This is a genomic window from [Bacteroides] pectinophilus, assembly GCA_025146925.1.
GTDB classification, from domain to species: domain Bacteria; phylum Bacillota; class Clostridia; order Lachnospirales; family Lachnospiraceae; genus Bacteroides_F; species Bacteroides_F pectinophilus.
Genome location: CP102260.1, coordinates 2324386 through 2382056 on the forward strand (window position 1 = coordinate 2324386; position 57671 = coordinate 2382056).

Annotated in this window: 50 protein-coding genes, 1 tRNA gene, 1 CRISPR repeat array and 1 other annotated feature (2 of these 53 only partly in view); of the genes, 4 read left to right on the top strand and 47 right to left on the bottom strand. The window is 42.1% G+C overall.

All coding sequences use genetic code 11. The annotated features are described in order from the left end of the window. The 20 genes from NQ488_10885 to NQ488_10980 form a co-directional block, all read right to left on the bottom strand. Nucleotides 1-2687: the 5' portion of a hypothetical protein gene (locus NQ488_10885; protein UWN95075.1), read on the bottom strand. Its footprint begins 520 nt before the window's first position; only the first 2687 of its 3207 coding nucleotides appear in the window; it begins with the start codon at nt 2685-2687; its stop codon lies beyond the left edge, outside the window. Beyond that, nucleotides 2674-5136, bottom strand: a complete 2463-nt coding sequence (locus NQ488_10890) for an MMPL family transporter (GenBank protein UWN95076.1) — start codon at nt 5134-5136, stop codon at nt 2674-2676. The genes NQ488_10885 and NQ488_10890 overlap by 14 nt, the downstream gene beginning before the upstream one ends. Before the next feature lie 143 nt (nt 5137-5279). Continuing rightward, on the bottom strand, nt 5280-6599 hold the full coding sequence (locus tag NQ488_10895) for an MATE family efflux transporter (protein ID UWN95077.1): 1320 nt from the start codon (nt 6597-6599) through the stop codon (nt 5280-5282). Nucleotides 6600-6693: 94 nt separating this feature from the next. Continuing rightward, nucleotides 6694-7830 (bottom strand): alpha/beta hydrolase-fold protein, encoded by a 1137-nt coding sequence (locus tag NQ488_10900; protein ID UWN95078.1) that lies wholly within the window; start codon nt 7828-7830, stop codon nt 6694-6696. Nucleotides 7831-8006: 176 nt separating this feature from the next. Then, the gene (locus NQ488_10905) at nt 8007-8480 is read right to left on the bottom strand and encodes a pyridoxamine 5'-phosphate oxidase family protein (GenBank protein ID UWN95079.1); all 474 of its coding nucleotides are present in this window, start codon (nt 8478-8480) and stop codon (nt 8007-8009) included. 119 nt (nt 8481-8599) lie between these two features. After that, nucleotides 8600-9037 (bottom strand): SseB family protein, encoded by a 438-nt coding sequence (locus tag NQ488_10910; GenBank protein UWN95080.1) that lies wholly within the window; start codon nt 9035-9037, stop codon nt 8600-8602. A gap of 82 nt (nt 9038-9119) precedes the next feature. Beyond that, entirely contained in the window at nt 9120-10772 is a 1653-nt protein-coding gene (locus tag NQ488_10915; GenBank protein UWN95081.1) for an ABC transporter ATP-binding protein/permease, read from the bottom strand. Next, the gene (locus NQ488_10920) at nt 10769-12541 is read right to left on the bottom strand and encodes an ABC transporter ATP-binding protein/permease (GenBank protein ID UWN95082.1); all 1773 of its coding nucleotides are present in this window, start codon (nt 12539-12541) and stop codon (nt 10769-10771) included. The genes NQ488_10915 and NQ488_10920 overlap by 4 nt, the downstream gene beginning before the upstream one ends. Before the next feature lie 98 nt (nt 12542-12639). After that, nucleotides 12640-12852, bottom strand: coding sequence for a hypothetical protein (locus NQ488_10925; GenBank protein ID UWN95083.1), 213 nt, complete (start codon nt 12850-12852; stop codon nt 12640-12642). A gap of 184 nt (nt 12853-13036) precedes the next feature. Beyond that, nucleotides 13037-14230 (bottom strand): elongation factor Tu, encoded by a 1194-nt coding sequence (gene tuf, locus NQ488_10930; protein UWN95084.1) that lies wholly within the window; start codon nt 14228-14230, stop codon nt 13037-13039. A 173-nt stretch (nt 14231-14403) separates the two neighbouring features. Then, on the bottom strand, nt 14404-16521 hold the full coding sequence (fusA, locus tag NQ488_10935; GenBank protein UWN95085.1) for an elongation factor G: 2118 nt from the start codon (nt 16519-16521) through the stop codon (nt 14404-14406). A gap of 50 nt (nt 16522-16571) precedes the next feature. Further along, a complete protein-coding gene (rpsG, locus tag NQ488_10940) occupies nt 16572-17042 on the bottom strand; it encodes a 30S ribosomal protein S7 (protein UWN95086.1) in 471 nt (156 codons plus the stop codon). A 208-nt stretch (nt 17043-17250) separates the two neighbouring features. Then, nucleotides 17251-17670: a 30S ribosomal protein S12 gene (gene rpsL / locus NQ488_10945; GenBank protein UWN95087.1), complete on the bottom strand. Its 420-nt coding sequence runs from the start codon at nt 17668-17670 to the stop codon at nt 17251-17253. A 208-nt stretch (nt 17671-17878) separates the two neighbouring features. After that, entirely contained in the window at nt 17879-18676 is a 798-nt protein-coding gene (locus tag NQ488_10950; GenBank protein ID UWN97150.1) for an ATP-binding cassette domain-containing protein, read from the bottom strand. Between the two features lie 43 nt (nt 18677-18719). Continuing rightward, complete coding sequence (locus NQ488_10955) at nt 18720-19619, bottom strand: ABC transporter permease (GenBank protein ID UWN95088.1); 900 nt, start codon at nt 19617-19619, stop codon at nt 18720-18722. 30 nt (nt 19620-19649) lie between these two features. Further along, nucleotides 19650-20594 (bottom strand): ABC transporter substrate-binding protein, encoded by a 945-nt coding sequence (locus NQ488_10960; GenBank protein ID UWN97151.1) that lies wholly within the window; start codon nt 20592-20594, stop codon nt 19650-19652. Between the two features lie 140 nt (nt 20595-20734). Further along, nucleotides 20735-20980: a binding site (T-box leader), on the bottom strand. 83 nt (nt 20981-21063) lie between these two features. Next, nucleotides 21064-22329 carry a histidine--tRNA ligase gene (hisS, locus tag NQ488_10965; protein ID UWN95089.1) on the bottom strand — a complete coding sequence of 422 codons (1266 nt, stop codon included), beginning with the start codon at nt 22327-22329 and terminating at the stop codon, nt 21064-21066. A 61-nt stretch (nt 22330-22390) separates the two neighbouring features. Further along, nucleotides 22391-24112 (bottom strand): NADH-dependent [FeFe] hydrogenase, group A6, encoded by a 1722-nt coding sequence (locus tag NQ488_10970; GenBank protein UWN95090.1) that lies wholly within the window; start codon nt 24110-24112, stop codon nt 22391-22393. After that, complete coding sequence (locus NQ488_10975; protein ID UWN95091.1) at nt 24106-25941, bottom strand: NAD(P)-binding protein; 1836 nt, start codon at nt 25939-25941, stop codon at nt 24106-24108. Before NQ488_10975 ends, NQ488_10970 begins: the two co-directional genes overlap by 7 nt. 18 nt (nt 25942-25959) lie before the next feature. Beyond that, nucleotides 25960-26373 carry a C-GCAxxG-C-C family protein gene (locus NQ488_10980; protein ID UWN95092.1) on the bottom strand — a complete coding sequence of 138 codons (414 nt, stop codon included), beginning with the start codon at nt 26371-26373 and terminating at the stop codon, nt 25960-25962. A 212-nt stretch (nt 26374-26585) separates the two neighbouring features. Between NQ488_10980 and NQ488_10985 the strand changes: the two genes are divergently transcribed. Further along, a complete protein-coding gene (locus NQ488_10985; protein ID UWN95093.1) occupies nt 26586-27701 on the top strand; it encodes a DUF362 domain-containing protein in 1116 nt (371 codons plus the stop codon). A gap of 20 nt (nt 27702-27721) precedes the next feature. On the opposite strand, the gene NQ488_10990 is transcribed toward NQ488_10985, so the two are convergent. The 5 genes from NQ488_10990 to NQ488_11010 form a co-directional block, all read right to left on the bottom strand. Continuing rightward, a complete protein-coding gene (locus NQ488_10990) occupies nt 27722-28891 on the bottom strand; it encodes a hypothetical protein (GenBank protein ID UWN95094.1) in 1170 nt (389 codons plus the stop codon). Continuing rightward, nucleotides 28851-30587 (bottom strand): methyl-accepting chemotaxis protein, encoded by a 1737-nt coding sequence (locus NQ488_10995; protein UWN95095.1) that lies wholly within the window; start codon nt 30585-30587, stop codon nt 28851-28853. The genes NQ488_10990 and NQ488_10995 overlap by 41 nt, the downstream gene beginning before the upstream one ends. 140 nt (nt 30588-30727) lie before the next feature. Continuing rightward, nucleotides 30728-31918, bottom strand: coding sequence for a phosphopentomutase (locus NQ488_11000; protein ID UWN95096.1), 1191 nt, complete (start codon nt 31916-31918; stop codon nt 30728-30730). A gap of 45 nt (nt 31919-31963) precedes the next feature. Next, nucleotides 31964-33019 carry a nitronate monooxygenase family protein gene (locus tag NQ488_11005; protein ID UWN95097.1) on the bottom strand — a complete coding sequence of 352 codons (1056 nt, stop codon included), beginning with the start codon at nt 33017-33019 and terminating at the stop codon, nt 31964-31966. A gap of 62 nt (nt 33020-33081) precedes the next feature. Next, nucleotides 33082-33492, bottom strand: a complete 411-nt coding sequence (locus tag NQ488_11010; GenBank protein ID UWN95098.1) for a DUF3842 family protein — start codon at nt 33490-33492, stop codon at nt 33082-33084. A 115-nt stretch (nt 33493-33607) separates the two neighbouring features. Between NQ488_11010 and NQ488_11015 the strand changes: the two genes are divergently transcribed. Beyond that, the gene (locus NQ488_11015; protein UWN95099.1) at nt 33608-33817 is read left to right on the top strand and encodes a DUF378 domain-containing protein; all 210 of its coding nucleotides are present in this window, start codon (nt 33608-33610) and stop codon (nt 33815-33817) included. A gap of 61 nt (nt 33818-33878) precedes the next feature. Here the strand turns inward: NQ488_11015 and NQ488_11020 are convergent, their stop codons facing one another. The 4 genes from NQ488_11020 to larA are packed head-to-tail and all read right to left on the bottom strand — an operon-like array spanning nt 33879 to nt 38721. Then, entirely contained in the window at nt 33879-34748 is an 870-nt protein-coding gene (locus NQ488_11020) for a hypothetical protein (protein ID UWN95100.1), read from the bottom strand. Nucleotides 34749-34770: 22 nt separating this feature from the next. Beyond that, nucleotides 34771-35976, bottom strand: coding sequence for a serine hydrolase (locus NQ488_11025; GenBank protein ID UWN95101.1), 1206 nt, complete (start codon nt 35974-35976; stop codon nt 34771-34773). A 14-nt stretch (nt 35977-35990) separates the two neighbouring features. After that, a complete protein-coding gene (locus NQ488_11030) occupies nt 35991-37394 on the bottom strand; it encodes a sodium:solute symporter family protein (GenBank protein UWN95102.1) in 1404 nt (467 codons plus the stop codon). 19 nt (nt 37395-37413) lie between these two features. Then, a complete protein-coding gene (gene larA, locus NQ488_11035) occupies nt 37414-38721 on the bottom strand; it encodes a nickel-dependent lactate racemase (GenBank protein UWN95103.1) in 1308 nt (435 codons plus the stop codon). 325 nt (nt 38722-39046) lie between these two features. Between larA and NQ488_11040 the strand changes: the two genes are divergently transcribed. Further along, nucleotides 39047-39118, top strand: a tRNA-Gly gene (locus tag NQ488_11040). 89 nt (nt 39119-39207) lie between these two features. Further along, nucleotides 39208-39366, top strand: coding sequence for a hypothetical protein (locus NQ488_11045; protein ID UWN95104.1), 159 nt, complete (start codon nt 39208-39210; stop codon nt 39364-39366). A 159-nt stretch (nt 39367-39525) separates the two neighbouring features. Here NQ488_11045 and NQ488_11050 read toward each other — a convergent pair whose 3' ends face one another. The 18 genes from NQ488_11050 to NQ488_11135 all read right to left on the bottom strand — a co-directional run. Beyond that, nucleotides 39526-40743, bottom strand: coding sequence for an IS256 family transposase (locus tag NQ488_11050; GenBank protein ID UWN97152.1), 1218 nt, complete (start codon nt 40741-40743; stop codon nt 39526-39528). A gap of 127 nt (nt 40744-40870) precedes the next feature. Then, nucleotides 40871-41056 carry a type II toxin-antitoxin system RelB/DinJ family antitoxin gene (locus tag NQ488_11055; GenBank protein UWN95105.1) on the bottom strand — a complete coding sequence of 62 codons (186 nt, stop codon included), beginning with the start codon at nt 41054-41056 and terminating at the stop codon, nt 40871-40873. Between the two features lie 180 nt (nt 41057-41236). After that, nucleotides 41237-43754: direct repeats of the CRISPR family, unit length 30 nt; unit sequence ATTTACATTCCAACATGTATCTATTAATTC. Nucleotides 43755-43771: 17 nt separating this feature from the next. Further along, nucleotides 43772-44275, bottom strand: coding sequence for a CRISPR-associated endonuclease Cas3'' (locus tag NQ488_11060; GenBank protein UWN95106.1), 504 nt, complete (start codon nt 44273-44275; stop codon nt 43772-43774). Nucleotides 44276-44350: 75 nt separating this feature from the next. Further along, the gene (gene cas5 / locus NQ488_11065; protein ID UWN95107.1) at nt 44351-45076 is read right to left on the bottom strand and encodes a CRISPR-associated protein Cas5; all 726 of its coding nucleotides are present in this window, start codon (nt 45074-45076) and stop codon (nt 44351-44353) included. Continuing rightward, nucleotides 45060-45938, bottom strand: coding sequence for a type I-B CRISPR-associated protein Cas7/Cst2/DevR (gene cas7i, locus NQ488_11070; protein UWN95108.1), 879 nt, complete (start codon nt 45936-45938; stop codon nt 45060-45062). Before cas7i ends, cas5 begins: the two co-directional genes overlap by 17 nt. Beyond that, nucleotides 45939-47693, bottom strand: coding sequence for a type I-B CRISPR-associated protein Cas8b1/Cst1 (locus NQ488_11075; protein ID UWN95109.1), 1755 nt, complete (start codon nt 47691-47693; stop codon nt 45939-45941). A gap of 33 nt (nt 47694-47726) precedes the next feature. Further along, nucleotides 47727-48449 (bottom strand): CRISPR-associated endoribonuclease Cas6, encoded by a 723-nt coding sequence (gene cas6, locus NQ488_11080; GenBank protein ID UWN95110.1) that lies wholly within the window; start codon nt 48447-48449, stop codon nt 47727-47729. Nucleotides 48450-48838: 389 nt separating this feature from the next. Next, complete coding sequence (locus NQ488_11085; protein UWN95111.1) at nt 48839-49471, bottom strand: cytidylate kinase-like family protein; 633 nt, start codon at nt 49469-49471, stop codon at nt 48839-48841. 26 nt (nt 49472-49497) lie between these two features. After that, entirely contained in the window at nt 49498-50241 is a 744-nt protein-coding gene (locus tag NQ488_11090; protein UWN95112.1) for an amino acid ABC transporter ATP-binding protein, read from the bottom strand. A gap of 42 nt (nt 50242-50283) precedes the next feature. After that, a complete protein-coding gene (locus NQ488_11095; GenBank protein UWN95113.1) occupies nt 50284-51054 on the bottom strand; it encodes an amino acid ABC transporter permease in 771 nt (256 codons plus the stop codon). Between the two features lie 41 nt (nt 51055-51095). After that, the gene (locus NQ488_11100; protein UWN95114.1) at nt 51096-51974 is read right to left on the bottom strand and encodes a transporter substrate-binding domain-containing protein; all 879 of its coding nucleotides are present in this window, start codon (nt 51972-51974) and stop codon (nt 51096-51098) included. A gap of 244 nt (nt 51975-52218) precedes the next feature. Then, on the bottom strand, nt 52219-52998 hold the full coding sequence (locus tag NQ488_11105; protein UWN95115.1) for an AraC family transcriptional regulator: 780 nt from the start codon (nt 52996-52998) through the stop codon (nt 52219-52221). Nucleotides 52999-53038: 40 nt separating this feature from the next. Further along, nucleotides 53039-53722 carry a PDDEXK nuclease domain-containing protein gene (locus NQ488_11110; protein UWN95116.1) on the bottom strand — a complete coding sequence of 228 codons (684 nt, stop codon included), beginning with the start codon at nt 53720-53722 and terminating at the stop codon, nt 53039-53041. A gap of 103 nt (nt 53723-53825) precedes the next feature. Next, nucleotides 53826-54116 (bottom strand): hypothetical protein, encoded by a 291-nt coding sequence (locus NQ488_11115; protein ID UWN95117.1) that lies wholly within the window; start codon nt 54114-54116, stop codon nt 53826-53828. Nucleotides 54117-54130: 14 nt separating this feature from the next. Next, complete coding sequence (locus NQ488_11120) at nt 54131-54994, bottom strand: alpha/beta hydrolase (GenBank protein ID UWN95118.1); 864 nt, start codon at nt 54992-54994, stop codon at nt 54131-54133. A 302-nt stretch (nt 54995-55296) separates the two neighbouring features. Then, nucleotides 55297-56142, bottom strand: coding sequence for an SDR family oxidoreductase (locus tag NQ488_11125; protein ID UWN95119.1), 846 nt, complete (start codon nt 56140-56142; stop codon nt 55297-55299). Beyond that, on the bottom strand, nt 56142-57188 hold the full coding sequence (uxuA, locus tag NQ488_11130; protein ID UWN95120.1) for a mannonate dehydratase: 1047 nt from the start codon (nt 57186-57188) through the stop codon (nt 56142-56144). Before uxuA ends, NQ488_11125 begins: the two co-directional genes overlap by 1 nt. A gap of 19 nt (nt 57189-57207) precedes the next feature. Then, nucleotides 57208-57671, bottom strand: the 3' portion of a protein-coding gene (locus NQ488_11135) for a TRAP transporter small permease (GenBank protein ID UWN95121.1). The gene runs 1 nt beyond the window's last position; the window shows 464 of its 465 coding nt (coding positions 2-465); only part of the start codon is in view: it crosses the right edge, with 2 bases visible at nt 57670-57671; the stop codon is at nt 57208-57210.

Below are 57671 nucleotides of genomic sequence, written 5' to 3' on the forward strand. Positions count from 1 at the left end.
TATCCATCCCTTACAGGTATTACAGGAAGTGCTTCTTCAGGCATTGAATCACCGTATTCAAAATCATACACAAGCACGGTATCTCCGTTAGCTATAAAGGTAAGCTTAAAATCTTTGAATTCTTCAGGGATATCCTCTGACAGGATAAGTTCATCATAGCTTACAGGCTCTGCCTTGCCGGAATAACTTACTCCATCTATACCTGCAAGATCATCGCTTACAAAGTAATTACTCTCTGCTGTTCCTGTAACCTCACCGGCGATTGTACCTGCATATTCATCAGAATCAGTAATCTTAATCAGTGTATTACAGTTCTTTACATCCTTAATGCTTCCGGCAACACCGCCAATGTAATCGGTTCCCGAAAGAACACATTTTGCATAACTGTCACGAATAAGTGTCTTACAGCTGCCTGCTATCCCTCCGACATAATTACCGCCTGTACTCTTAATCTCTCCATATCCGTAACATTCAATAATACATCCGAGATCAACCTCACCGGCAATTCCGCCTGTGCCATCCTTCTTACCCGTAACCCTGCCTCTGTTAGTACATGACCTTATAACCGCTTTGGTACTGTAGTCAAAATCCGTTGAAAGTTTACCTTCGATATCAATATCATCTTCCGGGTCAAGATCGTGCTCAACAGCCATAGCACCTGCGATTCCGCCTACATTGACATCTCCTTCTATATCCGCATAGTTGGTGCAGCCTTCAACCTTGCCGTCAGCCTCTCCTGCTTCGTCATCGGCAGATATATCATAGTCAAATCTGTCATCTGAATCACTGTCTGCTTTTTCATTCGACTTTTCCCTTGCATCTATTATGATGTCCGTAATATCAAAAAGTGTATCAGATATATGCTGAAAATCATCTGCAAGAGTATTATTATTGGCTCTTATCGTATTATTAAGTCCGTCCATCTCATCAATCATTGAATCTACCGATGACATAAGGTTCTCTCTTGCCTGTATCTGCTCACTTCCTATTGCTTCAAGCTTAAAGTTAAGATTACCGGAAAGATATCTTGTAACATCTCCGAGTCCTGATGACGCATCCGACAGATCACTGCCTGCATCCTTTAACTCGTTCATTCCATTGTTAATCTTATCAAGGGTTTCTTTAATATTATCAGCTATGTTCTTAAGGTAAGGTTCTGCCTCCCCGGCCTTATTGAGCGCGTCATTAACGCCGTTTACCGAATCCTTAAGTGCTGTATTGGCATCCTTAATGTATCCTGAAGCCTTGTCAAAGTCTCTGTCATTAAGAGCTTCTATGGCTTTATCTATAGCATCTGAAGCTTTGTCAATATTGTCCTGATTGATACTTATATAACCAAGTGCATCAGAAAGTATTTCAATTACTTTCTGTGTATCATCAGAGCTGTTGCCCGCCTTATCGGCTGCATCCTGTAGAATATCTGCAGAATCCTTAAGATTGTCTGATGCTTCTTTGATATCATCCGTAACAGGCACCAGAAGGTCTATAGCCTTGGTTACTACCGCACTGAGATTATTAACCTGATCTGTATCTGCGTTAATCATGCTCTCAGTCTTATCAATCAGGCTGTCAGCTGAACTGCTTGCCGTATCTGCATAATCCGACATACGTGAAAGGCTGTCCGACACACTGTCCGAATATCCTCTTGCGTCATTGATAGTCTTATCAATTCCATTCTGAAGGACATCCAGTTTGTCACGAAGCTGTGATATTGTTGACTCTGTAAATGTCAGATTAACGTATGGTTCCATCTGCCCTGCAATTCCCGCTACCTCTTTACGTCCGTATATATGTCCGTAATTGGCACAGCCGTATATGTATCCTGACTGACGGCCGGCAATTCCACCGACATTATAACCTTTATGCTGATATCCTACATCTCCGTAATTCTTATTATCATAAAGCTTTCCTGATGAATAACCTGCTATTCCTCCGATATCCGTTATATCAACAGCATCCTCCGTCGTTGTAAGCGTATCAAGCGAAATATCCTGAATCTTTATATTATCCATCTGCTCTATCTTAGTATTGATATTGGCAGAATTAGAACTGCTGTCGATTATTCCTACATTAATTCCCGCAATACCGCCCGCATAGTGCTCTGCATACACAACACCTTCTGCAATTGAGGCATATATTGTTCCTTCACTCTCGTTAGAACCTGCTATTCCTCCGACATTACTTTTACCATTGCAGACACCTGCGAACTTACAGTTGGTTATAAGCCCCTTGTTGCTTCCTACGATTCCTCCGACATATGATGAGGTTCCTCCCGGAAGTACATTACCTTTGACAGTGAGGTTACGGACTATCGCTCCCTCCTGTACATATCTGAAAAGTCCCTGGTATGAGCCATCCTTTGTTATTGATATGCCGTTAATCGTATTGCCTTTTCCTTCAAATATACCACCGAATGTAGGAATTGCGGTAAATTCCTCTCCATTCAGTTCGATACTCTTATCGAGAATAACTTTCTTATCCTGTGACCATGAATCAAGACGGCAGTTTTTTGCAAGCTCCTTTAAATCATCAACAGTAGATATATGTATCTCTGTCAGGCCATCATCATCATCTGCTTTTGCGCTTACCATGCCGGAAGCTGCCATCATTACAGCTGCAAGAACCAGCGCAAGTGACGCCGCAGCAGATTTTTTGAATAAATTCATTAATCTGTTATGCTTCTTCATTGCCGTCACCCCCATCCTCCGGTTCTTCCTTTTTAATAACATCTATATTGTTGACATCAATCTGACCCTTGACTTCACCCTTGATAACACCATGAATCTCAGCGTCAATTATACCTGACACATAACCTCTCATACGTCCGTTAATAACCATTGTTCCGCCTGTATTCTGTATGAGATTATCGGTATTGATTGAGAATCTTGTCTTTTCAATAATAACATCACCAAGATAAAGAATCTGTGGCAGTACACCCATAACAAGGATAATGGAAATTATTGTTCCTCGTCCAAGACATGTACCGATTGCTGATATAACTCCGTTTGTTGAAAGGAATGAAATCAGTATGCCTGCTGCCGCAAGGATTGAACCCGATGTTATGATTGTAGGGAACGCCTGATTAAGCGTCTCAATAATTGCTTCCTTAATCGGAAGCTGCTTCTTAAGGTCATCATACCTGCTTGATATAACTATTGCATAGTCGATATTGGCACCCATCTGAATTGAGTTGACAACCAGATAGCCAAGGAAATACAACGGTGAATCCATCAGATAAGGGAATGAGAAGTTAATCCATATACTTCCCTGTATAACAAGTATAAGAAGCACCGGGAGTCCTGCTGATTTGAATGTAAACAGCAGAATTATTATAACGAACAATGCCGACAATATACTTATTACAAGATTATCTCTTGAAAATGATGATGAAAGGTCATAATCACTTGTTGAGTTACCAACAACATAATAATTATCAGTATAATACTTTGCCATCATCTCATGCACTCTGTCGAGGAAGGCAAATGTCTCATCACCCTCTTCCGGAAGATTCAGATATACAACCAGTCGGCTGTAATCATCCGTCTTCAACTGAAGAAGTGCCTTATCAAGCTGCCCTGACAGGTCATCCATCTGGTCTTTCAGGTCACCCTCAAGAGTGACATATCCTTTGTCTATCTCATCAAGCAGGAACTCAAACATATCAATGAGCGGTACACTGTACTTACTGCTTGAATTGATTACTTCACCATAATTCTCCTGATTAATTGCATATGCACTGTACAGAAGCTGTGCCACCTCATAATCAAGTCCTACAAGCTCTGAGAACTCTCTCGGTGTCAGACTGTCCGTAAGCATATATCCGTCCATAGCCTCTGTATTGGCAAGTCCCTGTGTCGACTTAACTTCATCGCACGCATCAAGGTCAGCAAGAAGATTCTTCTCTGCCTCATAATTACCTGCAGGTACAACAAGCGCAATCATATTCCTGCTTCCGAAGGTTGAATCAATCTTCTCCTGTGCGATTGTTGACTCACTCTTTCTCGGAGTAGAAGTACTTCCCGTACTGAAGCAGTAAGGACACATATTGGCAAATACACACGCAACAATGATTACGGCCGCAAATATAGGCGGTATTATATACTTTGTCTTAATTGCAAACTTACCTACCGCAGATATTGAAGGAATAAGATTCTTGTGTACCGTCTTATCCATCCATTTGCTGAATACCATAATAAGACCAGGCATCAGTGTAAATACTGAAATAAGTGAAAGTATAATAGCCTTGATAAGGACTACCGCAAGGTCTTCACCAATCTTAAACTGCATGAATGCCAGTGCCAGAAGACCTGACACTGTGGTAAGACTGCTCGATGAAATCTCAGGTATAGCCTTACTGAGTGCAGTTATGGTCGCCTCTCTTGCAGGAAGATTCTCTCTTTCCTCAGTATATCTGTGGCACAGAATAATCGCATAATCAATTGCAAGTGCAAGCTGAAGCACGATTGTAACCGAATTAGATATAAATGAGATTGTTCCAAGCAAAAAGTTGGTTCCCATGTTAAGGAGTGCTGCTGCAATAAATGTTATAAGCAGTACAGGAACCTCCGCATATGACTTGGATGTCAGAAGCAGTACAACAACTATGATTACTGCTGCAATTGCCGTAACGACCTGCATCTCGCTTTCAAGATTAGCAGAATCATCGTTGGCAACCGAAGTTGAATAATACACATCATATCCCGTGAGTTTGTCCTTTATCTCATTCATTGCATCGATACTTATCTGATCCTCTTCCTCACCGTCGAAAGTGACATCAAGCAATGCAGACGTGCCTTTGTAATGATCTTCTGTATTATCAAATGTAACACTCGTAACACCATTGATATCCTCTATCATATCAGCAGCTTCCTGCGCTCTGTCATATGATATGTTGGCTAACAGTACCTGTGCTGTTCCGTATGTTACAAACTGGTCATTCATTACCGTAAGTCCCTGTCTCGTCTCAGTCGAATCAGGCAGATACTTCGTTACGTCATTCTCTACTTTGACCCAGTTTCTTGAGAATATGCAGAAAACAAGCGCTATTATGTATATAAGAAAAAACAGATTCCGCTTATCTACAATAAATTCCGCCAGTTTATACATAAAATTTTTATCCTGACTATTTTCTTTCATCTCTTCCTCCATTTCTTTTGATTTGGGCATTTTTATTATTCTGCCTAATTTACATTATTTTACCATATTTGTATATGTCCATGCATTAACTTTTGAGAAATAAAGACAGACCCTTTGTTTAGAATCTGTCCGAAAAATTTTATTTAATTTTTATAAGTTCTGATAAGAAGCGGAACTTCTGCAATAAGCATTCCTATCCAGCCTGCGAGATATGAGAATGGGAGTGCCTCTATTCCCAGACCTAATATAAGTACAAGCGGCGCTGCCGCAAGTACCCTGACCCCCATGTTAACAAAACTGCTTATAAGAGTAATCTTAAGGTCTCCTATTCCCCGGAAGAATCCCTGGATGCCATTAGTGAGTGCAGGAAGAAGATACATTATTGATATAAGATGCAGATATGTAACGCCATGCCCTATAACCTCTTCATCTTTAACAAACATCATCATAAGCTGTCTTGCAAATGTAAAACATACTATAAATATTGCAATTCCGTATATAATCTCAAGGATAATTCCACACCTGAAGCCTTCACGCATCCTGTCATTCTTACCGGCGCCCTTATTCTGCGCCATAAGTGCCGTCATGGCATGCGCTATGTTCTGTTCGGGTGTATATGCAAAATCATCAATCCTGTTTACTACCGCAAATGCCGCTGCAACCGATACTCCCATAGTATTGACTATTGCCTGTATTCCAAGCTTGCCAAGCTGCACTGTTGCCTGCTGCATTGCCGAAGCCCATCCATAGGCTATAGTCTGCTTAAGAAGACTTGCATCAAATACAAGCCATTTTTTGCCAAGACGCAGTACCGGTACCTTCTTCTGTATATAGATTATACAGAACAGACAGCACAACGCCTCACTGAGCACGGTAGATACGGCACAGCCGTTACTTCCCGCCTTAAGCACAACAACAAAGAACAGATCTCCGAATATATTAAGCACCGCGCTTATAATAAGAAAATAAAGCGGAGAGTTACTGTCTCCAAGCGCTCTTAACGTACTTGAGAAAAAATTATAAAGGAATGTAAACACAAGACCCACGAATATTATTCTTAAATATTCTTTGGTCATATCCATTATCGATGCATCCACCTGCATCAGGTTAAGAATCGGTACCGCAAACACCACGCACAGTAACGTAAGCAGCGCCGAGAATATGACACCCGATATCATGGTTGTACTTATCTGTCTGTGAAGAGTATCATAATCCCTGGCACCATACTGCATTCCCATAAGTATACCCGCGCCCATGCACAGACCGTTAAGAAACAGTATCATCAATGTGCTTATGGGATTGCATATGCCTACTGCCGCCAGTGCCTCTTTTCCAACAAAATGTCCTACTATTATACTGTCAACCGCATTATATGTAAGCTGGAACAGATTACCGAGTACAAGCGGAATTGTGAACTTAACCAGTATCGGCATTATCTTTCCCGTTGTCAGATCCTTTGTCATAACAAAATCTCCCTGATATATACATTTTTTCAAACATATATATTAGGGAGATTTAACTTAAAAGTCAAGTACACTCTATCAAACTTCTATTATACTATACAAATATTCTCTTTACAAAGTTATAAAGGCCATTCTGCCATACGGTTCCTTCATGGTCACCTTCCATCTCATAGAATATATGCTTAATTTCTCTCTGTGTCAGCGCATCATCATAGAACCGGCATGAGTCACCGCATATACCGTCCGTCTCGCCGACATTTATAAGAATCATTGGGAAATTGCCGTACTCAAGCACAAAATCATCCATGAGTGTAGCAAGTATTCTTCCTTCCGAGCCATTAGGTATTACGCCTGATGCTGCTGAAAAAGCACCGATATATCCAAACCGATCCTGATGCTTAAAACCTATTGCAAGCGCACATCTGCCTCCGAGAGAGTATCCCGCGATTGCAGTATTATCGCGGCCTGTCTTAGTTGAATAGTTGTTATTTATATATGGCATGAGGTCATTCATCACCTCGCTCTCAGTAAGGTCATATGCAGCACTCATCTCTCTTATAGGGACGCTGTCCTGGTCCTGTGTTGATACAAAGCAGTCAACACATACTATTATCATATCCGGAACACCATTCTCATAATGTACATTTTCAACAATATACTTAACGCCCATATCACTCCAGCTCTTGTTGCTGCCTCCCATTCCATGAAGCATATAAAGAACCGGATAACTCTTCGAGGCATCATATCCATAAGGAAGAATCACATCAGCCTTGCGCGTTGTGCCAAGTGTTGACGAATAATACTCAACAGTTGTGGTTGTGCCATACTGTCTGTTACCCTTTGGAGATATGTAGTTGTCAGATGCCGCATATGAACGATCCGAAGGATTGTAATCATTAACAAATGTCTTACCCGTGTCTCCAAGTGTCTTCTCTCCCGAAACCACCACCGGTCTTGCTTCTGATGTATCAGGGAGTGTAACTGCGTCTGAATTCTGTGCCGTCTGTTCCATCTGTGCCGTCTGTTCCATCTGTGCCGTCTGTTCCATCTGTGCAGCCTGTGTGCTCTGCTGTGTCTGTTCCTCTTTCGGCTGCATTGCTGCTTCGCCTGTGACAGCGTATGCTTCTGTCTGATTACTGTCATTGCTCTGTCCGCAGCCGCTTACCATTCCCAATGTAATGCAGAATGCTGTAATAATTGCTGCGTACTTTGTAAATGCTGTATGTCTCATAAAGCCCTTCTTCACCCTTTCTCAATTTCACATCATCAATGTTATCTGCGAATATAATATCACTTGAAGTTCGCTCAAGGTCAAGAAAAAAAGCCCGGTGTTTTGTGAAATATGTGTGAACATATCCCATAAAGCGCCGGGCATAATATCTTTTTATCTTTATGTCTTCCTGTCTTCTACATCTTACTTTTCTTAGCCGTAATATCTGTTACCGTCAATCTGTACAGATGTGTCCTTGCAAGCGCCGCACTGTCAAAATGCGGCTCTCCCTCATATCCGTACTTTTTCATTATTATCCTGAATGCAGCAATTTTTTCTTCCTCAGACATAAGCTGCCCGGCAACCGCTTCTCCCATTACACTCGCATATCTGGCTGTCCATCTGCACGCTGTCTCGCCTTTCACAACATCAAAGTTATAATCAGCCTCGAAGAATACATTTGGATTCTTAGCAAGAACATCTACCTTACGTCCCTCACCTGCGCAGTGAAAATATATTGATATCTGTCCGTTCTCCACGTTATATCCAAAATTCACCGGGACAACATATGCCTTACCATCGTCCACCATTCCAAGCCTTATAACATCACATCTGTCAAGTACCTTAAGTTTCTCGGCAAATTCCGTTATTTCTTTATCACTTCTTCTCATAGCTGCCTCCAATCCGATTTTCATTCATTTTTTAATGAATTTACTAATTTAAAACTTCTACGATGAATATATATTATATAATTCATCCGGCAGTGTATTGTAATAAATGCTACTTAACACTACTTTGCTCCAAGTATTATATTAATCAGATTCTTATCAAGCATCAGCGTTCTGTTCCACGGATTAATTATAATGCCGCTTATCCCTTCCACTTCTCCGGCTGTCTTAAGTATCTGTCCTATACCTGACATAAAAGTCGACATTACGCTGCCAGAGCCCTTCAGCTCCTCATCAAATGACGTGAACACACTCCACCACATTCTTCCGTCATCAGTCTTAACCGCCTGAATACTAAGCCCCGCATCCGCGGCTTTTGGGTCAACAGCTACAATAAACTGTCCGCCTTCTCTCATACGCTGTCTTACCACCGTAAGCACATGTGCCAGCATTTCTTCCGACGGTTCCATCTGCAATGCTGCTATCGCCTCTTCAAGTCTTTCATTACCTGCAAGTCCTTCATCTACATTATCGTTACGATTTCTCACTCTATTCTCCATTCCTGCGCTGCCTTTTGCGCATATCAAGTTTGTGCACAAGCACAAATCTTGCGTGTGAGAAATCGGATATCAATCCGATTTTTCACACTATTCTCCATTCCGCATCCGCCGTTGCTATTGTCGACGGTCTGTGTGCTATCATAAGAATCAGCCTGCCATCCTTCATATCATTGATTGATTGCTGTATAAGCTGTTCTGATTCATTATCTAACGCCGAGGTTGCCTCGTCAAGTATAATAACCGGTGCATTTTTGAGTATTGCACGTGCTATCGCTACCCGCTGCCTCTGACCTCCCGACAGTGTATTGCCACGTTCGCCGAGGATTGTGTCATATCCATTCTCCAGCTGTAATATAAAATCATGTGCATTGGCTTTTTTTGCTGCCCGGATTATCTCCTCATCAGACGCAGCCGGATTACCGTTACGTATGTTCTCACGGACAGTATCATGAAACATATACGGCTCCTGCGGAATGTAGGCAATAAGCTTTCTTGTATTCTCAAGTCCAAGCTCATATATATCATGCCCGCCTATTCTTATACTTCCTCCGCTGATTCTGTAGAACCCCATAAGAATTTTCATTAATGTACTTTTACCGCGTCCTGACTCTCCTGTAATGGCATAGCTCTTCCCCATTGTAAACGCCGCGCTGTACCCGTCAAATATCTTCTGCTCCTGTCCCTCATATGCAAATGTTATATTATCGAATTCAACATCTGCCTGAGCAGGAACATTTGCAGCATTATAATCACTACAATTACGGAAACTTTCTTCGGGAAGCTCGAGGAACTCCAATACACGCTCTGCATTGACCAGCCAGCTTGTAAGACTTGGTATGTACTGTCCCATCATAAGAAAATTATACTGAAATGCACCATACATTGTGTACAGTGCCAGCAGGCTGCCAACCTTACCGTTATATTTCTGTATATATATAATTCCCATTGCAAGAAATGCTACTGCGCCAATCAGGTCAAATGCATTACGCAATGCCGCCACGACTGACTCAATTCTTCCCTGCTTCTTCATATTACGTCCGCACCGTTCGTTGGCTTCATTATACTTCTGTCCTATAACTGATTGGAGCGGAAACATTCTTATTGTCTCCATTCCCTGAAGCATATCTGTAACAGAACGGCTTATTGCCTTATTATCATCCGAGATACTGCGGCTGTAGCCTGCAAGCACCGGAACCATTGCCAGATTAAGTGCGAGTGACAGGATGCACAGCACAAGCAGTCCTGCCATAACCGGCGGACATTTCATAAACATGGGAACAACACAGACGCAGACAATGATTACAGGCATCATAACACGTCTGAATCTTGAGCCGAATATTCCTGAAGCCATATTGGTATCATATGTAAGCTTTGACATGAAATCTCCGGTGTGATTATTCTCATAGAAGCTTACCGGCAGCATCAGCGCCTTTCCAAATACGATATTGCGCATAGTTGCTCCTGTACGCTTGGCTTCGTTATTGTAACATACGCCAAGAATATTACTCACTCCAAATTCCAATACAGAAAATATAATTATTCTCTTCACTATGTCAGTATCCCAAATGTTTCCGCCTGACACAGCCGTATCGGTAATAAGCCCGACTATGTCCGAGAGCATCACAACCGTTATACCATTTATAATGCCCATAAGGATTATCTCACCAAAATAAAGAATTGCACGCCATCCCTGAAAACGGACGACAAGCTGTTTTATAATTCTCAGATTCTTCATGCGTCCGCCTCCTCTTCACTGCTCATCCTGTACAGCCTGCTGTATACGCCTTCACTGTCCATAAGCTCTCTGTGCGTACCCTTCTGTACAATCCTTCCTTTCTGCAGTACATATATACACTCTGCATTTTCAATCGTATTAAGCCTGTGGGCGATTGTCATAATCGTATGATTCTTTGCAAGCTCCTCCAGCGCATTTTTTATCTGTTCCTCATTCTCAACGTCAACTGATGCTGTAGGCTCATCAAACAGAATCAGCTCTGCATTCTTAAGCAGTGCCCTTGCAATCGCTATTCTCTGCTTCTGCCCTCCTGACAGCCTGTCTCCGCGCTCTCCGGCATTTGTCGCATACCCTTCGGGCATTTTCATGATATCATCATGGATTCGTGCCTTTTTGCAGCACTCGATAATCCGGTCCATTCCAACACTCATATCTCCACAGGCAACATTCCATGCAATACTTTCAGGGAAAAGAAATGTATCCTGCGACACAAGTGCTATATGAGACCTCAGCTCATCATAATCATTTCTGCCCGCCTCTTCTCCAAATACATTAACCTCGCCTTTGTCAGGCTTATAGAAGCCACATATCAGCTTAAATATCGTACTTTTGCCTCCGCCAGATTCGCCGACAATCGCTACATTCCGCCCCTTTTCTATTCTAAGATTAAAATCATCCAGCACACAGCCTGATGTGTCATACGCAAAGCTTACATTCTTAAATTCAACCGCACACGCGCCGTTGCCTGTATCAGTTGTGCCACACATACTGTTACCGTTGCCGTCCGCCGCACTCTCTGACGGATAATCCATAATCTCCTCAAGCCTGTTCCTGGATACAAGATTAATCCTTGCATCTATAAAATAATGTGGAAGCATTCCCAGAGGCGGAACCACCCTGTCAAGAAGCAGCATAAAATATGACATTTCACCGATTGTAATGTGTCCCGTCTGCACACGCCACAATGCAGCAATTCCAAGTATCACACACGGAGCACACTGCACTATGTCTCCCGCAACCCACGCTATCGACGAGATTGCATTGCGCCTGTATTCAAATCCGAGAATCGTCCTGTTTGTTTTCTTTATTTTATCTTTAAAATAATCCTCAAGGTTATAGCTTTTGACTACATTTATTCCGCTTATTGCATCATAAGCCAGCTCATTTACCTCATCATGGTACTGCGAATGCTTTCTTGTAAGCCCGGATACCTTCTCCCCGGTAAGCCTCGACACAAGCATCATGACAGGAACCACTACAAGAAGAAGTGCTGTAAGAAGTCCATCAAGACGTGCAAGTGAAAATATTATCGTTACAATTGTAACTACAGATGTCACAATAGTCGGAAGAATCTCCGAATAATAATCCGATATTTTGGCAACATCATCAAGGAAATTATTGAGCACCCTTCCTGAAGTATGTGTGTCAAAATACCTATACTCAAGCTGCATAAGCTTTTTTCCGGCAGCCGCTCTGAAACCAGTCTGCATATTAGCTGCAAATATCTTAGTTGCAATGCTCTGTATATATGTAAATGCGAATCCCAGTACGACAAGAACACCCACATATATCCAGAACTGCCTGTCTATGCATTCTCCAAGATTTCCTGCAAACATGGCATCTATTGCATCCGATATCCTGTTATTGCCAAGCAGCAGCACCTTGGCTGCCAGATATGAGCACGCAAGCTCCAGCACAAACCAGCCGGAATTTTTCATAAACAGTTCCCTGAATATTGTGTTTTTCGTTCCCCTCTTCATTATGCTCATTTTTATCTTTCCTCATTGTTTACTATTTGCTTTATTATCTGCTTTATCAGCTGCATTCCTTATCGTGTACATATATATGTATTTTATGAATTAATCATCTAATTAACCCTTATCAATGCGTTCACGCCAGCTATTATAAGCAGTATAAATGCTGCATAAGCAAATCCCGATGCAAACAGTATGACCAGCATGAGCGGTGCAAAAACAATATACATGAGAACCTTTGTAAGTCCCCATGTTGCTTTGAATGCAAGCCACAGAACCTTTCCAACAAATCCCAACAGCATAAATGCAAATATAAGTGTTAACATATTTTTCTCCTCCTGTATCTTCCTTCTGGTTATATGATAACGCACTACATTGATAGTTCAATTAATATAAGATTAAAATCAGATTAAAGACGTACTCTCTAAAACTTTGCTTATAAAAAAGGGTTTCAGAAGAAATCTTCTGAAACCCTTAAATTCACTGTATAATCAGACGGTTAACCAACGATTACTCGATGATTGTAGCAACAGCACCTGAACCAACTGTACGGCCACCCTCACGAATAGCGAAACGAAGACCCTGCTCCATAGCTACTCTGTGGATAAGCTCGATTGTCATCTCTACGTTGTCACCAGGCATGCACATCTCTGTACCAGCTGGAAGCTCGCAAACACCTGTAACATCAGTTGTTCTGAAGTAGAACTGTGGTCTGTAGTTGTTGAAGAATGGTGTATGACGGCCACCCTCGTCCTTTGTAAGAACGTAAACCTGAGCTGTAAACTTCTTATGAGGTGTGATTGAACCTGGCTTACAAAGAACCTGACCTCTTTCAATCTCATCTCTCTGAACACCACGAAGAAGAGCACCGATGTTATCACCTGGCTCAGCCTCATCAAGGAGCTTACGGAACATCTCGATACCTGTTACAACTACCTTACGAGTCTCATCTGAAATACCAACGATTTCAACTTCCTCATTAAGGTGGAGAACACCTCTCTCAACTCTACCTGTAGCAACAGTACCACGGCCTGTGATTGAGAATACATCCTCTACTGGCATAAGGAATGGCTTATCTGTCTCTCTCTTTGGATCTGGAACATACTCATCGATTGTATGCATAAGCTCAAGAATCTTGTCGCCCCACTCGCTCTGTGGATCCTCAAGTGCCTTAAGAGCTGAACCCTGGATGATAGGTGTATCATCGCCTGGGAAGTCATACTCGTTAAGAAGCTCTCTGATCTCCATATCTACGAGCTCAAGAAGCTCTGGATCATCAACCATATCACACTTATTCATGAATACAACAACGTAAGGAACACCAACCTGACGAGCAAGAAGGATATGCTCTCTTGTCTGAGCCATAACACCATCAGTAGCAGCAACAACAAGGATAGCAGCATCCATCTGTGCAGCACCTGTGATCATGTTCTTAACGTAGTCAGCATGTCCAGGACAGTCAACGTGTGCATAATGTCTCTTCTCTGTCTCATACTCAACGTGAGCTGAAGAAATTGTGATACCTCTTTCTCTTTCCTCTGGAGCCTTATCGATGTTCTCGAATGCAACAGCCTCACCTGTACCAAGTCTCTCATGAAGAGTCTTTGTAATAGCAGCTGTAAGTGTAGTCTTACCATGATCTACGTGTCCAATTGTACCAATGTTACAATGTGGTTTAGTTCTCTCAAATTTAGCTTTAGCCATTTTTAAAAATCCTCCTTTAATAATTAATGGCCACGACGGGCTCATTTTTAATAGGCTATAACCCATTATATGGCATAATGGGCTTAATTTCAACTACTTTTTATATAGCGTACAGACAGAAAAATCTGCCTGTACGTTAATAAACAATAATCAGGATTCAGCAATGCCGCAAATTACTTTGCGTGAGCGCTGATAACCTTATCCTGAACAGACTTTGGAGCCTGCTCATACTTATCAAAGAACATTGAGTAGTTACCACGACCCTGTGTCTTTGAACGAAGGTCTGTAGCATATCCGAACATCTCTGAAAGTGGAACGTAAGCCTTAACCATCTTACCACCACCAACATCTTCCATACCCTCAACACGGCCTCTACGAGAGTTAACATCACCTATTACATCGCCCATGTATTCCTCAGGCATAGTAATCTCAACTTTCATGATAGGCTCTAAGAGTGCAGGAGCTGCCTTAGCCATAGCATCCTTGAATGCCATAGATCCGGCGATGTGGAATGCCATCTCTGATGAATCGACTTCATGATATGAACCATCGTATACAGTAGCCTTGATACCAAGTACCGGGAATCCGGCAAGGATACCAGCCTGTGAAGCCTCTTCGATACCTTCGCCAACAGCCGGGATGTATTCCTTAGGAATTGAACCACCAACAACCTCTGAAACGAACTCGAATGTCTTCTCGCCGTTAGGATCTGTAGGCTCAAATCTAACCTTACAATGTCCGTACTGTCCACGACCACCTGACTGCTTAGCATACTTACTGTCGACATCAACTGCCTTAGTGAAGCATTCCTTGTAAGCAACCTGTGGGGCACCTACGTTAGCCTCTACGTGGAACTCACGAAGAAGTCTGTCTACGATAATATCAAGATGAAGTTCACCCATACCGGCAATGATTGTCTGGCCTGTTTCCTTATCTGTATGAGCTCTGAATGTAGGATCCTCTTCAGCAAGCTTTGCTAAAGCCTCACCCATCTTACCCTGGTCATTCTTAGTCTTTGGCTCGATAGCAAGTTCGATAACCGGCTCTGGGAACTCCATAGACTCAAGGATTACAGGATGCTGCTCATCACAGATTGTATCACCTGTTGCTGTAAACTTAAGACCTACAGCTGCTGCGATATCACCTGAGTAAACCTTATCGATTTCTTTTCTGTTGTTGGCATGCATCTGAAGGATACGTCCAACTCTTTCCTTCTTGTTCTTTGTTGCGTTAAGAACATAAGAACCTGCATTCAGTGTACCGGAGTAAACTCTGAAGAATGCTAACTTACCTACGAATGGGTCCGTCATAATCTTGAATGCAAGAGCTGAGAATGGCTCATCATCTGAAGACTTAACAGATACTTCATTACCATCCTCGTCAACACCATTGATATCCGGGATATCTGTTGGAGCCGGCATGTACTCAAGTACTGCATCAAGGAGCTTCTGAACGCCCTTATTCTTATAAGCTGTACCGCAGAGGCAAGGGATTGCATCACCAGCGATAGTAGCCTTTCTTAATGTCTTCTTAAGCTGCTCTACTGTTGGCTCCTCACCCTCAAGATACTTCTCCATAAGGTCATCATCGAACTCAACAATCTGCTCTACCATCTTGTCATGATACTCCTGAGCCTGATCCTTAAGATCATCAGGAATCTCACCAACCTGGATGTCATCGCCCTTATCTCCGTTGAAGATATAAGCCTGCATCTCGAATAAGTCTACGATACCCTGGAAGTAATCTTCCTTACCGATAGGAATCTGGATAAGGACAGGATTCTTACCAAGCTTTGAAATAAGCTGGTCACATGAACCAAAGAAGTCAGCACCAAGCTTATCCATCTTGTTCATGAAAGCCATACGTGGAACATTGTACTTATCAGCCTGACGCCATACGTTCTCTGACTGTGGCTCAACACCGTTCTGTGCATCGAATACACCAACAGCGCCGTCAAGTACTCTAAGTGAACGCTCAACCTCAACAGTGAAGTCTACGTGTCCAGGAGTATCAATGATATTGATACGGTATTCTGGAGCTCCAGCTTTCTTCTTGCCATTCTCCTCAAGAGTCCAATGACATGTTGTAGCGGCTGATGTGATTGTGATACCTCTTTCCTGCTCCTGGGCCATCCAGTCCATTGTTGCAGTACCGTCATGAGTATCACCGATTTTATGATTAACACCAGTATAATAAAGGATACGCTCTGTTAATGTTGTCTTACCAGCATCGATATGAGCCATGATACCAATATTTCTGGTTCTCTCTAATGGATATTCTCTTCCAGCCATTGTTTTTCCTCTCTTATATAATGGGGATTCAATTGAATCTCTATAGATAATTAGAATCTATAGTGAGCAAATGCCTTATTAGCATCTGCCATTCTGTGCATTTCTTCCTTCCTCTTTACTGATGCTCCTGTGTTACCAGCTGCATCGAGGATCTCGTTAGCGAGACGCTCTTCCATAGTCTTCTCGCCTCTTGCACGTGAAAATGTTGTTAACCAACGAAGTGCTAAAGTCTGTCTTCTCTCAGGCTTTACTTCGATTGGAACCTGATATGTTGCACCACCGATACGTCTAGCCTTAACTTCAAGAACTGGCATGATGTTGTTCATAGCCTCCTCGAATACCTCTAAAGCTGGGCGGTCAGTCTTAGCTGCAACCCTGTCAAATGCTCCGTATACAATCTTCTGAGCGATACTCTTCTTACCATCAAGCATAATGTTGTTGACAAGCTTAGTAACCACCTTGTTATTGTAAATAGGATCTGCTAATACATCTCTTTTCTGAGTATGTCCTTTACGTGGCACGGTTCTTCCCTCCTTAATAATAATTAATTCATCGGTACTCACAATTATCTTGGCCTTTTTCCACTGCGGGATAATCGGCTTGTGTTCGTGCTCGGCTCTATATTAAACCTGCAACCTCAGGATTCAATCTAATTCCGGCACTTAACGTAATTTTGTGAATAAATATTAAATTACCTAATGTGACTTATGTCACAAGCAAGCGCTTGAATTACTTAGCGTCCTTAGGTCTCTTGGCACCGTACTTAGAACGGGCCTGTCTTCTCTTAGCAACACCAGCTGTATCAAGTGTACCTCTGATGATGTGGTATCTTGTACCTGGAAGGTCCTTTACACGACCACCACGGATAAGAACAACGCTATGCTCCTGAAGGTTGTGACCTTCACCTGGGATGTAGCTTGTTACTTCGATACCGTTAGAAAGACGTACTCTGGCAATCTTTCTAAGAGCTGAGTTAGGCTTCTTAGGAGTTGCTGTCTTAACAGCTGTACATACACCTCTCTTCTGTGGAGCAGAGATATCTGTAGCCTTCTTCTTAAGAGAGTTATATCCCTTCTGAAGAGCAGGAGCTGTTGACTTCTTAACAGATGTCTGACGACCATTTCTTACTAACTGATTAAATGTAGGCATTCTTTTTTCACCTCCCGGAATTAGAATAAAAACTGTGGTTGCTATTATTCATTGCCCAAATTATAATGAATAAACAGTCCAGTGCTCTATGGCACAAAAAAATTAAGCGCCCAAAACTGCACGCTTAATTATTATATAAATATATTATGTCTATGTCAAGCATTTTTTATCAATCAAAAAGCTGTCATTTAATAATTTTTTAAGACCTTTATCTGGTAAGCAGCATCCTGTCATTATCAAAATCCTGTCTTGTTTTTGCGGAATACATCTTAAGCAGATCATCAAGAGACATTGCCTTACGGCTTTGCTCATCAATATCAAGAATGATATTGCCCGAATCCATCATAATCGTCCTGTTGCCCGTCTCCATTGCAGACTTAAGATTATGCGTAATCATCATTGTTGTAAGGTTATATTTTTTTACAACATTCTGTGTAATCTCCATAACCTTTTCTGCAGTTGCAGGGTCAAGCGCCGCAGTATGCTCATCAAGAAGGAGTACCTTAGGAGGTACCAGTGTACACATAAGAAGTGTCACTACCTGTCTCTGTCCTCCTGACAGCAGCCCGACTTTTGTCTTCATCCTGTCTTCAAGCCCCATGCCAAAATCGGCGAGTGCATTGCGGAAGAATTCTTTATCCTTTTTATTAAGTGCAAATCCAAGCCCCGGTTTGCCTGCTCTTGAATACGCAAGCGCAATATTCTCTTCAATTGTCATTCCCGGTGCAGTGCCCTTCATAGGATCCTGGAACACACGCCCTATAACATGTGAGCGTTTATGTTCCTTCATATATGTAATATCATCACCATCAAGAATAATCGAACCGGAATCAAGTAAAAATGTTCCGCATATTGCATTAAATAATGTTGACTTGCCTGCTCCGTTAGAACCGACTATAGTTACAAAATCACCTTTATTCAGTGTAAGGTTGAGGCTGTCAAGTGCAACATGTTCATTAGGTGTTCCCTTGGCAAACACCTTAACTGCGCTGTTTATCTTCAGCATTGCATTGTCTGTCACCGCATTATCAGTCATTGCTTTTCCCATGTTACCTGCGTCCTCCCATTCTTGTTCTGTACATTCCGATATACTGTTTGATTGCCGGTATTGAAAGTGCAATTGCAACTATCACTGCTGACAGGAACTTAAGCATGTATGCAGGGAATATACTTGATTTTATTGCAAATGCAATTATAAATCTGTATATTACGGCGCCGAATACAGAGCAGATGATTCCTGCTGTTATATTTCTTCTGCCGCCGAATACCTCACCGATTATTACCGATGCAAGACCTACAACCAGGATTCCCACACCCGAATTAATATCCGCATAACCCTGATACTGTGCAAGCAGCCCACCGGCTGCCGCTATGCAGGCATTGGCGATTGCAAGTGCAAGAACCTTGGTCATATCTGCATTTATCGAAGATGCCCTTACCATGTCTTCATTGTCTCCCGTTGCCCTTATGCATAACCCGAGACGTGTTCTGAAGAATAATATCAGAATCAGGCTGAATACTACCGCAAATACTGCCGGAATTATAATCTTTACAGCATCCCTTGAAAGCCCCGGAAACATCTTATAAGCTATTCTGAATATTGTATCTGCCTTGATGAGACTTAAGTTGGAGCTTTCTCCCATTATCATGATATTTATCGAGTAGAGACCGCTCATTGTAAGGATTCCTGATAATACCGGATGTATCATAAGCTTTGTCTGTAAAAATCCCGTAACAACTCCTGCAAGAGCTCCGGCTGCCATTCCGAGAAGTATTCCTATTACCGGATGGCCTGCTATTGACAGAACCGCTGACACGGTAAGTCCCAGTGTGAAGCTTCCTTCAGCCGTAAGATCCGGTATATTCATTATTCTGAAAACTATGTATATTCCTATCGCCAGCAGACCATATATAAGTCCAAGCTGGAGTGAGCCTAACACTAAGACCATTGCGTGCCTCCCAATTCAAAATCGTATTAATTACTTTGCATCTGTTATAAGCTGTGCTGTTGACTTAACGCTGTCAGGTATTGTGACACCGAGTGCTTCCATTGTGTTCTGGTTGATTACAGTTCCTGATGCAGGAACTACTACCGAAGGAACATCTGCGACCTTCCTGCCTCCAAGAATCTCAACTGCCATGTCTGCACTCTGTGAACCAATCTGCTTATCATTCATAGCTACTGTTGCAAATGCACCTGACTGCACTGTTGTTGCGCTGCATGCATATACAGGAATCTTATTTTTTCTTGTTATCTCTGTAATCTGTGCCATACCTGACTGAACAACACTATCATTAGGTACAAAGATTGCATCAACGCTTCCTACAAGACTTTCTGCTGCCTGCTGAATCTCTGACGAATTAGTTACTACAGCCTCAACATACTTAAGTCCCTTGCCGTCAAGGTAAGACTTTGCATCTTTAACTGTATTTACTGAGTTAACCTCACCGGTGTTATATATAAGGCCATATGTCTTATTACCCGGTGTGAGTGAATCGCTGAGATTAAATATATCGCTTACAGGGATTGCATTAGATGTACCTGTTGCATTCTTATCAGGCTTTTCCATGTTGCTTGTCACACCCGCTGCCACAGGAGCAGATACAGAGATGAATACTACAGGGATATCTGAATCCATATTAACCATAGCCTGAGTTGCCGGAGTTGCAATTGTTGCTACAAGATCCATTCTGCTGTCAACCATCTCCTGGCAGATTGTATTAAGTGTTGCCGTATCACCCTGCGCGCTCTTAACAACTATGTCGCACTTATCTTCTGTGTATCCCTTGGCACGGAGCTCCTCGATGAATCCGTCCTTCATATCGTTAAATGCGCCATTCTCGATAAGCTGTATTACGCCAACCTTAATCTTGCCGCTGCTCTTCTCTGAACTGCTGCCACATGCCGCCATTCCTGTTGCCATAACTGCTGCGAGCATCATACATGCTGCCTTCTTAAACATCTTTCCAAGTCTCATAATTTTTCTCCCTTTCAATTATAAATTTTTACCACAAGATATAGAATCAGTCGTTGCATTAAAAAATCCCCGGCAGATATAAATCTGCCAGGGACGAATTGTTCGTGGTACCACCCTAATTCAGACTCCATGCGCCATCACGTCTTATTGGAATCCCTCTTGCCCTTAACGCGGGTCATACGGCACAGGCTACTCAAAAACTCAATATAAAGCTTCATCTTTCACCCTGCGTCTTGCAAGTCCATTCCCTATCCCTTCCATACCGGATTCCACCAGCTCCGGCTCTCTGTGATGTCAGTAAAACAGGTACTCGTCTTGTTCATCGACTTTATCTCTATCACTTAAAACGCATTATAGCAACATCCATTCCGAATGTCAAACATTTTCTTAAAGAAATGTAAAATTCCGCCACGTATTAATCGTTATAGACCTTCCGGAACTCTGAATAACCATCTTCCTCAAGCTTCTGAATCTGGAACTTGGCATTCTTGTTAAGCGGCTGTACAGTTACAATATTGCCCTGTTCGCGCAGCTTTGTTGCCTCAGCAAATACATCGGCAAGCTTGTCTGTAGACACCTTGCTGTCAACAAGAATTGCAATGCATTTTTTGTCTCTTGCAAATGCCTTGTCACCAAGCTTATCCTTGAGTATTGTGATGATGCGCTCAAAGCCGATTGAAAATCCGCATGCACATACCTTCTGTCCGCAGAACTTGCCAATCATCTCATCATATCGTCCGCCTCCGGCGATTGAGAAGTTATATCCGTCAATTGTAATCTCAAATATTGTTCCTGTGTAATATGACATTCCTCTTACAAGTGTAGGGTCAAATACAAGGCTTACATCGCTGCTTATCATAGGCTTCACACATGAGAGTATGCCGTCGAGTGAGTCAACAACTGATGAATCTATCGCATCGGCACCTATAAGGCTGCAGAAATCCCCGCATGATATTCCCTCTGTAATTTTCGTGAACATCTGTGTATACTTTTCAACTGCATCAGCAGCAAATCCGCTCTTTACAAGTTCTTCCTTAACTCCGTCTATTCCGATCTTGTCCATCTTATCAAGAATGATGAACACAGTGTCGAAACTCTCTTCGTCAAAGCCTGCGCTCTTAGCCATTCCCTTAAGGATTCTTCTGTCATTAACGTGAACTGTAAACCTGCTTATTCCGACCTCTTCAAAAATCTTTGTGAGCATTGATGTTGTTGCAGCAATAAGCTCTATCTCTGCCAGAATCGATGAATCTCCGAGAATATCGATATCGCACTGTGTAAACTGACGGAATCTTCCCTTCTGCGGTCTGTCGGCACGGAATACGTTGCCAATCTGAAGTGATTTGAAGGGAGTTGTCAGTACTGCCTGATTGTTGGCATAATAACGCGAAAGCGGTACAGTAAGATCATAACGGAGAGCCGAATCCGCAAGTTCTCCGCCATTCTCGATTGCACGCTGAAGATCCGCGCCTCTCTTCATTACAGGGAAGATGAGCTTCTCATTCTCTCCGCCCTGCTTGCCTGTAAGATTCCCAAGGTGTTCCATTACAGGTGTCTCTATAAGCGAAAATCCATATGTTGCATATGTTTCTTTAATCATATTAATGACATGTTCACGAAGTCTCATGTCTGATGGGAGGAAATCATTCATTCCCTTTATTGGCGTTTTGATAAATCCCATTGTTATTATCTCCTTATGTTCCGGTTAATAAATACAGTTACATATCTTATGATAAATGCTGTTACATGTCCCACGCATGGTGGTCTGTATGAAGCAGCTTGTGTGCCACAGGTGAATTAGGCTTCTCGAAGAATTCCTCATACATCTTAAGCACATCAGGGTTCTCATGACTGAATCTGATATTCTTACTGCGGTCAAGACTGTACAGGATAGGTGCTCTGTCTTTTGCAAGTTCCTGTCCGTCACGGATAGGCTGTCCGCCGCCGCCTACGCATCCTCCCGGACACGCCATTACCTCAACAAAATCGTACTTCACTTCACCGCGCTTAATTGCATCAAGCAACTGTCTTGTATTGCCAAGGCCGTGGACCGTTGCTGTTCTTATCTCATTGCCGCCGACATTGAATGCTGCCTCTTTCCACGGGTTCATTCCTCTCACTGCACTGAATGCATCAGCATCAGGATTCTTACCTGTTACAAGATAGAACGCTGAACGGAGCGCTGCCTCCATAACACCGCCTGTCGCGCCGAATATTACGCCGGCACCGCTGTATGTTCCGAGTGGTGAATCGAAGTCCTCCTCCGGAAGGGCTTCGGGAATTATTGCCTCTCCTCTTACAAGCCTTGCAAATTCTCTTGTTGTAAGCACATAATCAACATCCTGTCCGTATCCTGCAGAACTCATATTATCATATGCCGCTTCCGCTTTCTTGGCTGTACAAGGCATAATAGAGACTGAACATATTCTTGACGGATCTATATCCGCTTTCTTGGCAAAATATGACTTAACAACTGCGCCGAACATCTGCTGCGGTGACTTGGCTGTTGACAGATTATCCACGAATTCAGGATACTGTGACTTAACAAATCTCACCCAGCCCGGGCAGCACGATGTAAACATTGGAAGTCTGCTCTTGTCAGGATTCTTAAGCCTTTCTATAAATTCATTTCCCTCTTCCATTATCGTAAGATCCGCTGAAAAATTGGTATCGAATACATAATCAAAGCCTATATGTCTGAGCACCGACGCAAGTCTCTTCTCTGTAGCCACATCCCCCGGCATGCCGAGATCCTCGCCCCATGCCGTTCTGACGGCAGGTGCCACCTGAACCACAGTTATCGTCTCCGGGTCATTAAGAGCCGCAAGTACCTTGCCGATATCATCCTTTTCTCTTAGCGCTCCTACAGGGCAATGTGTCACACACTGTCCACAGGCTGCACAGTCCGCATGTTCAATCTTACGGCCGTTAGCCACATCCACAGTTGTTCTGCTGCCTGTATTAACTACATCCCATACATGAAGCGTCTGTATCTTTTCACATACCTGAATACAGCGCATGCACTTAATACATTTGGCATTATCGCGGATAATAGGGAATTCAGGATTCCAATCATTATGCTCTATTCTTCCATTATACGGATTCTCTATACATCCCAGATCATTAGCAATCTTCTGAAGCTCACAGTTACCGCTTCGTACACAGATTGCACATCTGCAGTCATGCTGCGAAAGTATAAGACGTACGATTGTCTTGCGTGTCTCTCGTACCTTAGGTGAGTTAGTGAATATTACCATTCCCTCCTCAACCTTATTATTACAGGCCGTTATGAGCTTTTCCTTGCCCTGAAGTTCCACCTGGCATACACGGCATGCTGCTATCTCATTAATATCGCGGAGATAGCACAGATGTGGAATCATAATTCCGATGCCTGCCGCAGCATCAAGAATTGTTGTGCCCTCAGGGACACTTACCGGACGGTTGTTTATTGTAAGATTTACCATATCTCTGCTCTTCCTCCTTTAAAGTTACCATAGCCAAAGTGGTCGCACCTTAAGCAGCGCGAAGACTCCTGCTCAGCCTCTTCAAGAGTCATGCCGCATTCGATATGATCAAAATTGCATTTTCTCTCATCCGCAGGCACATTGGTAAGATTAACCCTTCCGCACGCCGGCTTGTCCGCATGGCTTGCCGCCGGAATGTCTATATCAACGCTTATGAGATGATTATATCCGAGATATTCATCTATATTGGCCGCTGCCACCTTACCTGCGGCAATAGCACGTATTACAGTTGCAGGCCCGGTTACACAGTCACCTCCGGCAAATACACCCGGTATATTGATAATCTCGCCATCATCCATGGCTGTTATGTTGCCTCTCTTGACAGGCATTCCCGCCTCCTCAAAATGACGGCTCTCAATACCCTGTCCGATTGCGACTATTACGATATCACATGCGACCCTCACCTCAGGCTTTGATGAATCAGATGGTCTGGCCCTTCCCCATTCATCCATTCTTCCGATTATCTGTGGCTTAACCCACAATGCCACGGCATTGCCGTTCTCATCAGCCTCTATTCTTACCGGACTGCTGAGCTCCATAAGTTCACAGCCTTCCTCAAGTGCTCCTTCCACTTCTTCAGGAAGCGCTGTCATATCTTCCTTACGCCTTCTGTAGGCAATTATTGCTCTCTTAGCACCAAGTCTTACCGCTGAGCGTACACAGTCCATTGCAACATTACCACCGCCGACAACAGCAACCGTCTTGCCGGTAAAATCAGGTACATTATCGTTACCTATATTATCAAGCAGCTCAACCGCCGACATAACATTATTGCTGTCTTCACCCTCTATTCCTATCTTCTTATCGTTATGGGCACCGATTGCAATATAAACGGCATCATACTGGTCTCTAAGATCCTTAATTGAGAAATTCTCACCAATCTTTGTATTATACTTAACTTCAACTCCTGTTGACAGAACACAGTCAATATCTTCCTGAAGGCGTTCTCTTGGAAACCGGTAATTAGGTATTCCGTATCTTAACATTCCGCCAAGCTTGGACTTCATCTCATAAACAACGCACTTATGCCCCATAAGCGAAAGGAAATACGCTGCACTGAGTCCGCTTGGACCACCTCCGACAATAGCAACTCTCTTACCGGTTGCCGCGGCACATGGAGGTGCCGGCACAACTCCTGCATTATCCACAGCAAATCTTTTAAGTCCTCTTATATTAACTGCCGTGTCAAACATACTTCTGCGGCATCTTGCCTCACATGGATGCTCACATATAAGTGCACACGCTGTAGGGAAAGGATTATCCTTTCTTATAAGACGCACTGCATCTGCATATCTTCCTTCATTAACAAGCGCGATATATCCCGGAATATCAACTCCCGCAGGGCACAATGCAACACAAGGTATTGCCTGGGTTATGTGATTGGTACATTTGCCATTTTTGATATGTGCAACATAATCGTCACGGAAACCTTCAAGCCCCCTGAGTACCATATTGGCTGCCTCATATCCGATTGCACAGTCAGCCGAGTTACTTATTACCTTGGCAAGCCTTTCTATCTCGCCAAGCGTCTCCATTGTTGCCTCTCCTTCAAGGACCTGATTAAGGTAATCTGCAAGCTGTCCGAGTCCTACACGGCACGGCACACATTTACCGCATGTCTGTGCATGGCATAGTCTGAGGAAATTAAGTGCAAGATCTACAGGGCATATTCCCGGAGGACTTGCCACAATACGTCTCTCAAGATCCTTATACAGTCTCTCTACAGTCTGGCCGGCAACATTCTTAGTTGCAATTTTAAGTCTGCTCATATACGCTACGTCTCCTAATTATCTGTGTTCTTCCAATATCTTCTCAAGGATAATAACTGCGTCTTCAATACATCCCGGGCAGCTTCTTAACACTTCTCCCGTCTCAACACCCTTGAGGTCTTTGCATACTATTGACTTATTTTTGTTTTTAAATGTCTCGACAAGCTCTTTTGAAAGCTTATATGTCTGTCCCTTTGAGTCTGGCTTCTCAAGGTTGGCCGAACTGTTAAGCAGTCCGAGTATTGTAACCGCTCCGTTAACCGCACCACAAGTTCCTTCCATACATCCCATTCCAAGCCCCATGCCTTCTGTCAGACGGAACATCGCTGCCTCATCAATCCCAAATTCGTCACAAAAACTGCATGCTACAGCCTGTGCGCAGTTATATCCCTTATTGTGTAATTCTGCCGCTTTATCAGTTCTGTTTCCCATATATACATTCTCCAATCCTGTATGCTTTACGTGTTAAATAGCATTTAATTTTCATTATATACATTTTGCCGGAGCTATGCAATATTTGTTTATTTTATAACATAAACAAGGCAGAGTACCTCTAAAATGGCACTTGAATAAATACCTGTATCATATTAAAATAAATCATATTTTTCGTCGCATGCAGACAGCATGCGGGAATGGGGATATTTATGATACAGACGCTTTACAATGTAGACGGATATGATGAGGATAAGATATACAGTGCTATATGCAGATCTTTTGAGACACTCGGAATAATTAATGATATCCACCCGGGAATGAAAGTTGTGCTGAAGCCTAATCTTGTCATGGCAAAGAGCCCACAGTTTCCCGTAACTACACATCCGGCAGTAATTAATGCAGCAGCACGGTATTTCCACGATAACGGAATAACAGACATAACACTTGCCGAAAGCTCAGGCGGACTGTATAACGCGGAATATATCAAAAATATATACCGTGTATGCGGTCTTAAGAGCCTTCACCCGTATATAAAGCTTAATATGGATTTTACATCTAAGGTGGTTACATGCCGCGAAGGTTTTGTGAACCATACATTCAACCTTATAACTCCAATCGTCGAAGCTGATTATGTTGTTAATATATGTAAGCTTAAGACACATTCCATGACCGGCTATTCCGGCGGAATAAAGAACCTTTTCGGAACAATCCCCGGTCTTGAGAAACCTCAGATGCACTATCGCTGGCCTAAGATTGAAGATTTTTCCAATATGCTGTTGGAGCTTGCACAGACAGTTAATCCGGCTGTTACTATAATTGATGCCATAGATGCCATGGAGGGTAACGGTCCTACAGGAGGCACGTCACATCCTCTTAACCTCATTATGGCTGCAAGAGATTTTTACACACAGGATTACTTTGCAGCACAGCTTATGAAACTTAATCCTATGGATGTTGTTATGATACGTCAGGCCGTAGAACGCGGGCTTGCCCTGCCTGATGAGATTGAACTTGCCGGTGAGCAGATTCCTGAAGGACTTACGCCGTTTGAGAAACCGGATACGCATAAGCTTGATTTTTCTACGAGTGTGCCTCCGTTTCTTGCACGTCCGGCCACCATGCTAATGAAACATTTCCTTAAGTCTTACCCTAAGGTTAATCCGGATATATGCGTCGGATGCGGCAGATGCGCCGAGAGCTGCCCTGCCCATATAATAAAGATAAAAGATAAAAAAGCACATTTTACAAAGAAAGGCTGTATCTCATGCTTCTGTTGCCAGGAGATGTGTCCTGCCAAAGCCATCTCTGTAAAACGTGCATTATAAACGCATATCCGGTTGCTTATTCAATCCAAATCACATTGCCCCATAATTATTCCGGCAATATGTTCATAGTCATTAACAAAGTCTGCGCGATGATAATCCATCGTGCTTATTTTATTCATAACCTTACTCATGTCATCAAGTTCCGTTATATCTATACTCACAGCCGCACCCAGATTGCACATCATTGCAATGTTCATTCTGTCCTCTGCGATATCAGGCCGACCAATCAGTGCAGCCGGTGTTCCGGCAAGCAGCACTTCAGCTATCGTAGACCAGCCGGGCTTTGTTATACAGTAATCACATGCCGCAATATAATTATTAGTATCCGGCACTCCTTCCGGTAATTCATATACGTTATCACTGCCTTCAGCAAAATGTATTCCGCCCGTAGCGACAAATCTGTACTGAAGACCGTTCACATCTATCTTTGTGTCAATTCCCGAATTACTTCCGCCAACCGACATGAATACAAGCTTTTGTCCACCGCATGACAGCTTTCTGCGTATGTTATCCACACGTTCACAGTCAAATGGCCGCGCCGCAAGTCCTACCTGTATTCCATCCGGAAAACGTTTCCTTGTCGGTTCATTAGCCATGGCATACAAAAGTACCCTGTCTGCATCCTCAAAGCACTTCCTGTATGGTGCAAGCAGCTTTTCATCAAGATATTCTTCAAAGACTTCTATCCACGTAAAGCTTGCCATAAAAAATGACGGCACTCCGGCTCTCTTCGCCGCCGTAAGAGCCCATGGAACAATATCACATATGACAGCTGCCGCGTCATATCTTTTGATGAGTCCGACTGCCTCTTCTATCCTTGATTCAAATGTTTCCACATATGCTCTGACTCCGCGTTCAAGTGCCCCGGCATCAATCTTAAGTGTTCCCGGAATTACAGGTGTCCCATAATCAGTATCCCCCTCAATGCAGACAAATCTCCCTTTACCACTGACGCCGCATTCTTCGTTGTCATCAATTATGTGTCTGTCCGCCATATAGCTCCTGGCAGCATTAAGCTGTTTTGCCCCACAAATGCAGATAACCTGCATGCCGCACTCTAAAAGCCGCGCCATAACAGGTATCTCACGCATTATATGTCCAAAACCATGATTGGAAATATAGAATATATATGTCATTAATCTGCTCTCTTTATACTTCTGTGAATCTGTCAGCCTCTGACTTAAGTGCATCAGCTATCTGCTTATTCTCCTGCATTACATCTGATACCTTAGACATGTCTTCAACAAGATCATTAGTATTCATTGCAGCTGTCGTTACTGCACTTGCACTCTCACCTATAGCTGTTGCAATTCCGTCAATAGCCTCTGATATACTGTTCACAAGCTTCTTCTGCTCAGCTGTAAGCTCATGGAAATGTGTGACAACTCCGTTAATGTGAGCCGCATCATCATCATACTGTCTTCCTGACGCAACAAAGCTGTCATAATCAGGAAGTATCGTCTCGTTAATATATGCAACAAGCTCATTAGAACTGTCAACAAGTGCCTTTACCGCTGCAACAACCATTGTATTAATATTCTGGATATTATTAGCCGTATCCCTGCTTGAATCAGCCAGCTGCCTTATCTCATCCGCAACAACAGCAAATCCGCGTCCTGCTTCGCCTGCTCTTGCCGCTTCAATCGATGCATTCAGGGCAAGCAGATTAGTCTGTCCTGATATACTCAGTATCTCATCAGTAAGTTCATTGACACGCTGTACACTCTTACTGTCATCAATTGCCTTATTAAGTGCAACAAGAATTCCTTCCATTACCGAATTGGTGTTATCCTTGTTATTCTGTGCCATCGTGCTGAGTTCCTCAGCCCTCTTCTTCATATCCTCAGTATACTTAAGAAGATTGTCAGATGCATCGGCAATATCCTTTGTATTATTGTCAACAGTACCCGTATTGTCATCCACAGTAGTCACTGTTGCAGATATCTCCTGCATTGTTGCTGAAAGCTCTTCCATTACAGATGATACATCACATGAATTCTCGTTGGCTTTCTTAACGCTTTCGAGGACATTACCGACAATATCCTCAAGCTTGTCAGAATCACTGGTAATCTCCTGCATTATATTCTGCAGTGTTCCTATGAATGTATTAATTCCATTACCAAGCTGTGCAATCTCATCCTTGCCATCTACTGCTATGCGTTCTGTAAGATTACCCTGCCCTTTATCAATGCTGCTTACTATCTCTCCAAGCTTCTTATTAGTAGCCGTCATAGGCTTTGTAACCTCAAAACGGATAATAATAATTGTAACTGCAGCTACCGCCATCGCAATAAAAAGGAATACCGCCGATGTAATTATAGCCGAATTATAAGCATCTGTCTGATGCTGTATTGCCATATCCATGCCATCATGATTGGCATCGATAAGCTGTTCCATAAGCTTGCTTATCTGATTGCCGAGATTAGTAAGTGATGAATTAGCAATACTTACAGCCTGCTGTGACTGACCGTCGTTACTGTACTTAATCGCCTGCTCAAAGTTCTTTACGTAGTTGGCATAAGCCTCTTTGAACTTCTGATATTCCTGTCTTGACTCATCATCAGCAAGTCTGCCCTCAAGCTGCGCGCACTGGTCATCAATCTCCGACTTAAGTTTTTCCGATTCAGTAGTAAGATTACGCTTTGTTGATCCGTCAGTGGCAATGCAATGTGCAAATATTACCCTCTGCAGTGATTCAAAATTAGCCGACATATCTCCTAATATTGATATGCTCTGTGCGTATTCTGATGATATCTTCCTGCTTGCATCCATTACCGAATTAAAGCTGAAATAATTCGTTACTGCCATAACAATCATACATAATACCATGAGCAGTGCAGGTACAAGAAGCTTTATCTTAACGCTCAGATTTTTTATAATACGCATAAATACCTCCATTTCTGTGCCCTTTACAAACATCAGCAAATCTGCTTATGCTAAAGGTACTATATCCATAGTAATTATTATATGGATTATATTATTTTAATCGAGGTTTTTCAACATATTTTGAGTTCATTTATATTTTATTACTGAAATTTTGCCATTAAAGATGTACCAATTGTTCCTTCCGGCATTGCGATACCATAATTATCTGCTATTGTAGCACCTATAACGCCAAACGTATCCTGCTCATCGAGCTGTCCGTAACCGCTTAGCGAAGGTGAATATACAAGAAGAGGGACCTTCTCTCTTGTATGGTCCGTTCCCTTATACGTCGGATCATTACCATGGTCAGCCGTAATCATAAGCAGGTCATCACTTCTCAGATGCCCCAGAAGTTCTCCAAGCTTCACATCAAAGCGCTCCAGTTCGTCACCGTATCCCTGTGGATTCCGCCTGTGTCCCCACAATGCGTCAAAGTCAACAAGATTCACATAACACAGGCCGTCAAAATCCCTGTCTGCTATTGCAATAGTCTGCTCCATTCCGTGAACCGAACTCTTGGACCTGTTCACCTCTGTTATCCCCTGCATGTTGAATATATCACTTATCTTGCCGACTGATATCACATCTCTGCCCGACTCTTTAAGCGCATCAAGAACAGTCCTGCCTGTCGGACTCAGTGCATAATCGTGCCTGTTGGCTGTTCTTATAAATTCACCGCGCTTCATTCCCGTGTACGGTCTTGCTATTACCCTTCCGACGCGCCATTCCTCACGCATCGTCAGTTCTCTTGCTATCCTGCAGTAATGATACAGCGTATCAAGCCCCATTGTCTCTTCATTGCCGCATATCTGAAGCACCGAATCCGCTGATGTATACACAATAAGTTCGCCGTTATTAATCTCACGCTCGCCAAGCTCATCAAGAATCTGTGTTCCGCTCGCGCTCTTATTGCCTATTATCTTCCGTCCTGTTCTCTTCTCAAGCTCATCAATAAGTTCCTTCGGAAATCCGTGCTCACTGAATGTCTTAAACGGTTTCTGTGTATATATCCCCATCATCTCCCAGTGGCCGGTCATTGTATCTTTACCATTGCTTCTCTCATTAAGCTTAAGATAATATCCCTTAGGCCTGTCACATGGTGCAGCCTGCTTCAGGTTCACAAGATCCGCCATTCCAAGCTCTGCAAGATTAGGTATTGCAAATGTATCCCTGCTCTGTGATATATGCCCGAGCGTATTGACACCTATATCCCCAAAATCTGCCGAATCAGCCATCTCTCCGATTCCAAGTGAATCAATTACTATAACAAATATCCTTTTAAAACGTGCCATAAACCAAGTACCTCCATGACTGATATTATAACACAGATCGGAATTTTATACGATCAATTCACCAATAAGCTCATCAACTGTTATTATGCGGTCTATCCGTGAAACATTGCTTCCACAGAATATAAGACCGTTTTCAATATCGCCCCTGACCGCATTTATAAGTGCCTTTGTTATACAGTACGGAACCTGTGAAGGATTGCAGTGTGCAAGGCATCCGAAGCATTCCGTTATGCGTTCGGGATTATCCTTTGTGCGGCGTATGAAGCTGTTATTAAGCGCACGTCCGGGCATGCCTACAGGGCTTTTTATGATTGTTATGTCATCAGCCGATGCATCTATATACGCCTGTTTGTATGCATCACTGGCATCACATTCCTTCGTCGCCACAAACCGTGTGGCTGCCTGCACTCCGTCTGCCCCAAGAGACAGTGCATGCCTTACGTCATCGCCATTGAATATTCCGCCCGCTGCAATTACAGGAATATGTACGCCAAAGCGTTCTGCATACCCCTTAACACACTCAATTATCCCTCTTATCTCATCATCAAATCTCTCTCTGATACCTGATTCTATATCTTCCCTGCTGAATCCAAGATGGCCGCCTGCTTCCGGTCCTTCTATCACAACCATGTCCGCCGTTCTTTTATACTTCCGCTCCCACATTGACAATATTACTTTCACTGCCTTAACTGACGATACAATCGGTGCAATCTTTGTTCCGGTTCCCGCAACAAGCTCCGGAAGATCTACCGGAAGTCCGGCTCCGCTTATTATTATATCAGCACCGGCCTGTGCTGCTGTCCTTACATGCTCCCTGTAATCCTTAAGCGCCACCATTACATTGACACCTACAAGCCCCTCACGCTTCATTGCAAGTGCATTTTTTATATGTCTTGTAAGAGCTCTTATATTGGCTTCTCTTGTATTAGTCTTAAAATCAGGCTCGTCAAAGCCAATCTGAGCTGACGAAATAACTCCCACTCCTCCCGCGTGTGCCACCGCACCCGCAAGTTGTGAAAGACTTACTCCCACTCCCATTCCGCCCTGAATAACAGGGTATTTTGCGCATTTATCACCAAGTTCCAGACATTTCATTAACATATATCTCTCCTTATTATTTTGATTATCAAACTATTTTAGTATAAAATAAGACAATGCCCATGTCAAGCATTGTCTATCTTCCCTATCTTATCAAGTGCATCCTCTATTATCACATTAATTGACTGGTCAGTTATTCCTGCCACAAGGTTATCGCATCTGTTGACAGGCAGAAGAATCTTCACTGCAGCACTCTGTCCGACTGCCACAGCCATCGCCGGTGATATCTCACCAAGCAGCGCATCCGCAATGACAATTCCGACGGGTCCTATAATCACATCTGCTTTTCTCGCCCCGACAATAACCGCATTCTCACCTGTTGCCCCGCGCAGCTGTGTACCTTTGAGCATAGATGATGTTGCGACGGCATTGGTTCCTGCAACAGTCACATTATGTTCCGGATATCTCTTTAAAATTGAATTAACAAGCTGTTTTCCAAGCTTGCCGCCCTGACCGTCTATAATAAGTATATTCATATACTGCTCCTTTCATGCAGACATCATCTGAATAAATTTCTCAATCATGTGACAGACTATAATGAAGTTTAATATTAAATATCGGAACGTACGCGTTCCCGGAAAGGTGGTCACAATGGGAAACAGCACACTAAACTGCATTGCGCATACACTTATAATCATAGGTGCAATCAACTGGGGGCTTATCGGATTCTTCGGATTTGACCTTGTTGCATTCCTCTTCGGCAATATGTCATGGATCTCAAGAATCATATATGCAATAGTTGGTCTGTGTGGATTGTATGCACTGTCCTTCTACTCAATCCTCGCTCATCAGGAGTCCTAAACCAGACATATTATCACATATGCCAACAGAGAGCCGCTGCATCATACAGCGGCTCTTATATCTATCTGAAGCGTTCCTTAAGCTCCTTAAGTGCTGCACCAAATCTTTCAGATGCTGCAGTAGGGTTGCCGCGAAGCAGACCCCTGTGGAATATTGACATTCCTTTTGTAATACTCTCTCTGTTAAGATTAAGTTCCTCAAGTTTTGCAGCAAGTACAGCCATCTTCTGTACTGCCTCTTCCTTTGCATCCTGTGCCGTAATCTTGGCACTGCTCTTAGCTGCATATACTTTATCAATTGCAGCTTCCTTTTTCTCAGATGCTATTCTTGCAGCCTGCGATTTCAGGAGGCTTAACTGTACCTGTATGTCATCAATCTGTGCGCGTATATCTGTCATCTTCTCAAGTGCCTTACCGACATCTACAGCCACCTTAGCAGATTCGATAGTATCAAGTACAAATAACACTCCGACAACAGCTATGACAACATAATCAACAACCGGCGGTATCTTATTAAGGACAAAATGCTCAATCGGCGGATGAAGCACATATGTCATCAGCAGTGTAAAGAAGCCCCATGCTATACTTGATGTAAGGCATATATAGCCCTTGATATTGAACCTCTGGTTACTGTAATCCCAGTAACGCATTTTGAAAAGCTTTTCCATCGCCCATCCGGTAAAGTATTCAAGTATTGTCGGTCCGATAACACCAAGACAGTACTGAAGCACATAATTACCCGGAAAAGGCAGTGTAAGAAGCAGCATAATCGTTGCGCCCGAACCATACAGCGGCAGCATAGGCATTCTTAAGAATCCCCTGTTGACCCATCGGTGTGACTTAATCGAAACATAGCATGATTCCCATACCCATCCGAGAAAACTATAAATAAAGAAAAATGTAATCCATTGATTCCAGCTGTAATAATACATCCACATTCTCCATTCCATGTTGCTATGGCAGATAATTGCCGTAGAGCTCTATATCATCGAATATAGAATCCCATTTGTTAGTTCCGCCCGAAGTTACACACACATAGTGTTTATCTCCCTTGACAGCATAGCTTACGAGGCAGTTGCCTGATTCCGTGATATATCCGGTCTTACCGGCAGTAATCGTAACGCCTTCCGCTTCAGTACCATACATTCTGCTGAACATTGTACTTGTAAGAGCTATTCCGCCCGGATGCTGCGGTGATGGTGCCGTTGTATACTGATAAGTTGAAAGCACCTTCGCACACAGTTCATTCTGCATCGCATACTCCATTATCATTCCCATCTCTACCGGTGTTGTATACTGGTCGGCATCATATAATCCTGAAGTATTGGCAAAATGAGTATTTTTAAGGCCTATCTCTGCGCATTTGGCATTCATGAGCCCGGCATATTCCTCTTCTGAGCCTGCAATCATTCTTGCAAGTGCCTGCGCAGCATCCGCTCCCGAAGGAAGGATAAGCCCATAAAGCAGATCATTAGCTGTAACCTTTTCCCCGGGATCAAATCCCGCTCTTGATGCATTCTCCCTGACAAGCGGGTCTATAAGCTCCGTCGTCATTGTAAATGTATCATTCATGTCCCTGATATTCTCAACAGCTATTATGAGCGTCATAACCTTCGTCATCGAGGCCGGATATATCTTTGCGTCATACTGTCTTCCGGCAATAATCTCATGACTGTCTATATCCACAAGCGATATATATGCACTCTTGACCTTTTCCGACGTTATATCTTTGTAATCAGCAGACTTCACCGGCTGCGGAATTGTAATCACCTGCTTAACCGGCTCCTGCGATGAAGGTTCAACATAGGCCAACGTCTGCACAACTTCATCTGCCTGATTGCTGCCGCCCTTTATATGTGATATGGCACATCCTGCCATTCTTACAATTCCCGTGATAAGCACCGCAAGAATTATAAGTGCTGCTGTTCCGTATTTTATTCTGTTTATAAGAATTTCGCGTCTCCTTGCACGTCTTTTCATCTCTCTTCTGTATGCCTGACTGCCCTGATTAGCAGTTCTATAATCTCCGGAATTGGTATTATTACCGTTATAATTCCTTCTTTTGTCCGGATTACTGCTATTTTTCAGCCTTATGTTAAGTCTGGCAAGCACTCCTGCATTCCTTCTGCGCCTGCCTCTTGTAAATCTTTTATTCCCCATGACCAATCCCCATCTTAAGCAACTTTTTCTTTGTCAAGCAGACTTACTGCTATAAACACAATTCCACATACCACAAGCATATAGAAGCCTATCTGATTAAAGAAAACCTTACCGATTGCAGGGAATAGGCTCCATGTAATGATACATGCAATTGACGCAAGTATTGTGAAGAACCCTGCTCTCTTACCGGCAAACTTAGGGAAGAGAAGGCCTCCAAGTACAATAAATGATGTTCCTATTGCAAGCGAAAGCGCCTTCTGCATAGCACCGAGAATACTTGTAAACTGTGTTGAAACAATATACGTAACAGTTCCGACAATCGCAATTATTATCTTATTAACAAGAAATGTCTTTTCTTCAAATCTCTTTCCAAACTTAGTCTTAAAGAATACATCACGGCTGCATGTAGTAGAAAGTCCGATAAGCATGCTGCATGCTGTTGACATGTCTGCCGCCCACAGACCTGCAAGCGTAAGTCCTGCAATCCCCGCAGGAAGACTCATAAGTATTACAGGAAGCGCTGTTGAAGCTGCGCCTTCAGGATAGAGTGCCTTTGAAGCCACACCAAGAAGTGCACATAAAAATCCCACCGGTATCATCATAAGCGCACCAATCTGGAAGCCTCTTACCGCATCCTTATCTGACCTGGATGTAAGTGCAATCTGTACAGCTCCCTGAACAGAATTGGTATTACCGCACATTACAACTATCCATCCGAGAATACCTGATACTCCCATACCTTCCCAAAGGCTCATGTAAGGCACGTCAGGATTAGCTGCTGCCATTGCAACTGCCGCATCCCAGCCGCCCTCATTAAATAAAACAACAAATGTTGCTACTATAACGCCTACATATATAAGCGTAATATTCATAATATTACTCACACTTACTGAGCCCATTCCACCAACAAACGCAATAAGCATGAATATAATAAAACTGAAAAGTGTTGCGGTCTTAACATCACTGAATACTCCCGGAAGGAGTGAATACAGAATGCTTCCGCCTGCCTTATACTGTAATGCAATGATTCCGCACTGGATAATAATCATGGACACAATCATTATCTTCTCTGCCGCAGTACCATACATATTCCTTGTCATCTCACTTATTGTTGTATATCCGCTCGCACGAAGCTTCTTTACAAGCACAAGACTGCACACAACTGCACCGATAGCCCACGCAAGGTCATACCATCCCGCTGACAGTCCCTTGGTAAATGCATTCTCAGCAATACCGATTGTTGACGCACCGCCGATTGCAAGTCCGGCAATCGTAACTGCCGTCAGCCACATATTATTCTTTCCCTTGTATAGCAGGAAATTCTCACCGTCCCTGCGCGCCTTTACTGACATAAAAATGCTGAGCGCAAAAAGCAGAGCTACATAAACAAGAACTATAATAAATGGAATATTAAACATCTGTAAATCCCCCGGAGTATTATTTTGTAAATTCACTGTTGATTGCATCGTACTCTTCTTTGAGCTGAGGCATAACGCTTCCGCCGTAAGGGATTACATACACGCTCTTATCTTTAAAATCTACTGTTGCAAGCAGGTCTTCTATATTATGATATGAATCAATCTTCATATCGCGCACCACGTCAGGATCCATCATGCTTAACATCTTAAGGTTACATTTGCTTATGGCTTCACATGCTGCATAGAATATATATCCGCCTATTGTAAATGCTTTTCTTAAGTCAGCATCAAGAGTTCCTCTCTTAAGCGGTTCCATCCAGTCAAAGAAATCCTTGGCTCCGCCGCCTTCCCTGCACTCTGCAAGGAATATTACCGTGCCGCCCTTCTTAACTGCCCTTGTTGCATTAAATACTGTCTTAACAGCCTGATAAAGGTTAATATCCTTAGGAAACCCTCCACAGCTTGCTATAACAACATCCGCTTCATAATCAATAGGCTTGCCATAACCTTTCTGACAGAATTCACAGCTCTTAAGCCATGCATTATGAAAATCTCCGCAGAAAAGCCCACTGTGCTTAGATGATGTATTAACTACTATATTAACACCAAATGTCGGATTAAGCAGTCTTGCCGCTTCGTCCATATCTTCATTGATAGGGTTCATTGTAATCCTGCCGCCACCTACCTTAAGGTCTGTTCTGGGTGCAGACGGGTCAAGTGCCCTCGTATGGTTCTGACGGATAGTCTGTCTTCCGCTGATTCCCGGAAGCACGCTCTTACGTCCTCCGCCGTATCCTGCCATTATATGATGTACGGTTCCGCCTATCATAATAGTCTTACGTCCGACTGCAAGCGGATTAACCCACACTTCCGTTCCTCTCGACGTTGTTCCTATATTAACAAGATCATCAGCATCACAGTCATGATTAACAACCTTAACCCTGTCATATACTTCCTTAGACGCAAGCTTACACAGCTCGTCTTCTGCTGCCGGTCTGTGTGAACCAAGTGCAACAACAACTATCATATTGTCATATGGGACACCAAGCTCATCGTGCAGATACTCAACAAGAATTGCAAGCACCTTGTCCTGTCTCATCCAGAATCTTGTAAGGTCACTTATTACAAATGTAACCTTATCATCTGCCTTAATAAGCTCTTTAAGTGGTTTTGAATCTATAACATCCTCATTAACTGCCCTGAGAAGCGCTGCCTTAAGATCTTCTATCTCAGGCATCCGGTTCTCAGTCAGATACTCTATCGACTTTGCCCCTTCTACATTAATGGTTACTTTGCCTTCACCATATTTTAACTCTACACTTTCCATCCGCATATCCTCCTTAAGCCTGCAGCTTTATATCTGCGAAGTCATATTATGTCATGTGCGGAAAGAAATCTTAATCCACTCCTTGGGCACACAAATACCTATTAATTTTAAACAATTTTCATATACAGTGCAATAGTTTTTCGCTCATTAACGCGCATTAATTCAACACTTTACGACAGCTCTCTTCCAATGTTTTAAGGAATTGTATAAGTTGTGTGAAAAAATTTTAATTTTTTTCAAAAAACCTGTTGACAAATCATTAGACCTATAGTATATTATCAAATGTGCTCAGCACGGAGCGCACAAAACAAAAACTTTATAACATGCGCGAGTGGCTCAGCGGTGGAGCACCTCCTTGCCAAGGAGGGGGTCGCGGGTTCGATTCCCGTCTCGCGCTCTTAAAAAAGGATTCTCGGTTGAGAATCCTTTTTTGTTGCAGAAATCATAATTAATTCAGAATGAATAAGTAAGGAGGTCAACGCCAAAATGAAAACTCAGGAATTTGCAGACAAGGGACTGCAGACCGTAAAAATGGCAACACTCTATGAATTAAGACTGATGCTCACAAACAGTGCAAAGGAACAGTACACCACAGAAGAGCTTGTTGAACTGTTTGACAGGATTGCGGCTGAAAAGGAATTCTAAAATTCGAGACCGTTTCAAGTTTTGTGTAAACGTTAAAAACTGATATAAGATTTGTGAATAGTTACAAATGGGCAGAGCCGATTTTCCGGATTCTGCCCATATCTGCATTATACAGTAGTTTTTTGGCATGTCAATAAAACCTGCCTAAAATTGACTGCTTTACAGGTTCCGTCCTGCCAGACGTTCTTCAAAATAAATTTCAAGCTGGGAATGGATCTGTCCCCAGTCCTGCCTGTGTCCGGTCCATTTTTTCGTGATATCCATGGTTGCCAGATACAGCATTTTCAAAAGGCTGTCATCTGACGGAAAAACGGTCTTGCTTTTGGTCACTTTCCGAAGCTGACGGTTGAATCCTTCAATGGCATTTGTGGTATAAATCAAACGTCTTACAGCTTCTGGATACTTGAAATAAGTGGACAGTGTTGCCCAGTTATCATGCCAGGATTTATAGATTTTTGGGTACTTGGAATCCCATTTATCCTTGAACAATTCTAACTCATTTAAAGCTGTTTCTTCCGTTGGAGCTGCATATACAAGCTTCAGATCAGCCATCAGTTTTTTGATGTCTTTGTATGAAACAAACTTCGTTGAATTACGAATCTGATGGATGATACACTGTTGAATCTCTGTTTTTGGATAAACAGCCTCGATTGCCTGTGGAAATCCATTTAAACCATCAACGCATGCAATCAGGATATCCTCAACGCCTCTGTTTTTTAATCCATTCATGATAGAAAGCCAGAACTTTGCACTTTCGTTTTCTCCAACATACATTCCAAGAACATCTTTTTTCCCATTCATATCGATACCAAGGGCAATGTAAACCGCACGTTTTACAATACGTCCTTCACTGCGGACGTGATAGTGGATTGCATCCATAAATACTACAGCATACACTTCTTCCAAAGGGCGTTCCTGCCATTCTTTTACAATCGGCAGGATTTTGTCTGTGATCCGGCTGATTGTGCTGTCAGAAATATCAATATCGTATAATTCACGCATGTGGGATTCAATGTCTCCAGTTGTCATTCCCTTGGCATACATGGAAAGTATTTTTTCTTCCATGTCCTGAGTTACGGTATTCTGATATTTTTTAATCAGCTGTGGTTCATAATCACCGTTACGATCCCTTGGTATAGCTACATCCATATCTCCATAACTGGTGTGCATGGTTTTGCTGGAATGTCCATTTCTACTATTGTCTGTTTCTTTGTTCCGATAGTCATACTTGGAATATCCTAATTCTTCATCTAGTTCTTCATCCAAAGCACCTTCCAAAATGACAGACATCATGTCACGCATGATGCTGTTAACATCAGTGCCATCTTTGATGCTGATATCATTATTTTTCAGATAGTCACGCATCATTTCTCTCATTGCTGCTTTTTGTGGGCTGTCTTTTCTTCTTGCCATAAAAATAACCTCCAAACTGAGTAATTTTATCTTACATCAGTTTGGAGGTTTACACAAACTTTGGGATACTCCCTAAAATTCTGATAAGCCGTTACAGACAAGCATCTGCAGCAACTTCAAAAGGATTTCTTTTATTTCTTGCAATCTCTTCCAAATACATTACTATCGCTGTCTCCATGCCAATTCCAATTTCATCCAAAATGCTCTGTACTTCGTTCAAAAGTTCAGAATCCAAAGTTACAGTTATGGTGGTATCATGAGTGTATGAGTCAGGCATTGGGGCTCCTTTCTGATGGTATCAGGATATTATATTTATAATATCTTATTTCACGCTTTCATTTTATATCTATTATATATAGATTACATATACAATGGTATGGCAATTTAAGATTCAAAATTTTTTATTATAATAATCTTCTGTCAATCATACCTTAAAGTTTATATTCAATTTTTTGATATTTATATTTTAATATGTATTTATTAATTCGTAAGCCTCGATAAATACTTGCAAAAAGCCGTAAGCTATTTACATCACAACATGTATCTATTAATTCCTTGAAGTTGCACTCCCTGCCGGTCTTGCAATATTATTTACATTCCAACATGTATCTATTAATTCCTGCATCTGTACGGTAAGGACTGCTGATTTTAAATCATTTACATTCCAACATGTATCTATTAATTCCTAAAGGGTATAGTCGAGGCTATGCCCTTTTTTTATATTTACATCCCAACATGTATCTATTAATTCCGCCTCTCCTGTAGGATTGACATCCTTATCATGCAGATTTACATCCCAACATGTATCTATTAATTCGATAAAGGGTATTAAAGCGTCTATGCAAGAAAATCATTTACATCCCAACATGTATCTATTAATTCACACCAAGAGCGTGTGCTATTGTTGCTGCAACGCTATTTACATCCCAACATGTATCTATTAATTCTTGTGAGCATAAGCACAAAAATTACATATCAGCAATTTACATCCCAACATGTATCTATTAATTCTTATTGCGTTGCTAATGTGGTTACTGATTACAACGACATTTACATCCCAACATGTATCTATTAATTCACATGCTCCGGCACAGTTTAACAAATTATTATCATTATTTACATCCCAACATGTATCTATTAATTCTAATTACAAAATCAAGAAAGTCGGGTATTGATTAATTTACATCCCAACATGTATCTATTAATTCCCGCTTTCAAGTGCCGCTTGTGCTATACAGACGGACATTTACATTCCAACATGTATCTATTAATTCTATGTTGAAAAAAGATAATAACAAGTATGTCACATATTTACATTCCAACATGTATCTATTAATTCTATGGCTCAAGGTTATTTAACGACATATCTTAAAAAATTTACATTCCAACATGTATCTATTAATTCATATCCTGCCGCTTCAAGTCTTGACAGTACATATTCATTTACATTCCAACATGTATCTATTAATTCGGCATTCGGATTTTAATAAACAGTACCTATCAATTGATTTACATTCCAACATGTATCTATTAATTCCCGCTTGGCGTGGTGCTCTTTTTTTCGTATGCACATTTACATTCCAACATGTATCTATTAATTCCAAGTATGAGGTGAACAGATACGCACTGACAGTGCATTTACATTCCAACATGTATCTATTAATTCCTGCTGCCGCCTGTACCTTTATATCAGCAAGAAAATCATTTACATTCCAACATGTATCTATTAATTCTCTTATGATGTTGTTAAAGCTGTATGTAAGTTTTTATTTACATTCCAACATGTATCTATTAATTCCCTTATTTTGCTGATTATTATTAAGTTGATTATTTTCATTTACATTCCAACATGTATCTATTAATTCCAGGAGTAAGCCCTCTCACTAACAGGATATATTAATTTACATTCCAACATGTATCTATTAATTCCTATGTAATCCGATGCTATACAACGCACGTCTGAATTTACATTCCAACATGTATCTATTAATTCAATCAGCAACACAGGAGAAATCCTATTACTTGATTATTTACATTCCAACATGTATCTATTAATTCGCATTAGCATTAGTTTCTGAAAGTTCTGCCGCTGATATTTACATTCCAACATGTATCTATTAATTCATATACAGATAACAGATGTCTATATACTGTATGGATATTTACATTCCAACATGTATCTATTAATTCTAATCTCTATCCATATCCCTCATATGCTCTGCTTCATTTACATTCCAACATGTATCTATTAATTCATTTATTCAGAAATAGCTGCGTGCTTTCGTCTGATATTTACATTCCAACATGTATCTATTAATTCTAATTCAAGCGCTTCCCTTGCCTGTTCCGCACGTTCATTTACATTCCAACATGTATCTATTAATTCAGAAAAGCAATGAAGGAGGGGGATGAGCTGTTCACATTTACATTCCAACATGTATCTATTAATTCGATGCTGACAAGATATCCATACTGTCTGAAGAACTATTTACATTCCAACATGTATCTATTAATTCAATGTAACTATTAATTACCGCTGTGTATTCATGCTCATTTACATTCCAACATGTATCTATTAATTCACGTGCACCGCTGACTGTAATACGATAGTCAGAAGAAATTTACATTCCAACATGTATCTATTAATTCGCTAGTTGTAACAGGTTATAGCGGTCTGCTTGCTTATTTACATTCCAACATGTATCTATTAATTCTATTCATGCGTGTTGTAACCGTAACGAAGTGGGTAAATTTACATTCCAACATGTATCTATTAATTCTGTTACCGACCTTATTGCGTATATAGAAATAATAATTTACATTCCAACATGTATCTATTAATTCCGGGAATCGAACCCGCCACGCAAGGCAAAAATGAAGATTTACATTCCAACATGTATCTATTAATTCGTGGAGACAGTAACAGACCTGTAGGTGATTACTACATTTACATTCCAACATGTATCTATTAATTCCCCTGGAATTATCAGCGCTAGTCTTCCCTTGTATGATGGTAAAAGATTGCAGTAATTACTGCCTTAAAATCTTCTATATCAACATCATATCCGGCCATATCCTCTTTAAATCTGTCAAACGTAATTGAAAGAGCACTCAGATAACCATGCGGAATCTCTTCTACAGATATTCTGTCAACCTCGTCATTTACCTTAGATTGGAAAACCTCATTCAGCTTTCCTATATCATGAAGTCCGCAAGCCTCAAGAACCAGCTTCTTTTCCTTATCTGTAAAATATCCGCCATATATTTCAAAGAATCTGCCGGCGCAGGCAACAATATCATCCAGATGCTGTCTGAGCGTGACATGTACATCTTTTTTGTCATTGTTCAAATCTTTTATTGCCTTATGTACTTCATGTTTTTCACTTTCTGTAAGAAGCTCCGGCATGTTTTCCACAATCTTTTGCATATACGCAGCACTTTTAGCTCTTTTTTCTTCCTGTAACTTTAACACTGCTGACTTTGCATAATACTCCACTATAAGCCCCTCTCATTACTAATTATTGTCCCTGATTATTGTTCCAATATGTAACTATTATATTTATTATATTATTTATGCGAACACTACCGCATCCTGATATTCCGTATCATCAACATAGGCTGTATCAAGCACATTGCCTGCCGGATAATAGTACGCTCTCACCCGTCCGCCTTCACTCTCAGGCTTCCATCTTCTCAAGCCCTGTTTTGTTATTTCGTATTCTTTATTCAATGTATAAACCGTTGCATTAATATTCTCATAGCCCTGTTTTCTCATATAAGATACAGGTACGTATATATTATGCTTCGTTTCTACATCGTTTTCTTCGCAAAGACTGACTATATCAACGCTTCTGATATCTATAATATCCTCATATCTGCCAAGTGAAAGATACATTAACGGATTACTCAGACCATTGTAAATAACGTCCATGTCCTCTTCTCTTTCAGGTAATATATGAATAATCATATTGTTCTCACAGACAAGCTCCGCATTGGCAACACCTTTATATATTCCGTAATTTTCTCCATCCTTAAGACATATCTGATGTCTGCCCTCTTCATACTTTGCTCCTGCCGAAAACGAATACCGCGTGTATACTTCAGAAATTGTGCCTCTGTTAGTCCCCTGTATACTGAGCTTCATTCTATGCAGTTCTTTAAAGCCGCATGCAGCATGTATCATTCCGCTCACCGTAGAATATGGCGGAAGCGGATATGTCTCTTTAATGATAAAGCTGCTCGGTTTTCTGTAGTTCGCAAGATTCTGATAACACTGAAGTCTAATTGCTTTCACCATAATATGTATCCACTTTCTCCTTGAGCTGTCTGAACGCCTCTGCTACTGTTACTGCTCCAAGCTTGTCCTTGATTTCCTTATCATTATCAAATATCTCTGAAATGACACCGGCTACTGTTGAACTCTTAATATCTTCATCTGCATCCATTATCTCCAACAGTGTTGCAACATTTATATTATTTTTAGATATGCTTACACGATTTTCAAAAAATGGATTCTTCCTTGAATAATTACCGCCAATCACAAATAATGGTGCAAGATTCTCCCTTCTTCCCTTTATATCACGATAAAGGTATTGAACTGCATCAAGCAGACCATTCACCCTCTTTGCCTTCTCTGCCTGCGATATCTCAATATCTCCGTCAACACCTACTCTGTCCAGGTCTATTGATATTGTATATGTATAAAGTGAACGGTGAATCTCACTCTGTGCTATTGCATTACCAAAATTCTGACGTTTTGCCAGCCCCATATTAGTAAGGAATTCAAGCTCCCCCTGATACGGTTCAAGCGATATTGCATTGCTGAGTCTGGCCACAGCACTTCTTGTAGATGCGCCACCTTTGCCGGAATCATCCTTAGATGTTGTCTTCATATAGCCAAACAGATCTATCTCAGGATAATCCTCAATCGTTGCTGATGGAGCAAACTGTACAACGCCGCTCTTTTCATCAACAGGTGTATTATCCCACTCTAACTGCTGCATTAAGTTATATCTCATTGCCTGCCTTGATATATATGAATACTGCTGGTGGTCACCTCTCGTCATCTTCTTAAGTGTTGTTACATTACCAAATCCCTCTCCATAGTTGGCTCCCTCTGCAAGGAATACCATTGTTACGGTTAAACCATTTTTTCTCATCTATGCTTCCTCCTTATTCTCTTCCTTATTATCATTATTCTTTTTATTCATGTTACAGCCCTTAAGTCCCAGAACAAACGCATATCCATATTCCTCAAATGCATCCTGACTATTGATAATTCTCACAAAACCACTTGGAATCATAAGCCTGCCCGCCTGCTCAGCATTACTTGAAACCTTACATGTGCTGTAAAGTCTCATTACAATATCAAGAAAGCGTCCTGCGTTCTTTGTTGAAAGCGCATTCATAAGCTGATACAGTGTACCCCTGAGACATTCGTCATCCTTCGCACCTTTTTCTGCCAGCAACGCTGCTCTCAATGCAAAGCCGCTGTTCATCACTGCTACCCTGTTCATCTCCACATTACCTCCATTTTCCTTATTGCCTGTCACAATATTACTCCACAGCATCACCATATATACCCAGAATGCGCTTGATATACATCCCGGATTATCAAATGTAGTTTTAAGTATCTTATCAAGAAGTGCTGTCTGGCTTTTGTACTTAATAACATTCATAATCACACTCTCATGTATATTAATATATTCCGCACCTATCTTCACATACGGATGTCTGCCAAAATACTCCAATGCCGACTGTACTCTTTTCTCTCTGAAAATCCTAAGCGCATCAGTACTTATAACCGCAAAGTTATATTTGTCATCTGCCTGTGTTCCCCTGATTATAACCTGCACGCCTGATAATTCTTTGAGTTTACAGTCAAGCAGACGTTTGAGCATACGTGCAAACCATTGTGTATATCTCTCGTCCTCACTCTTATCTGATTCCGTCTCGTTCCGTCTCTCCTTATCGTTAGCGGTAAGCAGCCCTTTTATTGAATCGTTAGTATTTATAAATGCAAATCTGTTTCCCAGCAAAGTAAATCCAAGCGGACTCAGCGCATATACAAATGCACATGCCGGGCAGAGGAACGCATCAACTTTGCAATTCCAGAATGCTGATTTTTTTCTTGCAAGGTCATCAGCCATATCTTTCATAAATGCTATTGACACTTTTTCTTTGTTCCCCATAGGTCTTGCACAGTCAATGCACATATCCTTATCCTTGTCATGTGATGCTGCGATATACTCCTTAAACGGCTTTACAAAATCCTGATCAAAGAGTTCCCTCATATCTTTCTTTGCGTTGGCCCTTAACAGAAAGCACTTTCCATCCCAAAAGCGGTTTATATAATTATAAACAACGCTCTTCATTACAAATGTTTCCCTGCATATTGGCTGATTAAGAAATGTTCTAAGTTCTTCCAGCCTTTCTTTAAGCTCTCCTTCTTCCATTCTTGAGTTAAGCTTGTTATTCTGAAGTATAATATAGGTCTCTGCACTGTCAACCCTGTCTCTTATGTTGTCAAAACCTGATTTGTAACTGTTTGAAAGCAGTTTATCGTTAATATACTTAAGGTTATCTCTGTCATTTGAATCTGCTTTCCATTCTCCGGCAATGATTTTATGCAGAATAGCTTCAATTCTGTCTAAAACACCTCTGTACACGGTTGAGCTCTCATAATATTCCACACATGCACCAAAAAACAGTCCTGTCCAATCCGCCTGCATTGCGTAGTCTACATCCAGCCACAACCCGTATTCATATTCCGCAATATCTTCTAACACAGTCCCCTGTTCTTTAATGCCATAGTCTATGTTCTCCCTCGCACCGGACATCTTAAGCATATATTCCATTCCTGAAATACCTGCATTCTTAAGAAAATCTCCCGGAGTTATAAGATATTTACCCAATACACTCCCTCCTTTCAAAACTGAATCCAAATACTACATTATAATTTCCCACTTGCCATGCCCCTCGCTTCGTCTGACGCCGGAACCTGCCTGATACATAACATTCAGCAATTCAGGGCATCCACATATTTTGTAAATTCCAATGTTACCGTCAACCTTTCTTCCGAAGCAGTTAGTAACAACTTTCCTGCCTTTGATTGGAATAACCTGAAAGCCTTCCGTGGAAATATTGATATTCAGTTTATCTAAAAATGTCTGGGCATTCTCTCTCAATACATCCGAAAATTCCGTATTGTCATATGTGTAATATGTATCCTTATTATCCTCTGCATTATGTCTCCTCGCAATCAGCGGACTCTGCATTCTTACAACAATCTCACTGTCCTCTATCTCCTTGCGGTTCTGTGTACGGATTGACACAAGCTTCATGGAATTATTATTCATCGGATACGTTTTGAACCTGAACAGATTAAATGCATTAAACCAATGCACCATCTGCCCCATATCTGCATCTGAAAAAAACATTCTGAATCTATTCTCGGATAATTCTACTGTTTCTTTCATAAATCTTGCCCCCGGCAGATACATGCTGTAAGTATATGTCTTTATAACCGACTTACTCTTATCATACAGCCTTTCAAACATATCCTCTGAATAATTCCTGCTCGCTCCTTTAAGGAAGCTGACCATAAGTCTGTCAAATTCCAATGGCATCTGCGGTTTTTCAAGTTGAAACTCAAGGATAAATTGAAGCATCTATCAGCACCTCCTTTCTTAATTACTTTGCAGGAGCCCATTAAAATATATGTCATTATGGCATATACTTATTTTTGACTTCCTGCTAATGTGATATTAACGCAAGCGTTTAGATATGTCAATATAAAATCATCAATTAGGTAAAATTTTTTCCTCTTGTTTTTTTTAAAATTATATTTTAAACTCTTTAAGTAATTAGCTGCATATTGGGATGTAAAGAATTGCTGATTTTATAAAGCACTAAATAATAGCTACATTTTGGATTTTATCACAACCACATGTCCCATATTCAGTACACCAATATTAGATTTCAAAAAAATATCACCAACATCCCAATTATTCAATCAGGATGCTGGTGATATTTTTGCATATCCGGCAGTGAGTTTCTCTTATATAAACCCCTTTATCTTCAGATATTCCTTAATCAGCTTCACGCTGTCATCAATGCCAACGCGTGCGCTGTTTATGGTCATATCGTAGTTAACCGGGTTGGTCCAGTAGTTGCCGTGAGTATAGTATTCGTAGTAGTCTGCCCTGAACTTATCCGTGTTCTTAATGGTGGCGGCTGCGACTTCCTCTGTTACGCCCATGTGCTCAATAGTGCGCTCAACGCAGAAGCTGCGGGGTGCTTCAACATATATGCTGACCACGTTGGTGCGTCCGCGTAATATGTAGTCGGCACATTTTCCAACTATACAGCATGACTCGGTATCCGCAAGATTTTCTATAATCTTTTTCTGGTATTCAAAGAGCGTATCATCCGATACGAATTTCTCATTTCTTGTAATATAACCGCGGGCTTTGGGAAGTCCTCTCAAGAAATTCGAGAAGCCGCCATTGGTGCGCACCTTTTCATCAACAGCCTTAAATACCTCCTCATCAAGACCACTGAGCTGCGATGCGAGTGTAAGGATTCTGTTCTCGTAGCAGTTGATACCAAGCTCATGTGCAAGCTTGGAGGCTATCTCCTTGCCACCGCTTCCGAAGCCTCTTGCAAATGTAACAACAAAATTATTATCCATAGCTATCTCTCTCCTTCCTATCCGCACTATCCTGCAATGTATCTGCTCAGGAACTCACGTGACCTTGGATTCTTTGGATTTGTAAAGAATTCGGCAGGCGTTGTATCCTCTGCTATGTAACCCTGATCCATGAATATGATTCTTGATGAGACATCACGCGCAAATCCCATCTCATGGGTTACAATTAACATTGTAAGTCCGCTCTGTGCAAGCTCCTGCATTACACCGAGCACTTCACCGACCATCTCAGGGTCAAGCGCCGATGTCGGCTCATCGAACAGTAACACCTCAGGATTCATGCAGAGACCTCTTGCAATTGCAACCCTCTGCTTCTGTCCGCCTGACAGATGCGCCGGAAGTGCATTTATATATGGTGCCATTCCTACTTTCTTAAGATGTGTGATTGCGCGCTCCCTTGCCTCCTCCTTCGGAAGGTGGAGAACCTTGCGTGTGCCTGCCATACAGTTTTCAAGTACTGTCATGTTATTGAAGAGATTAAATGACTGGAATACCATTCCCACTTTTGAACGGTACTCGTTTACCTCCTTCTGGGAATCCTTAATCTCATTGCCATGATAGAAAATCTGTCCGCTCGACTGGTGCTCCAGCCTGTTGACGCACCTGAGGAGCGTTGATTTGCCTGAACCTGATGAACCCAGAATACTTATCACATCACCTTTATTAACTCCAAAGCTTATGCTTCTTAATACCTCATGGTCACCGAATGACTTGCTCAGGTCCTTAATTTCAATAATCTTTTCTTCGCTCATATATGCCTCCGTTTCTGCTGTCCGTCATTCCTGCTATTATCCCTACTGTCCGTCATCTATGTACCCAACCGCAAGCACGTAATCCTTCTTGGCTGCCAGCTTTTTCTCAAGTATGAGGAACAGTCTGTTGAAGATAAAGCAAAGTACGAAAAATATTACTGCAATCAGCAGGTATGCTTCAAAATATCTGTAATAGATTGCGCCGGTTGTTTTTGCCACAAGGAACAGCTCCGATACACCGATTACGTTAAGTACTGATGTCATCTTAAGGTTAGTAAGGAACATATTGGCCATTTCAGGAATAATATTTCTGAAAGCCTGTGGAATAATAACCACAACCATTGCCTTAAGCGGTGACATTCCGAGTGCAAGTGCTCCTTCACGCTGCCCGACATCGATTGACTTGATGCCGGCCCTTACAGTCTCTGCCATATATGCGCCTGTATTTAAAAATGTTACAAGAATACCGGCAGGTATCGGCGAGATTGAGCCTCCCGCCAGCCTGATTCCGTAGTAGATTACCATTGCCTGTACAATCATTGGTGTGTCTCTGAACACTTCAACATATACTGCAAAAATTATTTTCACAAGCTTTATAATAATCTTCTTAAAAATATTGTCTTCCCTGTTAATCTGTACATCCTCTATGACACCAATCAGAAATCCGAGCAAGAATCCTATTATCGTTCCTATTATGGCAACATAAAGTGTAATCCACGTTCCCGATAAGAACATGTTAAAATATTTTTTTGCCAGAAACGCTACCCACTCATAGGATGCGACCGGTTCTTCTATAGATAATAATGCAATCATATCTCTTACCTCCTGTTATCCCAATTGCTGCCCCGCAATGCCTAGTTGCTTGATGGCATAAGCTTTATTGCCTTGTCCATGAGCTTATCCATTTCATCCTTGTTATTCCAGTTAAGGTCCTTCATTGCCTGGTTAAGTGTATCCTTAAGTGCTGTATCTGACTTTCTTGTTGCGATACATACATTCTGTGAACCTGTATCATTTACAAGACCGTCACTTGAATCAAGCTGCAGGATTACAAGGTCAGGATTAGTAAGCTGTGCTGAGATTGCTGTCGGAAGATCGACCATACATACATCAGCGACACCATTTGTTATAGCCATAAATGCTTCTGCACATGTCTCATAATTGGCACCAATCTTAGCATCCGGAATCTGTCCCATCATATCTACCCAGCATGTACCAATCTGTGTTGTCGTTGTTACGCCCTTGCCCTTAAAGTCTGAAAGCTTTGTATAATTCTCATAAGCTGAGCCCTTCTTTACCACAAGGCAGTCAGATCTGTAATAATAAACATCTGTAAATGCATATGTAGCTTCTCTTGCCTTTGTCTTGCCCATACCGGCTATAATACAGTCATAATCACCTGCATCCATGCTGAGTCCGATTGAATTCCACTCAACCTTATGAATCTCAAGATCCATATCAAGCTTATCAGCAAGCATCCTGGCTACCATTACGTCATAGCCGTATGCGTAATAATTCGTTCCGTATATCGGAACTGCCTGTGAACCGTCTGACATAGTTGCTGATTCCTGAGTCCAGTTAAATGGAGCATACGCACATTCCATACCAACTCTCAATACCTTTTTGCCGCTTGCATTAGTCGGCGTCTCATTACCCGACTTGCTTCCGCATCCTGTGAAGCAGGATACAACCATCACACATAACATTATAATCGCAAAAATTTTCTTCTTCATAAGCCCTACTCTCCTTTTCTTATACATGTCCATTATTTTGCACCTAATAAAAAAAAGACATCTGCCAGCTGTCTCCAGCTTTTCAGACGCCTTTGTCCAAAAAATAAAGGCACTACCTACTTTTCCAAGTAAATAGCGCCTTTGCTTTTGCTTAGTGGTAATATATCACCTGTCTATTATTTTGAATTGGAAAAAATAGAAGTAATTGTAAAAATTTAAACATATTACTATTACATTTATACATTTATACTATCAGCCTGTCGCCAAACGCATTAACAAAGCCAATCGGCGTGTATGTCGTAAATTTCTTAAAATCATTAATCAGATGCGACTGGTCATAATATCCAAGTTCTTCATATATTGCATCGTAATCAATGTCATCATTCTGCAGCAGCCTTATTGCCTTCTGCATGCGTGCAATGCTCGCAAACTTTTTAATCGTCATTCCCATGGACTGTTTGAACACCATGTCACAATATCTGTGCGTATATCCAAGTTCTGCCGCAAGCCCGGCAATATCAACATTGCCGCTTGACCTCACGACTTCATCAATAATCCAGCGTGTTATGTCATGAACCGGTGCCATGTTCTCCTTCGGAAATGCATCCGCAAAGAAAGCCACCTTTTCATCAACCGTCGCAGCCTCACTCATCAGATACTTAAGCTGCCTTACGTCAAACATCTGCGTAATGTCACGATTGCCGGATATGACCTCATTGATGTCACTCTTAATCGATGCCGGTATCACGCCGGGTCTGAATCTTACTGCAATAAGCTTCTCATATCCTGATGCCTGCGCGCGCCTTGCATTCACCGCGCTTCCGGCGAACTGCACAATCACCCCGCCATTCTTCTGACAGCACTGCGCATCAAGGCAGGCATCAGGAATAACCATTATCTCCTCAAGCCTAGGATTATCAATCTCATAATATTGAAAAAACACATCACTCTCAAGACTTCGCTCATAATAGCTTACGCCTTTGTCCATGCAGAAGGTTATTGGGTTCATTATTGCCTGATTCATTGGCGTGGCTCCTCATCAAAAACTTTTTTAAAAGACTTTTCTACTCTTCAAATATCCTCAATCTTTTAGCAATCTCCTCAGGCTCCGGCAACATTTCTTTCATATCTTCCGGTAAAGTATTCCTTAACTTGTATGTTGCTACTCCAATCGGAGAATTACTATTCTTCAATGCATATTCCACATAAGTTTTATCCTTGCTTTTGCAAATAATAATTCCTATTGATGGATTCTCCTCCGGCAATTTCACCTGCTCATCCAATGCAGACAAATACAGTTGCATCTTACCAGCATATTCAGCTTCAAATTCACCAATTTTTAGTTCTATTGCTATCAGACTTCTTAATCTTCTGTGAAACAACAATAAATCAATATATAAATCCCTATTTCCTGCCATCAAATGATATTGATTTCCTATATACGTATAATCTCCACCCATTTCTATCAAAAAGGCTCTTATATTATTTACCAACTGCATTTCTAATTCATGTTCAGAATATTCAGGTGACAACTCTGCAAAATCAAATGTATATTCATCTTTTACCGCAAGTTTAGCCTGTACTCTTTGTTCAACAGGAAGTACCAAATCAAAATTTGTCTGATTCAGTAAATATTTTTCATAGGTCTGCGCCTCAACAAAATTAGTTAAAACTCTTTTAGTCCAACCATACCTTTTCGTCATTTGAATATAAAATTCTCGTTGCAAGTCATCCTTGCATTTTTCCATGATGATAATATTATTACTCCAACTAATTTCTCGCACCAATGGTGCGAGTTTTATAATTGAATTTATTTTAAATAACCTCTGACAAATTTACTATCTTCCGTTATTATTCTTCCTCATCCTCAATCCCGCGCATCAGAAAATCATTCCACCTCGCATTAACCGCCTCCAGCTCTTTCTTCTCCATAATGCGGTTTCTGTCGCTGAGTATCGATATCATCTCATCTGCAATCTCCTCTACCGGCGGATGCTCATAATGATACAGATATCCTATCATCCTCTGCGCCGTAAAGTCCGTATTAAGATTCTTTGTCACAAGGTCGCAGAATTCCTCGCGGTACCCGCGCTGCAGCATAAGATTATACAATTCAACACTTTTTGGTGATTTTGGTTTCATGGTGCTACTTCCTCTCAATTCTTTGCATAATAATTCTTCATTGCATATTCAAAATGCTCATTAAATCTCTGCGCAGCCTCACAGCTCAGCTCCCACTCCGGACGCATCATGTCAAATGCATGCATGTCGCAGTGGTACACATCCGCCTCCGCCTGAATACCACACCTTTTAAGATTTGCAATATAATCAAGTGTCTCTGCGTAAAATGGTTCTCCGTCCCCTACAAATGTATACGCAGGCGGAAGTCCGCTGTAATCCGTCTGCCTTGCAGGGGCAGCGTACACAGGAACACTACTGTCTCCCGGTTTCCTGCCAAGTCCCTTCAGATACATCCGCCACGCCTTATGATTCTTCCTTGTATTCCAGATACGTCCGTGATTGTCGGCAGAGCTTGGCGTGTCCCTGTCATCGAGCATCGGGTAAAGTGGCATCTGATAAGCAATATTTATGGTACCTCGGTCTCGCGCTGCCATGCAGACTGCTGCCGCCAGACCGCCTCCTGCACTCTCTCCGCCTACAAATATCTGATTCTTACATATTCCTAGTTCTTCTGCATGCTCCTTCATATAAACAAGCGCCGCATAGCAATCCTCAAGTGCCGCCGGATACGGCTTTCTAAATGCAAGCCTGTACCCCGGCGATACAACAACTGCTCCGTACTTCCGCACAAGGTCAACCGCACGCGACATAAACACCATCTCTTTCATTCCACATATATATCCGCCTCCGTGAATCCACAGAACGCCCGTTGATTGGGCGGGCTGTGAAGCAGTTTCAGAATATGTCTCTGGATATAGTGCGAGTGCCGATATCGTATTAGTTGTTGTTTTGATTTTAAGCTTTCGGACTGTTATTCCTGATGGCGGGGTAAGACGCATAGCTGGCTCCTTGCATATATATGTACTTTTAATTTAATCTGTCACTTTCAGATTATAGCAAAAAAGAGAGGGTTTTGCACCAATGTCTTAGCTAAGCAAGGCATTATTAGCATTTCTTGACACAATTTAATCCGCACCGTCTGATTACCGATATTGCACTTCTTATATAACAACAGGGCTGCTACCTTACTTATCCAAGCATTAAGGTAGCAGCCCTGCACTAAAATTCCAGACTGTCTGCATTCAGCAGAAAATATTTCATTCCCATTTTTTGTGCATATGCACACTTTTTCGTAATGTTCCTACACTCCCGAGTACGCTGCAAAGCCCGCATCTATCGGAAGCACTACTCCCGTGATTGCGCTTGCCGCCCTGTCATCACACAGGAATAGCACTCCACCGAGAAGCTCTGAGCTGTCAACAAATCTTCCGGCAGGCGTGCCGTTAAGAATCTTACCGGAGCGCGGTGTCGGCGTTCCGTCCTCATTAAACAGCAGCGCACGGTTCTGGTTGGACACAAGGAATCCCGGTGCGATTGCATTACATCTTATTCCGGACCTGGCAAAATACGTCGCAAGCCACTGTGTGAAGTTGCTTATGGCTGCCTTGGCACCGGAATATGCCGGAATCTTGGTTAGCGGCGTGTACGCATTCATTGAGGATATATTAAGAATATTTCCCGACTGGCGCTCGACCATATCCTTTGCAAATACCTGTGCCGGTATAAGTGAGCCCTGAAAATTAAGCCTGAATACAAAGTCTACACCAGCAGCATCCAGTTCAAAGAATGTCTTCTGTCCGGGTCTTGCTTCGTGCTGATATTCATTGTCGGTTGTTGCCTTGGGATTATTGCCTCCGGCTCCGTTTATAAGGATGTCACACGGGCCGTACTTTGCGAGTACACTCTTATGAACCTCCTCAAGAGCTTCTGCATCAAGCACATTTGCTTTATATCCGGTACACTCAAGGCCTTCATTTTTCAATTCATCAGCAAGCCTGCGCACGGCATCCTCATTAAGGTCGAGTGCCGCAACTCTCGCACCCGACTGTGCAAATGCCTTAACCATCTCTGCACACAGTACTCCGCCCGCTCCTGTAATCACAACTGTTTTTCCTGTGTAATCAATATTTAAAGGTAAATCAAGCATTATTCTATAATCCCTCCGTTAGCCTCGATAAGCCCGTTAATATATGCGCTTCCAAGCGCCCTGTCATATAATCCGTAGCCCGGTCTGCCTTTTTCGCCCCATATCATTCTTCCGTGGTCGGGACGGAAATATCCGTCAAAGCCTGTCTCCACAAGAGCCTTTATAATCTCATTCATATCAAGGCTTCCCTCGCGTGACAAATGCCCCGATTCCTCGAATGAGCCATCAGAAAGTATTTTTACATTGCGAAGGTGCATAAAGCCTATTCTGTGCATGGATGAATATTTTCTCACAAGCTCAGGGACATCATTACCGCGCGAACATCCAAGCGAGCCTGTACATAAGCACAGTGCATTGCTTGGGCTGTCAACTATTGCAAGGTAACGGTCTATATTTTCCTCGCATGTGACTACACGCGGTATCCCGAATATCGGATACGGAGGGTCATCCGGATGAAGTGCCATAATCACGCCGCACTCCTGCGCCACAGGTATTACTTTCTTAAGAAAATACCCTATATTCTCCCAGAGACCCGCCTCTCCAAGCTCAGCATATGCCTTTATCAGCTCTCTCACTTCATCCTGTGAATAGCTTGCATCCCAGCCGGGCAGATGTATGTCATCCTTAAGCGGGTCGAGCCCGTTCAACTGCTTCCAATACATAACAAGGCTGGTTGAGCCGTCTTTGGCTGCCTTATCAAGCTGTGTGCGCGTCCAGTCGAATACCGGCATGAAGTTATAGGTAATGCATTTTACTCCATACTTTGCGCATCTCCTTATAGACTCGCAGTAATTTTCAATGTGCCTGTCCCTCTTTGCGGTTCCAAGCTTTATATCCTCGGTTACGGGAATTGATTCAACAACGTCAAAGATAAGTCCATTTTTGCGGCACTCATCCGCAATGTGCTTAATACTTTCCTCAGGCCATACCTCCCCGGGCTTCACATCATAGACCGCAGACACAATTGAACGCATTCCCGGTATCTGCCTGATATTCTGTAACGTAACAGGGTCGCTGTCTCCGTACCATCTGAACGAACTCTTCATAAATTATCTCCATTTCCCATCATTTATTTTTTGCTATCTCCGCAATATTAATTATTGTGTAAATGATATTAAGCACACCGCACAACGGCATTACAAAGTAAAATATCCCGACAGGCACACCAAGTGATGATGTCATCTGCCCCATTGCAAGCCTGCTTATCTGCCAGCCGCCGTATACAAGGATTGCGAGCGAGAACAGCAGAGCAATCAGCTCATGCAATATTCTCATATATGAACGCATCTGCGGATTCAGCCGGTCAACCAGAACCGGTATGTTCATGTGACCGCTCTCTGATGTCACAATAGATGCTCCCAGAAGGCTCATCCATGCAAACAGGTATGACACAAGCTCCTCTGACCACGTTGACGGATTTTTAAGGACATATCTTGTGAATACCTGCCAGCATGTAAGTGCGACCATTACAATAAAACTCATGCCCGCAACGCCGTTTAAAGCTTTCGTAAGAACCGTTTTTATCTTCA

Coding starts and splice junctions, on each gene's coding strand:
- cas7i (UWN95108.1), bottom strand. CDS start 45,938: ATGAGAAAAAATGGTTTAACCGTAACAATGGTATTCCTTGCAGAGGGA.
- NQ488_10910 (UWN95080.1), bottom strand. CDS start 9,037: ATGGAGAATAGAGTGAGAAATCGTAACGATAATGTAGATGAAGGACTT.
- NQ488_10920 (UWN95082.1), bottom strand. CDS start 12,541: ATGAGCATAATGAAGAGGGGAACGAAAAACACAATATTCAGGGAACTG.
- NQ488_10970 (UWN95090.1), bottom strand. CDS start 24,112: ATGGTAAATCTTACAATAAACAACCGTCCGGTAAGTGTCCCTGAGGGC.
- NQ488_11100 (UWN95114.1), bottom strand. CDS start 51,974: ATGAAGAAGAAAATTTTTGCGATTATAATGTTATGTGTGATGGTTGTA.
- NQ488_11000 (UWN95096.1), bottom strand. CDS start 31,918: ATGGCACGTTTTAAAAGGATATTTGTTATAGTAATTGATTCACTTGGA.
- NQ488_11085 (UWN95111.1), bottom strand. CDS start 49,471: ATGGATAATAATTTTGTTGTTACATTTGCAAGAGGCTTCGGAAGCGGT.
- NQ488_11110 (UWN95116.1), bottom strand. CDS start 53,722: ATGGAAAAATGCAAGGATGACTTGCAACGAGAATTTTATATTCAAATG.
- NQ488_11115 (UWN95117.1), bottom strand. CDS start 54,116: ATGAAACCAAAATCACCAAAAAGTGTTGAATTGTATAATCTTATGCTG.
- NQ488_10895 (UWN95077.1), bottom strand. CDS start 6,599: ATGACAAAGGATCTGACAACGGGAAAGATAATGCCGATACTGGTTAAG.
- NQ488_10980 (UWN95092.1), bottom strand. CDS start 26,373: ATGGGAAACAGAACTGATAAAGCGGCAGAATTACACAATAAGGGATAT.
- rpsL (UWN95087.1), bottom strand. CDS start 17,670: ATGCCTACATTTAATCAGTTAGTAAGAAATGGTCGTCAGACATCTGTT.
- NQ488_11005 (UWN95097.1), bottom strand. CDS start 33,019: ATGTTAATGAAATGTCTGGAACTTGGTGATAAATGCGCAAAATACCCT.
- NQ488_11095 (UWN95113.1), bottom strand. CDS start 51,054: ATGATTGCATTATTATCTATAGAAGAACCGGTCGCATCCTATGAGTGG.
- NQ488_11010 (UWN95098.1), bottom strand. CDS start 33,492: ATGAATATACTTATTATAGACGGTCAGGGCGGCAAGCTTGGAAAACAG.
- larA (UWN95103.1), bottom strand. CDS start 38,721: ATGGAAAGTGTAGAGTTAAAATATGGTGAAGGCAAAGTAACCATTAAT.
- NQ488_10950 (UWN97150.1), bottom strand. CDS start 18,676: ATGCTGAAGATAAACAGCGCAGTTAAGGTGTTTGCCAAGGGAACACCT.
- NQ488_10995 (UWN95095.1), bottom strand. CDS start 30,587: ATGCGTATTATAAAAAATCTGAGCGTTAAGATAAAGCTTCTTGTACCT.
- NQ488_10975 (UWN95091.1), bottom strand. CDS start 25,941: ATGAGCAGACTTAAAATTGCAACTAAGAATGTTGCCGGCCAGACTGTA.
- NQ488_11020 (UWN95100.1), bottom strand. CDS start 34,748: ATGTATTATTACAGCTGGAATCAATGGATTACATTTTTCTTTATTTAT.
- NQ488_11105 (UWN95115.1), bottom strand. CDS start 52,998: ATGAATCAGGCAATAATGAACCCAATAACCTTCTGCATGGACAAAGGC.
- NQ488_10890 (UWN95076.1), bottom strand. CDS start 5,136: ATGAAAGAAAATAGTCAGGATAAAAATTTTATGTATAAACTGGCGGAA.
- NQ488_11125 (UWN95119.1), bottom strand. CDS start 56,142: ATGCTTGATTTACCTTTAAATATTGATTACACAGGAAAAACAGTTGTG.
- NQ488_11055 (UWN95105.1), bottom strand. CDS start 41,056: ATGCCTGACTCATACACTCATGATACCACCATAACTGTAACTTTGGAT.
- NQ488_10960 (UWN97151.1), bottom strand. CDS start 20,594: ATGGCAACAGGAATGGCGGCATGTGGCAGCAGTTCAGAGAAGAGCAGC.
- NQ488_11120 (UWN95118.1), bottom strand. CDS start 54,994: ATGCGTCTTACCCCGCCATCAGGAATAACAGTCCGAAAGCTTAAAATC.
- cas6 (UWN95110.1), bottom strand. CDS start 48,449: ATGCTTCAATTTATCCTTGAGTTTCAACTTGAAAAACCGCAGATGCCA.
- hisS (UWN95089.1), bottom strand. CDS start 22,329: ATGGGATTTATCAAAACGCCAATAAAGGGAATGAATGATTTCCTCCCA.
- NQ488_10925 (UWN95083.1), bottom strand. CDS start 12,852: ATGTTAACACTTATATTTGCATTTATGCTGTTGGGATTTGTTGGAAAG.
- NQ488_10990 (UWN95094.1), bottom strand. CDS start 28,891: ATGCACTTAAGTCAGAGGCTGACAGATTCACAGAAGTATAAAGAGAGC.
- NQ488_11045 (UWN95104.1), top strand. CDS start 39,208: ATGAAAACTCAGGAATTTGCAGACAAGGGACTGCAGACCGTAAAAATG.
- uxuA (UWN95120.1), bottom strand. CDS start 57,188: ATGAAGAGTTCGTTCAGATGGTACGGAGACAGCGACCCTGTTACGTTA.
- NQ488_11090 (UWN95112.1), bottom strand. CDS start 50,241: ATGAGCGAAGAAAAGATTATTGAAATTAAGGACCTGAGCAAGTCATTC.
- NQ488_10985 (UWN95093.1), top strand. CDS start 26,586: ATGATACAGACGCTTTACAATGTAGACGGATATGATGAGGATAAGATA.
- NQ488_10955 (UWN95088.1), bottom strand. CDS start 19,619: ATGGTCTTAGTGTTAGGCTCACTCCAGCTTGGACTTATATATGGTCTG.
- NQ488_10900 (UWN95078.1), bottom strand. CDS start 7,830: ATGAGACATACAGCATTTACAAAGTACGCAGCAATTATTACAGCATTC.
- tuf (UWN95084.1), bottom strand. CDS start 14,230: ATGGCTAAAGCTAAATTTGAGAGAACTAAACCACATTGTAACATTGGT.
- NQ488_11030 (UWN95102.1), bottom strand. CDS start 37,394: ATGTTTAATATTCCATTTATTATAGTTCTTGTTTATGTAGCTCTGCTT.
- cas5 (UWN95107.1), bottom strand. CDS start 45,076: ATGGTGAAAGCAATTAGACTTCAGTGTTATCAGAATCTTGCGAACTAC.
- NQ488_11050 (UWN97152.1), bottom strand. CDS start 40,743: ATGAGAGAAATGATGCGTGACTATCTGAAAAATAATGATATCAGCATC.
- NQ488_11015 (UWN95099.1), top strand. CDS start 33,608: ATGGGAAACAGCACACTAAACTGCATTGCGCATACACTTATAATCATA.
- fusA (UWN95085.1), bottom strand. CDS start 16,521: ATGGCTGGAAGAGAATATCCATTAGAGAGAACCAGAAATATTGGTATC.
- NQ488_10915 (UWN95081.1), bottom strand. CDS start 10,772: ATGAAGAATCTGAGAATTATAAAACAGCTTGTCGTCCGTTTTCAGGGA.
- NQ488_11025 (UWN95101.1), bottom strand. CDS start 35,976: ATGGGGAATAAAAGATTTACAAGAGGCAGGCGCAGAAGGAATGCAGGA.
- NQ488_10905 (UWN95079.1), bottom strand. CDS start 8,480: ATGAGAAGAAGTGATAAAGAAATAACGGAATTTGCCGAGAAACTTAAG.